The organism is Marinobacter sp. F4206 (genome assembly GCF_019392195.1).
Classification (GTDB): Bacteria; Pseudomonadota; Gammaproteobacteria; order Pseudomonadales; family Oleiphilaceae; genus Marinobacter.
Window position 1 is genome coordinate 2,290,009 of record NZ_JAHXKI010000002.1, and the last position, 57,671, is coordinate 2,347,679.

General features: G+C 57.1%; 53 protein-coding genes and 1 tRNA gene (1 of these 54 running past the window's edge). 33 read left to right on the forward strand and 21 right to left on the reverse strand.

From position 1 onward, the window contains the following. A protein-coding gene (gene aupA / locus KZO34_RS12795) for an alkane uptake protein AupA (RefSeq protein ID WP_219477007.1) crosses the window boundary here: on the reverse strand, window positions 1–529 show its 5' end (the start). The gene continues 809 nt to the left of window position 1, outside the view; 529 of the gene's 1,338 nt are visible here — the first part of the coding sequence; the start codon lies at window positions 527–529; the stop codon falls past the left edge of the window. Window positions 530–935: 406 nt separating this feature from the next. On the opposite strand from aupA, the gene KZO34_RS12800 reads away from it, so the two are divergent. From KZO34_RS12800 to KZO34_RS12915, 24 genes are all read left to right on the forward strand, one after another. Further along, window positions 936–1,619: a PEP-CTERM sorting domain-containing protein gene (locus KZO34_RS12800; RefSeq protein WP_219477009.1), complete on the forward strand. Its 684-nt coding sequence runs from the start codon at window positions 936–938 to the stop codon at window positions 1,617–1,619. A gap of 128 nt (window positions 1,620–1,747) precedes the next feature. Next, entirely contained in the window at window positions 1,748–2,653 is a 906-nt protein-coding gene (locus KZO34_RS12805; protein WP_219477011.1) for a substrate-binding periplasmic protein, read from the forward strand. A 545-nt stretch (window positions 2,654–3,198) separates the two neighbouring features. Further along, on the forward strand, window positions 3,199–4,518 hold the full coding sequence (locus KZO34_RS12810; protein WP_219477012.1) for a phospholipase D-like domain-containing protein: 1,320 nt from the start codon (window positions 3,199–3,201) through the stop codon (window positions 4,516–4,518). Between the two features lie 287 nt (window positions 4,519–4,805). Next, the gene (locus tag KZO34_RS12815; protein WP_219477014.1) at window positions 4,806–6,245 is read left to right on the forward strand and encodes an arylsulfatase; all 1,440 of its coding nucleotides are present in this window, start codon (window positions 4,806–4,808) and stop codon (window positions 6,243–6,245) included. A 268-nt stretch (window positions 6,246–6,513) separates the two neighbouring features. Further along, a complete protein-coding gene (locus KZO34_RS12820) occupies window positions 6,514–8,100 on the forward strand; it encodes an arylsulfatase (RefSeq protein WP_257900274.1) in 1,587 nt (528 codons plus the stop codon). A 67-nt stretch (window positions 8,101–8,167) separates the two neighbouring features. Then, window positions 8,168–9,166 (forward strand): HAD family hydrolase, encoded by a 999-nt coding sequence (locus KZO34_RS12825; RefSeq protein ID WP_219477016.1) that lies wholly within the window; start codon window positions 8,168–8,170, stop codon window positions 9,164–9,166. Then, the gene (locus tag KZO34_RS12830) at window positions 9,163–10,170 is read left to right on the forward strand and encodes an AAA family ATPase (RefSeq protein WP_219477308.1); all 1,008 of its coding nucleotides are present in this window, start codon (window positions 9,163–9,165) and stop codon (window positions 10,168–10,170) included. The genes KZO34_RS12825 and KZO34_RS12830 overlap by 4 nt, the downstream gene beginning before the upstream one ends. Window positions 10,171–10,178: 8 nt before the next feature. Next, window positions 10,179–11,159 carry a DUF58 domain-containing protein gene (locus KZO34_RS12835; RefSeq protein ID WP_219477018.1) on the forward strand — a complete coding sequence of 327 codons (981 nt, stop codon included), beginning with the start codon at window positions 10,179–10,181 and terminating at the stop codon, window positions 11,157–11,159. A gap of 44 nt (window positions 11,160–11,203) precedes the next feature. After that, the gene (locus KZO34_RS18845; RefSeq protein WP_219477020.1) at window positions 11,204–11,644 is read left to right on the forward strand and encodes a DUF4381 domain-containing protein; all 441 of its coding nucleotides are present in this window, start codon (window positions 11,204–11,206) and stop codon (window positions 11,642–11,644) included. Then, window positions 11,641–12,624: a VWA domain-containing protein gene (locus KZO34_RS12845; protein ID WP_219477021.1), complete on the forward strand. Its 984-nt coding sequence runs from the start codon at window positions 11,641–11,643 to the stop codon at window positions 12,622–12,624. The genes KZO34_RS18845 and KZO34_RS12845 overlap by 4 nt, the downstream gene beginning before the upstream one ends. After that, window positions 12,621–14,162, forward strand: a complete 1,542-nt coding sequence (locus KZO34_RS12850) for a VWA domain-containing protein (RefSeq protein ID WP_219477023.1) — start codon at window positions 12,621–12,623, stop codon at window positions 14,160–14,162. The genes KZO34_RS12845 and KZO34_RS12850 overlap by 4 nt, the downstream gene beginning before the upstream one ends. Beyond that, the gene (locus KZO34_RS12855; protein WP_219477025.1) at window positions 14,159–15,421 is read left to right on the forward strand and encodes a hypothetical protein; all 1,263 of its coding nucleotides are present in this window, start codon (window positions 14,159–14,161) and stop codon (window positions 15,419–15,421) included. Before KZO34_RS12850 ends, KZO34_RS12855 begins: the two co-directional genes overlap by 4 nt. A 274-nt stretch (window positions 15,422–15,695) precedes the next feature. Then, complete coding sequence (locus KZO34_RS12860) at window positions 15,696–16,028, forward strand: hypothetical protein (protein WP_219477026.1); 333 nt, start codon at window positions 15,696–15,698, stop codon at window positions 16,026–16,028. Between the two features lie 211 nt (window positions 16,029–16,239). Then, complete coding sequence (locus KZO34_RS12865; protein ID WP_219477027.1) at window positions 16,240–16,854, forward strand: tyrosine-type recombinase/integrase; 615 nt, start codon at window positions 16,240–16,242, stop codon at window positions 16,852–16,854. Between the two features lie 405 nt (window positions 16,855–17,259). Beyond that, the gene (locus KZO34_RS12870) at window positions 17,260–19,263 is read left to right on the forward strand and encodes a TonB-dependent receptor family protein (protein ID WP_308318813.1); all 2,004 of its coding nucleotides are present in this window, start codon (window positions 17,260–17,262) and stop codon (window positions 19,261–19,263) included. Then, window positions 19,263–20,183, forward strand: a complete 921-nt coding sequence (locus KZO34_RS12875; RefSeq protein ID WP_257900276.1) for an ABC transporter substrate-binding protein — start codon at window positions 19,263–19,265, stop codon at window positions 20,181–20,183. Before KZO34_RS12870 ends, KZO34_RS12875 begins: the two co-directional genes overlap by 1 nt. 2 nt (window positions 20,184–20,185) lie before the next feature. Continuing rightward, complete coding sequence (locus tag KZO34_RS12880) at window positions 20,186–21,187, forward strand: iron ABC transporter permease (RefSeq protein ID WP_219477029.1); 1,002 nt, start codon at window positions 20,186–20,188, stop codon at window positions 21,185–21,187. Between the two features lies 1 nt (window position 21,188). Continuing rightward, window positions 21,189–22,265 (forward strand): FecCD family ABC transporter permease, encoded by a 1,077-nt coding sequence (locus tag KZO34_RS12885; protein WP_219477032.1) that lies wholly within the window; start codon window positions 21,189–21,191, stop codon window positions 22,263–22,265. A gap of 14 nt (window positions 22,266–22,279) precedes the next feature. After that, a complete protein-coding gene (locus tag KZO34_RS12890; protein WP_219477034.1) occupies window positions 22,280–23,098 on the forward strand; it encodes an ABC transporter ATP-binding protein in 819 nt (272 codons plus the stop codon). Between the two features lie 641 nt (window positions 23,099–23,739). After that, window positions 23,740–24,807: a putative sugar O-methyltransferase gene (locus tag KZO34_RS12895; RefSeq protein ID WP_219477036.1), complete on the forward strand. Its 1,068-nt coding sequence runs from the start codon at window positions 23,740–23,742 to the stop codon at window positions 24,805–24,807. Between the two features lie 340 nt (window positions 24,808–25,147). Then, a complete protein-coding gene (locus KZO34_RS12900) occupies window positions 25,148–25,780 on the forward strand; it encodes a hypothetical protein (RefSeq protein WP_219477038.1) in 633 nt (210 codons plus the stop codon). A 202-nt stretch (window positions 25,781–25,982) separates the two neighbouring features. Continuing rightward, on the forward strand, window positions 25,983–27,959 hold the full coding sequence (locus tag KZO34_RS12905; RefSeq protein ID WP_219477040.1) for an acyltransferase family protein: 1,977 nt from the start codon (window positions 25,983–25,985) through the stop codon (window positions 27,957–27,959). A 151-nt stretch (window positions 27,960–28,110) separates the two neighbouring features. Beyond that, the gene (locus KZO34_RS12910; protein WP_219477041.1) at window positions 28,111–28,440 is read left to right on the forward strand and encodes a YceK/YidQ family lipoprotein; all 330 of its coding nucleotides are present in this window, start codon (window positions 28,111–28,113) and stop codon (window positions 28,438–28,440) included. Window positions 28,441–28,511: 71 nt separating this feature from the next. After that, entirely contained in the window at window positions 28,512–28,775 is a 264-nt protein-coding gene (locus tag KZO34_RS12915; RefSeq protein ID WP_219477043.1) for a hypothetical protein, read from the forward strand. A 205-nt stretch (window positions 28,776–28,980) separates the two neighbouring features. Here the strand turns inward: KZO34_RS12915 and KZO34_RS12920 are convergent, their stop codons facing one another. From KZO34_RS12920 to rpsU, 5 genes are all read right to left on the reverse strand, one after another. Continuing rightward, window positions 28,981–29,403, reverse strand: a complete 423-nt coding sequence (locus KZO34_RS12920) for a hypothetical protein (protein WP_219477045.1) — start codon at window positions 29,401–29,403, stop codon at window positions 28,981–28,983. Between the two features lie 250 nt (window positions 29,404–29,653). After that, a tRNA-Ile gene (locus tag KZO34_RS12925) sits at window positions 29,654–29,730 on the reverse strand. A 101-nt stretch (window positions 29,731–29,831) separates the two neighbouring features. Beyond that, window positions 29,832–31,676, reverse strand: coding sequence for an RNA polymerase sigma factor RpoD (gene rpoD / locus KZO34_RS12930; RefSeq protein WP_219477047.1), 1,845 nt, complete (start codon window positions 31,674–31,676; stop codon window positions 29,832–29,834). Between the two features lie 121 nt (window positions 31,677–31,797). Further along, on the reverse strand, window positions 31,798–33,525 hold the full coding sequence (gene dnaG / locus KZO34_RS12935) for a DNA primase (protein WP_219477048.1): 1,728 nt from the start codon (window positions 33,523–33,525) through the stop codon (window positions 31,798–31,800). 152 nt (window positions 33,526–33,677) lie between these two features. Further along, window positions 33,678–33,893: a 30S ribosomal protein S21 gene (gene rpsU / locus KZO34_RS12940; RefSeq protein WP_007153483.1), complete on the reverse strand. Its 216-nt coding sequence runs from the start codon at window positions 33,891–33,893 to the stop codon at window positions 33,678–33,680. Between the two features lie 237 nt (window positions 33,894–34,130). On the opposite strand from rpsU, the gene tsaD reads away from it, so the two are divergent. Continuing rightward, window positions 34,131–35,186: a tRNA (adenosine(37)-N6)-threonylcarbamoyltransferase complex transferase subunit TsaD gene (tsaD, locus tag KZO34_RS12945; protein WP_219477050.1), complete on the forward strand. Its 1,056-nt coding sequence runs from the start codon at window positions 34,131–34,133 to the stop codon at window positions 35,184–35,186. A gap of 9 nt (window positions 35,187–35,195) precedes the next feature. Here the strand turns inward: tsaD and plsY are convergent, their stop codons facing one another. Then, window positions 35,196–35,789 (reverse strand): glycerol-3-phosphate 1-O-acyltransferase PlsY, encoded by a 594-nt coding sequence (gene plsY, locus KZO34_RS12950; protein WP_219477052.1) that lies wholly within the window; start codon window positions 35,787–35,789, stop codon window positions 35,196–35,198. 140 nt (window positions 35,790–35,929) lie between these two features. Between plsY and folB the strand changes: the two genes are divergently transcribed. Then, window positions 35,930–36,286: a dihydroneopterin aldolase gene (gene folB, locus KZO34_RS12955; RefSeq protein WP_219477054.1), complete on the forward strand. Its 357-nt coding sequence runs from the start codon at window positions 35,930–35,932 to the stop codon at window positions 36,284–36,286. Then, window positions 36,286–36,810, forward strand: a complete 525-nt coding sequence (gene folK, locus KZO34_RS12960; protein ID WP_219477056.1) for a 2-amino-4-hydroxy-6-hydroxymethyldihydropteridine diphosphokinase — start codon at window positions 36,286–36,288, stop codon at window positions 36,808–36,810. Before folB ends, folK (KZO34_RS12960) begins: the two co-directional genes overlap by 1 nt. On the opposite strand, the gene pgi is transcribed toward folK (KZO34_RS12960), so the two are convergent. The 11 genes from pgi to dksA form a co-directional block, all read right to left on the reverse strand. After that, a complete protein-coding gene (gene pgi / locus KZO34_RS12965) occupies window positions 36,793–38,454 on the reverse strand; it encodes a glucose-6-phosphate isomerase (RefSeq protein ID WP_219477058.1) in 1,662 nt (553 codons plus the stop codon). The genes folK (KZO34_RS12960) and pgi overlap by 18 nt on opposite strands. A gap of 31 nt (window positions 38,455–38,485) precedes the next feature. Beyond that, window positions 38,486–39,334 (reverse strand): pantoate--beta-alanine ligase, encoded by an 849-nt coding sequence (gene panC, locus KZO34_RS12970; RefSeq protein ID WP_219477060.1) that lies wholly within the window; start codon window positions 39,332–39,334, stop codon window positions 38,486–38,488. Then, on the reverse strand, window positions 39,331–40,125 hold the full coding sequence (panB, locus tag KZO34_RS12975; protein WP_219477062.1) for a 3-methyl-2-oxobutanoate hydroxymethyltransferase: 795 nt from the start codon (window positions 40,123–40,125) through the stop codon (window positions 39,331–39,333). The genes panC and panB overlap by 4 nt, the downstream gene beginning before the upstream one ends. 149 nt (window positions 40,126–40,274) lie before the next feature. Beyond that, a complete protein-coding gene (gene folK, locus KZO34_RS12980; protein ID WP_219477064.1) occupies window positions 40,275–40,787 on the reverse strand; it encodes a 2-amino-4-hydroxy-6-hydroxymethyldihydropteridine diphosphokinase in 513 nt (170 codons plus the stop codon). Continuing rightward, window positions 40,784–42,154, reverse strand: a complete 1,371-nt coding sequence (pcnB, locus tag KZO34_RS12985; RefSeq protein WP_219477066.1) for a polynucleotide adenylyltransferase PcnB — start codon at window positions 42,152–42,154, stop codon at window positions 40,784–40,786. The genes folK (KZO34_RS12980) and pcnB overlap by 4 nt, the downstream gene beginning before the upstream one ends. Further along, a complete protein-coding gene (locus KZO34_RS12990; protein WP_257900278.1) occupies window positions 42,147–42,434 on the reverse strand; it encodes a hypothetical protein in 288 nt (95 codons plus the stop codon). Before KZO34_RS12990 ends, pcnB begins: the two co-directional genes overlap by 8 nt. A gap of 438 nt (window positions 42,435–42,872) precedes the next feature. Continuing rightward, window positions 42,873–44,276, reverse strand: coding sequence for a sigma-54-dependent transcriptional regulator (locus KZO34_RS12995; RefSeq protein WP_219477067.1), 1,404 nt, complete (start codon window positions 44,274–44,276; stop codon window positions 42,873–42,875). Window positions 44,277–44,283: 7 nt separating this feature from the next. Next, window positions 44,284–47,241, reverse strand: a complete 2,958-nt coding sequence (locus KZO34_RS13000; protein WP_219477069.1) for an ATP-binding protein — start codon at window positions 47,239–47,241, stop codon at window positions 44,284–44,286. Further along, complete coding sequence (locus KZO34_RS13005) at window positions 47,231–47,407, reverse strand: hypothetical protein (protein WP_219477072.1); 177 nt, start codon at window positions 47,405–47,407, stop codon at window positions 47,231–47,233. Before KZO34_RS13005 ends, KZO34_RS13000 begins: the two co-directional genes overlap by 11 nt. Window positions 47,408–47,457: 50 nt before the next feature. Further along, window positions 47,458–48,330 carry a tRNA glutamyl-Q(34) synthetase GluQRS gene (gene gluQRS / locus KZO34_RS13010; RefSeq protein WP_219477074.1) on the reverse strand — a complete coding sequence of 291 codons (873 nt, stop codon included), beginning with the start codon at window positions 48,328–48,330 and terminating at the stop codon, window positions 47,458–47,460. Window positions 48,331–48,390: 60 nt separating this feature from the next. Beyond that, entirely contained in the window at window positions 48,391–48,831 is a 441-nt protein-coding gene (gene dksA / locus KZO34_RS13015; protein WP_012139308.1) for an RNA polymerase-binding protein DksA, read from the reverse strand. A 179-nt stretch (window positions 48,832–49,010) separates the two neighbouring features. On the opposite strand from dksA, the gene sfsA reads away from it, so the two are divergent. After that, entirely contained in the window at window positions 49,011–49,742 is a 732-nt protein-coding gene (sfsA, locus tag KZO34_RS13020) for a DNA/RNA nuclease SfsA (protein ID WP_219477076.1), read from the forward strand. Here the strand turns inward: sfsA and KZO34_RS13025 are convergent. Next, complete coding sequence (locus KZO34_RS13025) at window positions 49,726–50,118, reverse strand: Rieske (2Fe-2S) protein (protein ID WP_219477078.1); 393 nt, start codon at window positions 50,116–50,118, stop codon at window positions 49,726–49,728. The two genes, sfsA and KZO34_RS13025, sit on opposite strands and share 17 nt — an antisense overlap. 15 nt (window positions 50,119–50,133) lie before the next feature. Further along, entirely contained in the window at window positions 50,134–51,690 is a 1,557-nt protein-coding gene (locus tag KZO34_RS13030) for a bifunctional aminoglycoside phosphotransferase/ATP-binding protein (RefSeq protein WP_257900420.1), read from the reverse strand. Between the two features lie 143 nt (window positions 51,691–51,833). Between KZO34_RS13030 and mrcB the strand changes: the two genes are divergently transcribed. Beyond that, window positions 51,834–54,164: a penicillin-binding protein 1B gene (gene mrcB, locus KZO34_RS13035; RefSeq protein WP_219477082.1), complete on the forward strand. Its 2,331-nt coding sequence runs from the start codon at window positions 51,834–51,836 to the stop codon at window positions 54,162–54,164. After that, window positions 54,161–54,736 (forward strand): tetratricopeptide repeat protein, encoded by a 576-nt coding sequence (locus tag KZO34_RS13040; protein ID WP_219477084.1) that lies wholly within the window; start codon window positions 54,161–54,163, stop codon window positions 54,734–54,736. The genes mrcB and KZO34_RS13040 overlap by 4 nt, the downstream gene beginning before the upstream one ends. 53 nt (window positions 54,737–54,789) lie before the next feature. Here the strand turns inward: KZO34_RS13040 and KZO34_RS13045 are convergent, their stop codons facing one another. Next, complete coding sequence (locus tag KZO34_RS13045) at window positions 54,790–55,701, reverse strand: DUF4382 domain-containing protein (protein ID WP_219477086.1); 912 nt, start codon at window positions 55,699–55,701, stop codon at window positions 54,790–54,792. Between the two features lie 217 nt (window positions 55,702–55,918). Here KZO34_RS13045 and KZO34_RS13050 point away from each other — a divergent pair, with 217 nt between their 5' ends. The 3 genes from KZO34_RS13050 to KZO34_RS13060 are packed head-to-tail and all read left to right on the forward strand — an operon-like array spanning window position 55,919 to window position 57,661. Then, window positions 55,919–56,506 (forward strand): RNA polymerase sigma factor, encoded by a 588-nt coding sequence (locus KZO34_RS13050; protein WP_219477088.1) that lies wholly within the window; start codon window positions 55,919–55,921, stop codon window positions 56,504–56,506. Window positions 56,507–56,510: 4 nt separating this feature from the next. Beyond that, window positions 56,511–57,224, forward strand: coding sequence for an anti-sigma factor family protein (locus KZO34_RS13055; RefSeq protein ID WP_257900279.1), 714 nt, complete (start codon window positions 56,511–56,513; stop codon window positions 57,222–57,224). Then, window positions 57,221–57,661, forward strand: a complete 441-nt coding sequence (locus KZO34_RS13060; protein WP_219477090.1) for a hypothetical protein — start codon at window positions 57,221–57,223, stop codon at window positions 57,659–57,661. Before KZO34_RS13055 ends, KZO34_RS13060 begins: the two co-directional genes overlap by 4 nt. Window positions 57,662–57,671 lie beyond the last annotated feature (10 nt).

The following is a 57,671-nucleotide window of genomic DNA, read 5'->3' on the forward strand; positions in this document are numbered from 1 at the left end:
CGGAAATGCCACGCCAGATAGGGGTGGCGCCCCCGATATTCAGGAACAGGGGTTCCTTGCCGTACTGCAGAAACTGCCCGCTTTCAGTGGTTTCCGAACTGAAGGCCAGCATCTCCTTGCCATATTTCTCGACACCTGCAATGAAACCGAGGTAGATCGGATGCTTGAACCGGGTCAGTGAACCGAGGTTGGTCTTCATGCCGATGAGTACGTGCTGACTGGGGGAATTAGAGAGCACGTCGCCGTCGGCATTCGGATTGGCTGACCGCAGCTCCTGTTCGGCATGAAGGATGCCCGTGGTCAACTCGCCCCGGGTGTCCTTGGTGAGATAGGCCGGGTTGTAGTAGGTGGCGGATACCTGATCGTTAAACATCGACAGCGATTGCGCGGTCGCAACGTCGACCGGCATAACACCATAGGTAGTTCCGAGGTTGCCCATACTGGCATTGGCTGACATGGCAAGGCTGGCGGATATTGTTGCAGCGGCAAGGGACATCGCCCGTACTGAAAACCGGGAGGTGGAAACCATTGATACACTCCATCATCTCGTTGTTTTTATACGCATGTCGTTGGGCCGGAGCGGAATCACGACTGGTACGTTTGTTCAGTTTTAGTGTATGGCGCTTGTCTTATCAGGACTTTGGCTTGTTTGACACAGCTTGGTGTCTGCAAAACCACGTGGGCATAAGAGGTATTTAAAAGTTACCTGAAAACAGGGGGTTAATTGGCGAATGCATGTTTCGTTTTGTATGGGATTGGTGTGGTTCCTTGCCGGGAATGTGAGATGGCGCAAAACGGAAAAGGCTGTAATGCGCCTGTGTCAGCCTGTCGAGAATCTTTACATCTCTCAGGCTGATGGTTTTTCAGATTCGATTATCACCCTGAATTCTATCCGTTAATGATTTCTTGGCGTGAACCGTGCAGTAGTAAGGCAAATGCGCGAAATCACTCGCCTGAACTTCTTGGGTGGTATCAGTGAGGACTCGCTTGCAGGGCCTGTATTTCACAGGATCAAGCGTTTGGATTTATTAGTCCCTACTGGGAGAGATAAGGATATGAAGTTAATCGCAAAGTCTGTGGTTCTGGCTGTGAGCCTCGCCTGGGTTGGTTCGGCTTCGGCCTATATGATCGGTGCGGAGGATGTTGGCGGTGCGGACACCTTGCTGGGGCAAACAGACGATCTGAATGCAAACCCCGCCGGCACCTGTGGTTCCGGAAACAGTCCGAGCACCGAGTTGTGCTGGATCAATAACCTCCTCTCGAGTCTGGGCGAGAGCTCAACGACTTATGAGGAAGGAGATAAGGTCGAAACTCAGTCATACACTACGGTTGACGGTAGCTCAAGCGTCATAGCCTTTGCACTGTCGAGCCCTACGGGGCTGTTCTTTATCAAGAATGCCGGGTGGTACGGGCTTTTCGAGAACAACCCGGACCGGAACTGGGCGGTGATCGACACGTCACTCCTCTCAGCCGGATTCAATCTGCCCAGTGACGGATTCACAATCAGTCATGTTGCGCCGATCGGCGGGACCGTCGATGTAACGGAGCCCGGCACCCTGGCCCTGCTGGGGGTTGGCCTGTTCGCTTTAGGTTGCAGGCGTCGATTCAGGAAACACTGACCCTGACAGGCAGAGAACCGAAAGCCCCGGGTTCCGGGGCTTTTTTATGCCTGCTGGATTGCCTGCCGATAAAGCCTGTTCCGGCGCACATGAGTCGAGCTATATTAGGATCGACTGAGCGTTGCTGAATGGCTTTCAAGATGTATTCAAGGAAAAAAAGAGTTGGATCTCCGCCCGCAGGCGTAGTGAGGCGTTTTTTGTGCGGGGCAGCTATCGCTGTAATTGCAACGTTGGGTTTCGTCACTCCAAGCTTTGCTGACTGCACCATGACCTTGCGCTGGGACGATGATCCACCCTATTTCATGGATCATGGCGGGGAGGTTATCGGTATTGATGCCGATATCAGCCGGGAGGTGATGAGGCGATTGGGATGCCGTCTTTCACTGGTTAAGTTGCCTTGGGCGAGAGCGCTGTTGGAGTTGCTGCAGGGGCGGCTGGGCATGCTTTCTGGAGCGTATCGTACTCCGGATCGGGAACAGTACGCGTACTACTCCAGCGTGGTTGGGCTGGTTTCTCCCAATATCCTGTTCACTCGCCAGTCGGATAAGACCGAGTTTGAGTTTGCCGAGCTTCGGGAGGTCTTGGGTTCGGGGTTCAAGCTTGGGGTACAAATCGACGTTTCTTACAGCAAGGAATACGACGCCCTGGTCGGAGACCCGGCTTACGAAAAAAATCTCGAGTATGTATCCCAGCGTGAATTGCTTTGGAGGATGCTCGCTCGTAACCGGGTTGACGGGGTGATTGCCAACGAATTGACGGGGTTGTACGAAGTTCAGAAGCTAGGGTTTTCCAGTCTGATCGGTGCAAGCTCGATCGTGGTCTCCAACGAACCCGCGTACTTTATATTTTCTAAGAAGTTAGTGACGCCCGAGTTTGTAGAGCGTTTCGATCGGGCGCTCCAATCCATGCTGGATGACGGTAGCTTCCAGGCGATCGTTCAACGCTATGTTTGTACTTCGGCCGCAAAGAATCGGGCAACGCAAAACGACCTTCAGCTTCGGCCCCTTTCTTGTGAGCCGCAAAAGGAAAGCTGAAACAAACGTGCGGATTGGCGCAACGCCCTGAAAGGCCGGGGAAGCCGGCATGGTAGTGAAACCATAAAGTGGCCGCGCTTTGTAACCATAAAGTGTCCGAACCTAAACAAAAGCGAACATTCGAGTCATCCCATGATCGTTCCCTCCAGGCCAAGCACTGTTGCTTCATGGAGTATGATTGGGGGAAAAAGTCGCAGACGTCAGACGATGACACGGAAAGGAAATTAGGCCCCGGATAAGCTACTGTTTTATGAGCTGTGCACCATTCGCAGTCTGAAATTAGTTGCCTGCCTATTTTCCGTTGAGACGCCAGGAAAGCGAAATCGAAGTTAAGTATGGATACTCATCTGACTTGTCTCTCACGACGATTGTGTTGCCTGGTTCTTTTGATTCTGGTTGGCGCGGGGTGCTCCTCGTTAAAGCCGATTGAGCGGCCACCAGAGTACACCGCTCCTCCAGCACACACCACATTTTGGGACGCTGTCGACGCCTCGGCCTCTATGAGCTGGCATTCCTTGCTTGATCATGGGCCCACGGCATTGGACGTGCGACTTAAAGCCATCGACAGTGCGTCTGAAAGCATTGATTTACAAACCTTTCTTTGGTTCTTCGACACCTCAGGTGCGATGATTCTGGATCATATTGTCCGAGCGGCGGATCGGAATGTCACTGTGCGGATTCTCGTCGACGATACCTTTCTGGTTCATGAAGGCGAACTGCTTCTGGCGCTCGCTGAGCACCCGAATATAGAGTATCGCGTTTTTAATCCGTTCAAGCGTCGCTCGGGAGGGCAAGTGACGCGCCAGCTACTCAACCTATCGGAATTCCGACGGCTCGATCACCGAATGCACAACAAAGCCATGGTGGTTGATAATCGGGTTGCAATCGTAGGTGGTCGGAATATCGCGGATGAGTACTTTGGCCTGAGCGATACCTTTAACTTTCGCGATTTGGAGTTGCTGCTTGGCGGCCCAATCGTTCAGGAGATCAGCTCGACGTTTGATGACTATTGGAACGACCAATGGTCGTTCCCGATAGAGACGCTGTCCCATAAAAAAGCATCACAGGAACAACTCGCCGAAGCCCGGCGCGTCACCGACTTGTCGCAGCATCTGCATGTCGAAATGCCGGTCGAAGACCTGATGGTTATGTGGCGAAAAATTATCAAGCAGGCAGATACGGGCAAGACCATTCTCTATTCGGACTCGCCGCCCAAGGACAACCCCAAGAACCGGGAAGAGGAACCGATTCAGGTAGCGAATGAACTTATCACTCTTTTCGACGCTGCCGAGTCGGAGATTCTGATTGTGTCGGCTTATCTGATACCCACTCCGGATCTTGAGGGCGCGGTGAAACGCGCTCTCGATCGCGGTGTTCGGGTGCGCATACTGACCAATTCCATCGGATCTAATAATCATCTGGTCGCCCACAGCGCGTATCGCAATCACATCTACACTCTGCTCGAGATGGGGGCGGAACTGAGTGAGGTGCGCACAAATGCTCGCGACCGAGAACGCTACATGCTGACACCGATAGGCCGCAAACAGCTGGCTTTGCATGCGAAGGCCTTGGTGATCGACGACGACAAGGTGTTCATCGGCAGTGCAAACCTGGATCCACGTTCATTGCGCATCAATACGGAAATGGGGTTGCTCGTCATAAGCAATCAGTTCAACAAAAACGTTCGTGAGGCGTTGGAAGGTGACTTCTCGACCGCAAACGCGTGGCACCTGGAGCTGCGGGAAAACGGCAAAGTCTACTGGGTGGCCGATGATCGCACCCTTGAAATCCAGCCAGCCACATCGTTGATGCAGCGCATCGAAGATTGGTTCTTCTCACATTTGCCGATTGAGGGCGCGCTCTGATGCTGGGGACAAATTTCCCCATCACCAGCACAAACAACTCCAACCTTCGGTTGGCCCCTGTTGTGGGCGCTTATCGTTCTTTCCGAATGTCTGCTTTTTGACCCGCTACCTTCCCTGGTTCCTAAACAAAAGCGGACATTAGCGCCTCTCACCTTTGGGGTAATTCGACCCCCGAATCTGCTACTGATTGCCTCTCTTGATAACGCCTTCGAGAACGCTGGCTATACTTTCCAAATGATTAACTCCAGCAAACACTAATCCGAGTAACAAAGGCGGAGGCCCCCACAATGACGCCAGTAAAAAATTTTTCGGTGATCGTGCTGATTAGCTCTCTCGCAACTACCTTCGCCTGGGCAAACGAGAGTGTTAAACCGAACGTCGTGTTCATGATGATGGACAACCTTGGCTGGGGAGAAATTGGCGTCTACGGTGGTGGAGCGCTTCGCGGTGCGCAAACCCCTCGCCTCGACACGCTGGCAGAGGAAGGCGTCCGACTTCTGAATTTCAATGTAGAACCCCAGTGCACACCATCCAGGTCCGCATTGATGACTGGGCGACACCCAATTCGATCGGGAACAACCAAGGTGGTTTGGGGGTTGCCTTATGGTCTCGTTGGGTGGGAGGTCACAATAGCGGAACTGATGTCGGAGGCGGGTTATCGCACTGGCATGTTTGGAAAATGGCACCTCGGTGATCAAGAAGGCCGCTACCCGACAGATCAGGGATTCGATCAGTGGTACGGCATCGCAAACACCACGGACGAATCGCAGTACACCTCGCAGTTTGGCTACGACCCGGAAGTGGTTGAGGCACCCAAAATTGTTGAAGCAGATCGGGGCGAAGCACCTACGGCCGTCAAAGACTACAACTTGACGACTCGGCCGATGATTGACCGGGAACTGACTGAACGGGCAATCGCGTTTATGGAAGAGGCCAGCGCCGATGACGCCCCGTTCTTCGTTTATCTGCCCTACACCCAGTCTCACCTACCCGCCATACCGCACCCTGATTTTGAGGGGAAAACAGGAAATGGCCGATGGGCGGATATGTTGGCGGAGGTGGACTACAACGCTGGCCAGATTCTGGACGCGATTGACAGGCTCGGACTGAGGGACAACACCATCGTCATCTGGACAAGTGACAACGGCCCGGAGGAGGCCCCGAACCACTTTGGGACCGCAGGCTATTGGCGTGGTTTCTATTTCACCACCCTGGAAGGCTCGCTGCGAGCGCCGTTTCTGATCCGATGGCCAGGCCATATTACTGAGGGCATGGTTAGCAATGAGATTGTCCACATGGTTGACATACTTCCCTCCTTGGCGAGCGCAGCAGGATATAAGGTTCCCGAAGACAGGATGATTGACGGGGTGGATCAACTCCCGTTCTTCACGGGGCAGACAGAGCACTCCGCCCGGGAGGGATTTCCAGCCTACAACGGCAACCGTCTTCAATCGTATAAGTGGCGGAACTTCAAGGTTCACTACTGGCAACAGGACAGCATGTTCGACACTCCGGTCGCCCATAACTTCCCGAGAGTGCACAATTTACTTAGGGATCCCAAAGAACTGTTTGGGATCGCCGGCGGGGCGAACAATACAGGCGCTCAGAACCTGACGTGGGTTTTTCCTGCTGTCACCGAACGAATCCTAGAATTCCAAGGAACGCTAAAAGAGGAGCCCCCGGTGCCGTTCCCTGCGCCAGAACCATACCAACCGGTGCCAGAATAGCGAGAAGGGGACCCACATTCCCAAGCCTCAAAAGCGCAAAAAATTAAGCGATGCCAGAGGTCCGGTGAAGGAGCCATTTCGTAAAATTCAGTTAGGTGGGAACTCACGTTCTATTTTTGATTACTCACCAACCTCAGACTAGCCTTCAGGCTGGAGTTCTGAAAAGTAATCGTTCCTGACCGGATAGCGTCCTGACCAAGGATTGGAGCAGTCATTCGGCAGTGTCGGAGAACGGCAGCTGATTGAATGCAGGAGATTCAGGATGAATATGTGCTTCGAACGCTCGACGAAATACTTCTTAAGTTTGGTTTTGCTGATGGGGCTCGGGTTACCAGCCCTTGCGCAGGAAGGTGACAAAGAGAAACCCAACATTCTCGTGATCTGGGGAGACGACATCGGCGTTCACAACATCAGCGCCTACAACCACGGGATCATGGGTTACCAAACCCCTAATATCGACAAAATTGCCAGCCAAGGAGCCCTTTTTACTGACGCCTACGCACAGCAATCTTGCACTGCGGGCAGAGCGTCTTTCATTTTGGGACAACACCCATTTCGCACTGGCCTGTTAACCATCGGAATGCCAGGGTCGTCCCACGGGATTCCTGATTGGGCACCCACAATCGCGGACATGGTGAAAGACCATGGCTACGCAACTGCTCAGTTCGGCAAAAACCATTTGGGTGACCAGGACAAACACCTGCCCACCAACCACGGTTTTGACGAATTTTTCGGAAACCTTTACCACCTGAATGCCGAAGAAGAGCCAGAGAGCTACTACTACCCCGACAACCCTGAATTTCGTGAGAAATTTGGTCCCAGGGGAGTCCTCCGGGCCTCAGCCGACGGTGAAATTGAAGATACCGGACCGCTTACTCGCAAGCGCATGGAAACCGTCGACGAAGAGTTCTTGACCGGCGCCCTTGATTTCATTGACCGTTCTCATCAGCAAGATGAGCCTTTCTTCCTCTGGTTTAACGCCTCCCGCATGCATGTATGGACTCACCTGAAGGAAGAGTCTGAGGGAGTGACCGGCATTGGCCTGTATCCCGACGGCATGGTCGAGCATGACGGGCACGTTGGGCAATTGCTGGAGAAACTAGAAGAACTGGGAATCAGTGATAACACCATCGTCATCTACTCCACCGACAACGGCGCGGAAACAGTAACCTGGCCCGATGGCGGCACTACACCGTTCCATGGCGAGAAAGGCACCACCTGGGAAGGTGGTTTCCGGATACCGCTGCTGGTTCGCTGGCCTGGAGTCATCGAACCGGGCAGCAAAATGAACGGCATCATCAGTCACGAAGACTGGTTTCCGACCTTTGCAGCCGCTCTCGGCGAGCCGAACATTGTTGAGAAGGTCAAGGAAGGCCACACCATGAACGGCAAGGAATGGAAGGTTCACCTCGACGGTTACAATCAACTGCCTTACCTGTCCGGTGAAGCCGAAGACAGTGCACGGGAGGAAATCTTCTATTTCGACCAAGGGGGTAACCTGAACGCTGTACGGGTGCAGGACTGGAAGATTCACTTTGCTGTATTGACTGGCAATATCACCTCGGCTGTCCGGGAAATACCTGCGTGGCCCAAGGTGATTCACCTGAAGGCAGATCCGTACGAAAAAGCCTGGGAAGAGTCCGAGCTTTACCTTCGTTGGTATGCGGAAAACACCATGTGGACCTTTGTGCCGGTGCAGGAAAAACTCAAAGAGTTTTTCTCCACATTCGAAGATTACCCCTATCAGATGGGCTCCTCGCTCACCGCCTCTAACCTGGGTTACAACACCCTTCGAAATGAAGAGCTGATGAAGCGACTTGAAGAGGCCACCGTCCAGCCCGCAGGAAAGCAATGACGTTGAGCCGGCGGGAGCTCAGGCTCTCGCCGGCTACCTGAACGCCTCTTCCATGGAGAAACAAAAAATGGCGCTAACACTGCGTTCGTCAGTTTGGTCTATAACTGTCGCGGCCTTGGTACTGGTCGCGTTCGCCCATTCCACCCAGGCGGACCCGCTGCCTTCGTGGCAGGACTCTGACTCTAAGACCCGAATCGTGGATTTCGTGGAGTCCGTGACCGACCCGGAATCAGATTCCTACATCACGGCCAGAGATCGCGTGGCCGTCTTTGATAACGACGGCACGTTGTGGGCTGAAAAACCGATCTATTTCCAGTTACTTTTTGCCATTGACCGGCTTCAGAAGATGGCCAAGGAGGACCCATCGATTGCCTCTTCCGGTGCCTTGAAGGCAGCCGTTGAGGGCGACCTCGAAGCGCTGTCTGCCAGCGGTCACGAAGGTCTGTTGGAGATCATCACTGTGACTCACTCCAACATTTCCGCTGAAGACTTTACGGAAGAAGCCAGGCAATGGCTGGAGAAAAAGCACCCGGAGACCGGTCTGCGTTACCGTGACATGGTCTACCAACCCATGCTGGAGCTGCTTCGGTACCTGCGGGACGAGGGGTTTCAAACCTATATCGTCTCTGGAGGTGGGCTTCACTTCATAAGGGCCTTCGCCGAGGAGGTTTACAACATTCCCCCGAACCAGGTCATCGGCACTACCTTGAAAGCCAGCTATCAGATGGTGGATGGAGAGCCGGCTATCATGAAAGAAGGACAACTTGCTTTCCTGGATGACAAGGAAGGCAAACCGGTAGCTATCGACACCAGAATTGGAATTCGTCCGGTTATCGCCGTAGGAAATTCAGACGGCGACTTCCAGATGCTGGAGTGGTCAACTTCAGCCCCCGGGGCAAGCCTCGGCATCCTGATTCACCATACAGACGGAGAACGGGAATGGGCTTATGACCGGGACAGCGCTGTTGGCAGTCTTGAACGTGGCCTGGATGAAGCCAGCAGCAGAGACTGGCTACTGGTGAACATGGAGCAGGATTGGGAGCAGATATGGCCAGTTCAGCCATGACCCCGTGGCAACAGGTTGATTTACTGAGGAAACGGATGGGCGAGGCCATTATCGGCCAGAAAGCAGTGATTGACCGATTGCTGATTGGCCTCCTCGCGAACGGCAACCTGCTGATCGAGGGCATGCCCGGACTCGCCAAGACCCGTGCGGTTAAAGCACTGGCCAAAGGGCTGGAGTGCGAATTCAGCCGCATCCAATTTACCCCCGATCTCTTGCCATCCGATGTGACCGGCACGGACATCTACTACCGGAATGAGTCCGGCGGCGACTTCCGGTTCGCCCAAGGCCCCATCTTCGCCAACATCGTACTGGCCGATGAAATCAACCGAGCGCCGGCGAAGGTTCAGGCGGCGCTGCTGGAAGCGATGGAGGAACGTCAGGTGACGGTGGGCGGTAACACCCATCCAATGCCCCCCTTGTTTATGGTGATGGCTACTCAGAACCCAGTTGAACAGGAGGGGACATACCCCTTGCCTGAGGCCCAATTGGACCGATTCCTGATGCATGTAAACATCACATACCCGCCTGTGGAGGATGAGGTCGATATCATCCTGCTGGTTCGCGGTGAAGAAACAGCCTCAGCGGAGGCGGGAGCGCACGACGCGACGACTACCGGCACGACTAAACCTCCGGCCGAAAACCAGATACCGCAAGCCGCGATTTTTGCCGCGCGCCAGGAAATTGCTCAAATCCACGTCGCTGAGCCCATGGTCCGGTATATGGCCGATCTCGTAAATGCGTCCCGATACCCGGATGCCTACGGTCCGAACCTGAAACGTTGGATCGACTGGGGCGCCAGTCCGCGTGCATCCCTGGCGCTGGACCGTTGCAGTCGTGTGCATGCCTGGCTCAACCAGCGCGACTATGTCGACCCACTCGATGTCCGAGCCATAGCGCCGGAGGTTCTTCGCCATCGACTGGCCCTAAGTTACGAAGCGCAGGGTCAAGGTGTGTCCGCCGATCAACTCATCGGCGAGTTGCTGGAGCAGGTAGCCCTGCCATAGGAGCATTCATGCCTGGTGATCCCGCCCGCGCTCGAGCAAATGTTGCCCGAAAACCACCCCAACAGGGCCAGGGCGACACTCGCATTCACGTCACCTACCGTAACCTCTTGGAACTGCAATATCAGGCCAGACAGCTGTCTTTCCTTCCTCGCCAGCCTAGCCAGTCCGTGCTAAATGGCCGCCATGGCTCCCGCATCAGAGGTCGCGGCCTCGACTTCGAAGAGCTGCGAAACTATCTCCAGGGCGACGATATCCGATCGATCGACTGGAAGGTGACAGCGCGTACCGGTGAACCCCATGTGCGAGTCATGACTGAAGAAAGGGATCGGCCTGCTTTGGTGGTGGTTGACCAGCGCATGACCATGTATTTCGGCTCTCGCCTTAACATGAAGTCGGTTACCGCGGCAGAGGCGGCGGCACTCGCAGCCTTTCGCATTCTGGATCAGGGGGATCGAATTGGCGGCATTGTCTTCGGCGATCAACACCTAGCCGATTTCAAACCAAGACGCAGCCGCGCCGCCTTGCACCGGTTCCTCATGGCACTGGCGCGGGCCAACAGCCTGCTCAGCGCCGATGCCCCGGATGTTGAGCCAGTTGAACTCAGCCGCGTGCTAAAAATGGTGCTGGGTATCGCCCCGCGGAATCATCTGATCATCGTTTTGAGTGACTTTGATACCCTAGGAGACGGCGCAGAGTTAATCGTTTCGGGACTAGCGCGCCACAATGACCTCGTTCTTTGCCCGGTCACCGATCCTTTCGCAGATGAGATCCCTGAACGCACGCGCCTATTCGTTTCCAATGGGGATTTACAGGCAGATATCGATGCCGGGGACACAAAAGTCCGCGCCCGACTCGCGTCGTTTGCTCAAGGACGAATGGCTGAGGTAATGCACTGGCAAAAACAGTTTGGCGTCTCGGTTATTCCGCTCACCGCGGCAGAAGCGACAGCCTCGCAATTGGCCATGCTGACCGGGGTAAAGCGACGATGAGTGAGACAGCTTCAGCACCGCCTGCCAACGACCTGGTTGCCCTGATGGGCCAGTTGACCGAACCATCCATGCCGGCACCTATTTCGATGTGGCCCGCCACCGCAGGCTGGGCTTGGGTTGGTACCGCAATTCTGCTCGTTCTAGCCTATGTAGTATGGCGCCTGATACGAGGGCACAGAACCAACGCCTATCGCCGTGCAGCTCTGACGCAACTTCGGTCAGCACCGCAGGATGTTGCTACGGTTTCGTCGATCCTGCGTCGAACCGCCCTGGTGGTTTGGCCGAGAAAGGATGTTGCGAGTCTTTGTGGACCGGCCTGGCTGGAATTTTTGGACCGAACCGGTGGCGATGGCCAGTTTGCCAACGGCCCAGGTAAAGAGCTGACAGACGCTGTTTACCGGAATAACGTGAGGCCTAGCGAAGAACTGCTGAATTTGGCCCGACATTGGGTTGCTCACCACTCTGCGCCGGAGTTGCCAAAATGATTGAGTTTGGTTTGCCTTGGGCGTGGCTGTTGCTACCGTTGCCGCTGCTCGCCTGGTGGCTTTTGCCACCATACCGGCAAACAGTGCCTGCTATCCGGTTTCCCTTTTTCAGACGCATCGTGAGTGTTGCGGGAGCTCAAGCTCGCCCGGGGTCGATTATCTTATCGCGCACCCGCTTTCAGGTTTTTTCTCTGGGGTTTGTCTGGTTCCTGAGTGTGTTCGCCATGACCCAGCCTGAGCGGGTAGGTCAGCCCGTGGAGATGACCAAGGCAGCGAGGGATGTCGTCCTGGCGATCGATATATCCGGCTCAATGGATGCGAGTGATTTTGAGCAACCGGACGGCAATACCACTCAACGCCTCGAAGGCGTGAAGTCAGTCGTTAATGCGTTTGTTCGGGAGCGGCAGGGGGATCGGCTGGCGTTAATTGTATTCGGTTCTAAAGCCTACGTTCAGGTGCCGTTGACGGAGGATTTGAGTTCCATAGAAAACATGCTGGAGCGCACAGCAGTGGGTATGGCTGGCCCTCACACCGCGCTCGGAGACGCCATTGGCCTTGCTATCAGGACTTTCGAAGCCAGTGATGTGGAGCAGCGACTGCTGATCCTGCTCTCAGACGGTACGGATACGGCCAGCCGCATGAGTCCGGTCAATGCTGCTGAGATCGCCCGTGACCGAGAGGTAGAGATTCACACAGTCGGTGTCGGGGATCCGGAAGCTCGCGGGGAGGACCGCGTCGATGTTGATACCTTAAAAGATATTGCTGCCCGGGCCGGCGGACAGTTTTACTTTGCCAAGGACCAATCCGCGCTTAAAGCCGTTTATGAACGCATTGATGAGCTGACACCGCGCAAGGTGGAAACACTATCCTATCGCTCAAGGGAGTCCCTTGCCCACATACCGATGTTGGCTGGTGCAATCTTAGGCGCACTAGCCTTGGTGGTGTTGCGATTTAATTCCAGAGGGAGCCTAACAGCATGAGCGATCTGGCTGTTTTGGCAAGTGCCTTTCATTTCATTCGCCCCTGGCTTCTTGTTTTGGTGCCCATGATTCTGATTGTGTGGTGGTTCGTCCGGCGTTCTGAGAAAAAACCAGAAAGGCCCGGTCGAGAGATTGCGGAACATCTCCGGTCCGCATTGACGGTTGGCTCGCAAAAAGGGCGCCGCTTGCGCCCAATCGACGGCGCGGCCGTAGCGCTAATCCTGCTAAACGTGGGCGCTGCTGGTCCGACATGGTCCCGAACACCTGAGCCCTTTTCAGCGAGCACATCGCCGGCCATCGTCGTACTGGCGGTGACAGAGAGTATGGCGCAGGCTGACGTGCCGCCGTCGCGACTTGACCGGGCCAAACAAAAGGTGCGGGACTTGCTGGATTTGCGCGCAGGGGCTCAGACCGCTCTGTTGGCCTACGCCGGAACGGCACATTTAGTCGTTCCGATGACTGAAGACCCCTCTGTTATGGTGCCTTACCTCGCCGGGCTCAGTCCCGACGTCATGCCCGAGCAAGGGAGCAGACTGGCTTTGGCATGGAACCTGGCCTTGGAGCTCATGACTGAGCAAAATATCGACGGCAGCATTCTACTGGTGACCGATGATGTGGATCCCGCTGACGCCGAGCAGATCAATGGGTCGCAGGACGCAGAACGGACGGTACTGCTGTCCGTTCTGCCGAATGACACAACCAGCAATCTGGACAATCTGAACGTGAGCCGGGTTGAGCTGACTCCGGACAAATCCGACGTTGCGGAAGTTGACCAACAACTGACTGCGGCGTACCGAAAAACCCTGCTCCAGAACACCGACCAACCCTGGCTTGACCAGGGCCACTGGTTCGCATGGCCTGCCGCACTGATCCTGTTATTGGGATGTCGTCGGGGCTGGACGATGAAATGGGGAGCCATGGCCGCCGCACTGTCGCTGATGCCCGTGTCCCACGAAGTGAGGGCAGAAGGCATTCGAGACTGGTTCTTTACTCTGGACCAACAAGGGCGTACGGCCTTCGAGGACAAGGATTTCGGGCTTGCCGCCAAGCGATTTGTCGACCCATTGTGGCGAGGGTACGCCCTCTACCGTGATGGACAATACGTTGAGGCTATACCGGTATTGGAACGATTAGACAGTCCTGATGCGGCCTTTATCCAGGGCATGGCGTATATAAAATCCAGAGGGTATCGCGACGGAGTTCGGGCGTTCGAAGCGGCACTCGAGAGAGATCCCGAATACCCCGGGGCTCGTGAAAATCTGGAACTGGCCCGCCAGATCGTGGACTACGTCGAACAGGCCCGTGAAGACGCCGATACGGGCGAGGAAAATCTTGGCGCAGACGATGTGGTTTTTGACAATGAGGCGAGCCGGGGCAGCGAAACTCAGATGGAGGCGGCGAATGCCGGTGGGGAAGCACTACTCAGCACGGATCAATGGATGAATACTGTAGATACCCAGACGGCGGATTTTCTGAGGCAGCGATTCGCCATTGAAGCTGCTTCCGGCCGCGGCAGGGAGGCAGAAGATTCACCATGAATCGATGGCCCGTAATACTTCTGATGCTATTGGTTAAGGAGCAAGCGTCCGCTGAGCATGCGCCCGTGTTGCGAACCGAACTTGAGCAAACGGTAGCGGTTCCCGGCCAACCGATTAGTCTGCGCCTCACCTTGCTCGTTCCTACCTTCATGCCCAAGCCGCCTGTCTGGCCTAGTTTTGAATTGCCTGATCTGATGGTACGTTTACCGGAGCGTGCTTCCGGCCCTACCAGCGATCGTGTTGACGGAGAAACCTGGTCTGGCATCACCCGGCATTACAGAATTTATCCTATGGCAGAAGGTGACTTCGAAATCCCTCCGCAACCGGTGCAGATCACCTTCGTCGAGCTGGACAACCAACAACCTACTACCATCACGATGAGTACAGAACCACTGAGTTTCTCCGGAAAAATCCCGGAAGAAGGAAAGGCGCTGTCGCCATTCCTGGCTGCAAGCAATATCACCATCGAGCAGCAGTTAAAGGGTGATGCTGAAGAGCTGAAACCCGGCGAGAGCCTGATTTGGACCGTGACAGCGCGAATCGAAGGCACTTCACCGATGTTTCTTCCCGATCTGATTTCCGACCTGCGGCTGGAAGGGCTGGCCGTCTATCCTGAGGATCCGGTTATTTCCGAAACATCCGACCGGGGCGTACTGGGTGGAACACGAACAGAACAGATCACGCTGGTGGCGGAAGTCGGTGGCGCAGGGGAGTTACCTCCCATCACCCTGCAATGGTTGGATCTCGACAATCAGTGCATCGAAATCGCAGAGACCGGCCCTGTTTCATACGCTGTAGATGGCCCTCTTGTTGGCACGGAACTGATTCGAAACTGGCGCCCGATAGCGCTCGCTGTCATTGCCGGGCTATTCATTCTTTTTTCAATGTTCTGGGCTTCACGCAGATTCAGCGGCCCTTTGAGGCAATTCGCTGCCAGAAGGAAATCTCATTACGAGACGTCTGAACTGCATGCTTACCGGGTCCTTACGCACGCCGTGAAGAACCGGAGCCGGACGAGGTTGTACCCGGCGCTTCATCACTGGCTAGGCTTCTTCCCGAGCCGAGAGGCAGAGGATCATGAACGCTTAAAGAAAACCCTGTTGGAGCTAGGTCGGCAGCACTATGGAACCGCTGATGCCAAGGAAGAGGATCTCTGGCTACATCTCAGTAAAATTTTGCGCGAGATGCGGCGCCACTTGAGGCACCGGTTCGGCTCTTACCAAGCTTTGCCGCCGATGAACCCGACGAACCAACAATAGACTCAGGCGACAAAGCAAACCGTTGGTTGAGAGCGTTTCTGATCGATCATGCGCATCTCTGGAGTTACCGAAATACCTTCCCCCTGGGAATAGAGCTCCCCAACTATGCGGACACCCCAAGGCCCCATACGGAGGTCCCTCTCTAGGCCGTGGTCACCCGTTCTCAATGTTCGCTTTGCGACCAGGGCCTACTCCGCCTTTGCCCCTCTGAGCCGCTTGCGGTTTAATGCGAATTCAAACTAATAAGCTGTTATTTGTCTGAGGGGTTGAACCGTTGGAAGTTAATAAAGACTCCTATCTAGAATATTTGCGAATGGCTAACCGCGGCGTCCTCGGTCCAATCAGTGGATTGGAAGGTCTGGAGCGTCGGCTCGTTCAGGAACTGGTTGCCGAGGGTTTGGTATCCGATTCAAAGGAACGCTTCTTGGCATCCAATGAGAAAAATCGGTGCTTCATTACTCCAAAGGGTGCCATCACGCTAGCTGATTGGGAGCGCGACATCCGAGAGGGCAAGTGGTGGTACAAGGCTGGGGTGGCATTTACAAGGTTTCTTTGGGTGTTGGTTGGTGTTTTCGCAACCGTGGTGGGTAAATACCTGATCACATAACCGAATATTCCAGTTCGTTCCGGCCCCAAGGGCCACCACCGGACATCTTTTTCTCCGCTTTGCTGCGTAGAGGCCGCCGCTGAATATTGGCGTTGATCAGTCATTCTGAATGTCAGCTTTGCGACCTTCGGGTTTGCGAGGCCTCGTCGCAGGCAGTCATCACTATTCTGAGCCATGCTTATAGGCCCTCACCCTTCGTAGGGGCCAAATCATGACCTTCTCTACCAGTCACTCTCCCTGGAACAAGGGAAAACGCGTCGGGCAAAAGCTACCTCTCAAACTCGAACAGATCTGGGCCATCCGCATTCGCTTAGAGATTGCTGAGAAAATCCGCGAATTGGCGATGTTCAATATGGCAATTGATTGCAAACTCCGATCCTGCGACATGGTTAAGCTATTAGTTCGAGATATTTCCAGAAACGGAGAAGTGCTGGAGCGTGCTCAAGTGGTTCAGCAGAAAACCAGTCAGCCCGTTAGGTTTGAAATAACGAAAAAGACACGTGAATCGGTCGAGGCGTGGATCAAGTATCGCGGACTAACGGGTATGGATTATCTGTGGCCGAGCCGGATCAGGAGGTGCGACCACATCACCACCCATCAGTATGCCCGGATCGTCAAGAAGTGGGTCGGAAGCATTGGCCTTGATCCCTCTGTCTACGCCACTCACACGCTGAGGCGTAGCAAGGCGACTTTGATCTATAAGCAGACCAAAAACCTTCGAGCTGTCCAGTTGCTGCTGGGCCACACCAACATGTCCAGTACCGTGCGATATCTTGGTGTCGAGGTCGAGGACGCTCTGGAGATAGCTGAGAGTATTGAGATCTGATTGGTGTAACGTGGTCCTTCGATCTTCGATCGTTGGGCGACGCAGCCGATTTCAGCGCCAGTCGATGATCATCCTGGGGAACCGATTACGGCCCTCCTATGGCTAAACAAAAGCGAACATTCACACCCCTCAATTTGAAGGCGATCAACGTGTCGCCCACTGCAAGACAACTAGTTTCGTTGGAAGACGGGAAAAGGGCTCATTGTTGGTACCGATTCCTTTGGTGATTGTAATGCGAATTATTATCAGTAATATACGCATGCATAATTACACCCACTGCTGGAGATCCCAATGCCAACACCCGGTCAATCATCATCGCCAAATCGACCTCCTCGCCTGAGCCTTTCCGCTGGTTCAACTTTTCTATCGGTGTTTTTTTTACCGACGGTTGCCGCGCCTACGATTGTGCAAGCGCAAGAACAAGCGCCTGCTCTGCTCCCCGGCATTGAGGTTACTGCTGATTGGCTGGGACCGCCGACGGAAGAATCCGAGAGAACCTACACCGGTGCCCGTTCCGTGGTCGAGGAAGAAGAGCTCCAGGATACTGGCGCGCTGAATCTGGAAGACGCCCTGCGACCGGTACCCGGTGTTACGGTGCTTGATGAAACGGGAACGGGAATCCTCCCCAATATCGGCGTCCGTGGTCTGAACCCGCTGCGTAGTGAACGGCTTCAGATTCTGGTAGACGGTTACCCAATTGCCATTGGCCCCTACAGTAACGTGGGCGTCTCACTCTTCCCCGTGACGCTACCGAGCCTGGAAGCCGTGGATATTGTCCGAGGCGGCGCCGCTGTTCATTACGGACCCAACAACGTGGGTGGCGTGGTAAATTTCGTCACCAAGCCGATTCCGGCCGAAACCTCCCAGACTCTGCGCGAGCGCGTGACCATCGCGGAGGAGACCGGCAACGTCTTTACTGATACCTATTACCGGGTCGGAGGCCGGGCCACTGACAAGCTCGACCTGCAGTTCCAGGCCAACGTCCAGCGCGGCGACGGTTTTCGTGACCACTCCGACACCGAAGTGGACAACCTCATCCTGGATGCCCGCTATTACCTGAACGACCGGAACGAACTGGCTTCTCAGCTGCAATACTACCGTGTCGATGCCGAACTTCCCGGCGCCCTTACGCCAGAAGCCTATGAGCAGGATCGCACCCAGAGCCAGCGCCCGTACGATGGCTACGAAGCCGATATGAGCCGCGCCACCTTCACCTGGACGTACACCCCAGTCGACAACGTGGAATTCCAGTGGCGCAATTTCGTGCACGACGCCGACCGCACTTTCTTCTTCGGCCAGAACCTCAGCGGCACTGGCCACTGGGCGGACCCGGGCCTCGATTCGACTCACGTTGCGGATTCGCCCCGGCTGTTCACCGTGTTAGGCACGGAGCCCCGGCTCGCGATCCGTCATGGCCGCCATGACATTACCCTCGGCGCGCGATTTGTCAGTGAGGATGTGGAGTTCGACGTCAACCGCCTGGAACTTTCCTCCGGTAACCGTTCCGTGGCACGTGACTGGCACCTGGACACCCGGGCCATGGCCTTCTACGTCAGCGATACCGTGTCCTTCCTGGATGACCGCCTGACCGTCACGCCGGGTCTGCGTTACGAAGACGTTGATATGGATTTCCGCGACAACCTCAGCGGCAACACCGAGGAAAACAACGCCGAGGAGTTGTTGCCGGGCCTGACCGTGGGTTATCAGGCGTCTGATGATCTGTTTGTCTTCGCCAACAGCCAGCGCTCGCTGGTGCCCGTGCAGATTGCCCAGACCACCCGCGAGGGTGCGGTTGCCAATGAAACCGCCTGGAACCATGAGCTGGGCGCACGCCTGCAGGTAACGCCGGACCTGTTCTCTTCCGCCACACTGTTCCGCATCGACTATGAGGATCAGATTCAGTTCAACCGTTCGAACAGTCGTTTCGAGAACCTGGGCGAAACCCGCCACCAGGGTATCGAACTGGCAAACCGCTGGAACGTTGGCAGCCAATGGGAATTGGGCCTGGGCTATACCTTCCTCGACACCGAACAGCTGTCCGGTGACAACGAAGGCAACGAGCTTCCGAATGCGCCAACCCATAAAATCAGCGCCGACGCGGTCTACACCTACCAGGCCTGGGACGCCAGCGTGAACTGGGTGTACGTGAGCGAAAGCTACAGCGATGCCGACAACACTGAAGAGGAAACCAGCAATGGCAGCGCTGGTGAGTTGCCGGATTACCACCTGGTGACCGCCCGGGTCGGTCGCGATTTTGCGGTGGGCGGTGATCGTGTATTGAACCTTGGCCTGGCCGTCAACAACCTGCTGGATGAGGATTACTACTTCCGGGGCGTGGACGTGAGCCCGGTTGGTCGAGTACCTCAGCCGGGCCGAAGCTTCATCCTTGAGGCCCAACTGGATTTCTGATGGCCTCACTACGGAAACGGATTGCAACGAGCCTGCTGGTTGTCCTGCTTTCGCCTGTATCAGGCTGGGCGGACAACCACACCATCCGGCTGACGGATGACCGTGGGGAAACCCTGCGGTTGTCCGCACCGGCCACCCGGCCCGCCGCAATTTCGACCTTCGGAGCCGATATTGCGCTGGCGCTGGATGTGGTGCCGGTTGCGGTTACCGACTATGGACTGCAGGGGGTGCCTGAGTACCTAGCGTCGCAGTTAAGCGGTGTTCGGGGCCTCGGGCCGAGACACCAGCCCAACCTGGAGGTTTTGTCGTCGGTCCAGCCGGACCTTGTCTTCGCCATTCGCCGATATACCGAGAAAGATGGTGACCAGATCGAAGCCATTGCCCCGCTCCTGGCCCTGGACCTGATCACCCTTCAGGACAGCCTGAGGGCAGTGGATTTGGCGGGGCAGGCGCTGGGCAAACCCGGAAAAGCCGCAGAACTCAACGCTCGTTTTCTGGAACGTGTCCCATCACTTGCCGAGCGCAACAAGCACAACTCAACGAAGACGGTGGCGCTGCTGACCAGCGGCAGTGAAACCCCCTTCATCTATTACAATCACTTCCTGCCGACGGCGCTGCTGGAACGCCTGGGCTTCGACAATGTCGGTGGTGAGCCGCCGAATCCCGACAGTGGCATTCCGCTGGGCTATCGGGTCAGTCTTGAAGCCCTGCTGGAGCTCAACCCTGACATCATTTTCCTGTTGCCGACGAGTCGTCAGCGCGCGTTTACGATGAATCCGATATGGCCCTATCTCAAGGCGGTTCGCACCGACCAAGTCTACGAGGTGTCGCAGTATTGGAAAGAGGGCGCAGGCCCGATTGCGCGGGCGCGAATCCTGGACGACATTCAGCGTCTGTTGCTGACGTCGGAACCGGAATAACCATGACTAACGATGCCACTCTGCGCCCGGCGGCCCTTTACGGCGCAATGGTCGCCTTCCTGGCGTTGCTGTTCGTCGTGGGCCTCATGATGGGCTCGCGCTGGATTTCGCCGAGCCAGTTACTGGTCGCCCTGGATGGCAGCAGCGATTTGCTGACACGCATCACCGTGCTGGAACTGCGCCTTCCGCGCAATTTACTTGGCCTTCTCGGTGGGGCAGCCCTGGGCGTTGCCGGTGCCGTTATGCAGGGTGTCACCCGGAATTCCCTGGCGTCCCCCGGTCTGACCGGCGTGATCGCATCCGCCGCCCTGGCGGTGGTGTCGCTTCGAACCCTGAGCTCACCAGCCGCCATGTGGCTGCCCTTGATGGCCCTTGGCGGAGGGCTGCTGGGTGGCGCGCTGACATTTGCCATTGCTGGTCGCCGGCAGTTACAACCCGAGCGCGTGGTGCTCGCCGGCATAGCGGTCACTTCGCTGGCCACCGCACTGACCACGGGGCTTCTGCTGGTATCCGGGGCGGAGGCGGCCGAGCTTTACTACTGGCTGGCCGGCAGCCTGATGGGCCGGGGCTGGTTGCAGCTACAGATGGTGCTTCCCTGGCTGCTGCTGCCCCTTTTCGCCCTGCTGGTTATGCAGCGCCCGTTCCGGTTGCTGCAACTGGACGATGATCTGGCCCAGACCATGGGGCTGGCCGTCGGCCGGTGGCGCCTGGTTTTTCTGCTGCTGGCGCTGTTGCTGGCAGCGGCGCTGGTCGCCTTCACCGGCCCGATCGTCTTTATCGGCCTGGTGGCACCGCACATTGCCAGGCGGATTATCGGCAACCAGCTCCAGCACTGGCTGCCCCTGAGCGCTCTTCTCGGCGGGCTGTTATTGCTGGCCGCCGACATCCTGGCCCGACAACTGGCCTTTCCCCAGGAGTTACCCGTTGGCATGCTGACCGCCCTGATCGGGGCCCCCTGGCTGATTTACCTGCTCAATTCTCGAATCTCACCTCGGAGCGCATAACGTGACTCTTCCGGCGACGACACCAACCCGGGCAAGCAACCCCGGCAGCCGGCCTTCAGGCTCCAGTCCTGTCGCTCGACTGTTTCTGGCCGGCGGGCTCGGTGTGGCCATTGTCCTGGTTGCGGGCGTCCAGTTGGGAGCAATCGACCTGAGCTGGGCCCAGGTTTGGGCCGGGCTGACCGGCGACGGTTCGGAACACGTTCAGCGGGTGATCTTCGAATTACGTTTGCCCCGCACCCTGACCGGTGTCCTGATTGGCATTCACTTTGCCCTGTCGGGCTGGCTGTTACAGCTGCTGAGCCGGAACCCCCTGGCAGAAGCCGGCATTCTCGGCATCTCCGCCGGTGCCAGCCTGGTGGCGGTCGTCGCCTTTATTATCGGTGACTGGCTGGTGTCCAGTGCCAACCCCTATGACAATACGTCGTTTGCCTTGCAGTATCTGCCGCTGTTTGCCATGGCGGGCGGGCTGGTAACCGCACTGGCGGTGTACTTCCTTGGCATGCGCCATGGCCACCTGTCGCCCGTCAAAATGACCCTGACCGGTGCGGTGATTGCCGGTATGTTGCACGCTCTAACCACCGGCGCGCTGGCCTTCTGGGGCCACGCCCATACCGAACTGGTCGCCCAGTGGCTGGCCGGCTCGTTGTACGGGGTCGAATGGGACCATCTGCATACACTGTTACCCTGGACGTTCATCGGGCTGGCCGGTGTCGCGCTGCTCGTGCGGCCTCTGAAAGTCATGCAGCTGGACGATGAGCACGTTCGCACTCTGGGGCTGGTCCTGAACCGCTGGCGTGCCTTCGCCCTGCTGATTGCGACGCTACTGGCGGCCAGTGCCGTCGGGGTGGTGGGGCCCGTGGGCTTTATCGGCCTGTTGATTCCCCACATCAGTCGTAGGCTGGCCGGGGCCAATCTTCCGGCCCAGCTGGTGTTGTGTGTGCTGTTGGGGGCGGTGCTGGCCGTGCTGGCAGATTTACTCGGCCGAACGCTGTTTTCTCCGTACGAAGTGCCCGTAGGCGTGGTTTCCGCTGTCCTCGGCGTCCCGTTTTTCCTGTATCTGTTATCGCGTCAACCCTGAGGCCCGGACTCTCCATGTTACGAACCGAGCATCTTTCACTGGCATATGGCGACAAACCGGTCGTCGACAACGTCTCGCTGGCCATTCCCGAGGGTGGAATCACCTGCCTGCTGGGCCCAAATGGGTCCGGTAAGAGCACCCTGCTAAAAAGTTTTGCCGGCCTGCTGCCACCCCGGTCGGGCCAGGTGTTCCTGGACAACCGGCCGGTTGCCCAATGGGACCGGCGCCGACTGGCGCTCAGGCTCGCCATGCTGCCCCAGAAACCGATTGTGCCCGATGGTATCCGGGTTCGGGACTTGATTGCACTGGGTCGCTTTCCCCACCGGAAATGGTGGCAAAGGAACCTCACTACCGACGACAACACCACCATCGACGCCATGGCAATGACCGGGGTATCAGAACTTGCGGAACGACCGGTGGAAGCGCTCTCCGGAGGGCAGCAACAACGGGTCTGGATCGCCATGGCACTGGCCCAGGAGACGGATATTCTGCTGCTGGACGAGCCGACCACGTTTCTGGATTGGGGCTACCAGTTGGAAGTATTGGAGCTCTTGTCCACGTTGAACCGGCAACACGGACTGACCGTGGTCATGTCACTCCATGACCTCAACCAGGCGGCGCAGTTTGCGGACCGGGTTGCGGTGCTGGCTGACGGTCAGCTCGATACGATTGGCAGCCCTGCGGAAGTGATTACTGAGTCTCTCGTTAACAGGGTATTTCGGGTGCATACAAGCATCACTGCGGGGAGGGAAGGTCGTCCGTTTTGCACCGGATTCGCAGAATCGGCACAAAGCCGACCCAGGCAATGTCATCACTGTACTACTACCTCTTAAATCAGGACTTGTAGCCACCACCCGGGCTCTATCCCGTTACTGCGGACACTCGTAAAAAGAGGCTGGACTTCCCCCTCTGTTCGTAACACCCGAAAGTACAATATGGAGGCCTATCAATAGGCCATGATCGCCCGTTCTGAATGTTCGCTTTGCGACCTTAGCGTTGACTACGCTTGGAAAGTGGCCAAAACGGCCAAGTTATGGTTTCAATAACAGCAGTTGTTTAGAAGCTAGAGAATGGTGGGCCCAGCTGGACTCGAACCAGCGACTAAGGATTATGCGAGCCTTGTCGATGAGCTTTTAGGACCACATTGACGCTCACTAGCCAACAGATCAGAGACTTAGGTCTGTTAGATTCCACGTTTAGCCACTCAAAACCACAGGTCCGTCGACACTTCGTTGACGCCGTGATGCCAATTCACAAGTCGTCTTAAACTCGTTCTCGATCTCAATATTCGTCTTCGATTAGGGCTTCGTACTGCAGCCACCTCAAACTGCGCAGCTCTCCCTGCGTCTTTCCCGTGAAAAAGGCCAAAGTATGCGGGTTCGTCCTGCCTTTTTTGATTTGTGGAATAGTGTGGAAGGCTATAGCATCCCAGCTACACAAGGAGACCAAATTTAAGTGCGAGGTTCGAAGTAGCATGGGATTCAACCACCATCGTAATTTGTCGTTGATGCTGGAGGATATGGAGCGGGTTCCGCCGCAGTTCGCACCCACCAATTTTTGGCAAAGTGGCCTGAGAGATATAGTCGAAGATATACAAACGTTCGGATTTGAAAAGTTTAGAGAACATAAGTCCGCGGTCAAGTTCTATGCTCCGATGTTTCGGCCCGGGAATGGTGAATTACGTATTCAGCCACTCTTGAACCTTTTGATAAGTCTTCTAAGAAATCTAAAAGGGGAACAAAAGGCAAAGCTTGCTGACTCTTTGGAGGGTCGTGATTCGGCTATGAATGAGTACTCGCTTTATAGGGTGGCGACCGATAGCTGTGCACTTCAATCTATACCAATAGGCGAAGTGAGTGAGAGTGTAATAGCGGGAGGTGAGTATTATTCATTTGATGGCAAGTTTTATAGCAGATCCATGCTTAACTATCTTAGGGCACTCACGTACCTAAACTCTCTGACGAAGGGTGATCCCATTGACTCAATTATGGAAATCGGCGGGGGCTATGGCACTCTCGGCGAAATATTTTTGAGCTCCAGTAATGACAATTTTTATGTAAACATAGATATCCCGCCCTTGGCCGCAGTATCTGCTAGTTATTTATGCCGAGTTTTTGGTGAAGATCAGGTGCTGATATACGAAGAAAGCAGAGATTTAGAAGTAATAGATTTAGACAGCCTTAGGAAAAAGTATAGGGCTGTTGTCCTATGTCCCTGGCAGTTGCCCAGAATTACAGGAAGCGTCGACCTCTTTGCTAATTTTATTTCTTTCCAAGAGATGGAGCCGGACGTTGTTGAAAATTATTCAAAGTTGGTTCAGCCCTTAATAAAGAAATACCTACTGCTTCGTAACAGTGCCAGTGGTAAGTCAATTGCGAAAACTACAAATGATCTAGGAGTGTTGGAACCAGTTACGACAGACTTCATTATTGAGCTATTCAATGATTTCCAAGTCTTGGGTCGTGAATCCAGACTCTACGGGTATGAGAATCGAGCCGGCACTTTTCGCTCTGAGGTATCGGTATCGAAAAGAAAAAGCTAGTTTTAGTTTGGGTCAGTCTTTTTACGTTTGTTGCGTGGATGCTACAAACAACAAAGCCCGCGCGAGGCGGGCTAAGTCATTGAATTCGCGGTGCCTGGAGGCGGAGTCGAACCACCGGCATGGGGACTATCAATCCGCTGCACACGCACCGTAGAAAACTACAGTCCTGCACAACCAATCACCTACGAAATCGGGCCTCCACAGATTGCTACTCTGTTTCGCTAATGCGTGGACACTTTGTTGACACCGTTAACGGCCCCATGCATCCAAGGTTCTACGCAACCGCTATGCGTAGTAAGGTACGTCACTCTTTTGAATCCTGACGTATCAAGGAAGATGAATGCACATCAAATGGAAGTTTTTTCCTCTCGTATTGTTCTTTGCCCAGACTGGTTGCGGCGGAACTGGATCCGGAGAATCCAATCTCGAACCATCGACTGCGGCCGGTGACAACAGTTTTAAAGTTGAGTCAGTTGATGCTCCGGTATGTTCGAATACAGTAACCGACTTGCCCGGCTGCTGGGTGTCCACCTGTGAATCTATAGAACTTGAGGACGGCGATTTTGCCTATCAACGCACTGTTATTTCGTTTGCGGAATCGGGGGTACTACGCCATTACGGACAGCGTTTCGATAATGCGAATTGTATCGGTCCTGAAGTCGATACCAAGCATGTTTTCACAGATATAAAGTTTGAGCTTCTCCCACGTGATGAGTCAGTGGATAGCTCGCTTGTTGATGGGCGCCGTGCCTTTACCTTCGATTACGAAGCTTTTGGTCTTTCTGAAGATATCGGTCCGAGAGGAACGGTCTATTCCCTGGACTCGGGGCTTCCTTCAGGAAATCAGCTTTGTTACGACACCTCGGTTGTCTCCATCTACGGAAGTTCGATTGGCTTTCATCCCGATTCGCCCGCTTTAGGAACTGTGGTCACCTTTGGTGACTATTGTCTTACGCAGTTAAATCAGCCATGAAAGTTGAGAAGTCAGTAAGTAGCGGCAACGCCCTAGGAGCGTATTTTACGAATTGAGTGACGGGCATGGAGTGGACATGGATGTTTTGAGTAAGCCTGCATAAGCAGGCTTTTCACTGTTGGTAATCTTGATTCACGTTGTTTCAGCTAGGCAGAAAAATCTGCTGGACCTCGTCTTAGACTAAAAAATTAAAGGGTATGGAATGCATCACCATAACGATTCAGCACTGAAACTACGGTTGGATTTACAAGGACTCCGAGCGATTGCCGTCTCAGTCGTTTTCCTTGCCCATGCTGGCGTAGTTGGTTTTTCTGGTGGCTACATTGGAGTCGATCTTTTTTTCATACTCTCTGGTTTCCTGATTACAGGCGTTTTGTACAAAGAGTACGAGGCAAGCGGACGATTGAATGTCCTGGCGTTCTATAGCCGACGTATCAAGCGGCTTTTACCAGCAATGGTATTGATGATTGGCCTCACCTTGCTCGCCAGTTTCGTGCTCTTGCCGAGCTTCCAGGCCAAAGCTCAAGTAGGTTCAGCTCCATTTGCCTCCTTATGGCTCTCAAATTTTTACTTCAGCTTCAACGAGCTTGATTATTTCAATGAATTAGGCCAGAACGACCTTTTTCTGCACACATGGTCGCTGGGGGTCGAAGAGCAGTTTTATCTGATCTGGCCATTCTTGTTCCTTTTGCCGACGTTCTTTCTGCGAGGAAGACGGCCGGCAGAGGTCAATCTCCAGAGGCATATCGTCCTCGGGCTTGCACTGGTTTTCATCTCAAGCCTTGCACTTTGTCTTTATTGGACGAAAAATAGCCCGCTTCTTGCCTTCTACCAGATGCCCTCCCGGGCTTGGCAATTTGCTTTAGGAGCCCTGTTGTTCTTTGGGGTATATCGTCCGGAGTTTCGACGAAACCAAGCACCGAATAAGCTCGCAGGCTTGCTCCTATTGGCCATTGGCACAGTGGCAGTCGCGCTGTCTGTACACCTTTATAACGATCGAATGCCTTACCCTGGTTGGGCTGCTTTACTACCTTCTTTTGGGGCGGCGCTAATAATTTTGGCGGGCTCCCTGATTCCGGAAAAGAGAAACCCGCTTGCCTGTGGACCGTTGGTTTGGCTGGGAAATCGATCATACAGCCTTTACCTGTGGCATTGGCCTGTCCTGCTCCTCTTTGAGGCCATCTACGGCAGCCTGACCGTTGAGTTGATTGGTGCCGTCACCCTGATAAGTCTGGTTCTGACAGAGATCACCTATCGATTGGTTGAGAGGCCTTTCTGGAAGGGGAGGCTAAGCTATTTCGCTCCTAAGAAAATAGTTCAGTGCGGAGCTCTGGTGATGCTCGTGGCTCTTCTGGGGAGCTTTCATGCGGCAAGACAGCCTTTAGTCGATGATGGCTTCAGCGACCAGTGGCGCGCAGACTACCCCATAATATATTCGATGCCATGCGATTCATGGTTTGTTCATAACAAAGTTCAGCCTTGTGAGTTCGGAGCGGAAGACGCCGAAAAAACCGTAATGTTGCTGGGTGACAGCGTCGGTGCGCAATGGTTTTCACTTATTGGGTTGCCTTACCTGCAGCGAGATTGGCGATACATAGTTCTTACCAAGTCATCGTGTCCAATGGTTGATCACCCCTATTTCTATGATCGGATAAAGCAAGTCTATACAGTTTGCGAGGAGTGGAGAGAGAAGATCTTAGAGCGCTTACCGGAATGGGAGCCAGATGTAGTTGTGGTCGGCAGCGCTTCCACCTACGGCTTCAGTGACCAGGAATGGATATCTGGAAGTCAGCGCGTTTGGAAGGAAATTCGAAGTACGGGCGCTCAGGTCGTCGTTTTGCCTGGAACTCCGACTTTGGGTATCGATGCACCGAGCTGTATTAAGCGAGAAGTTAAGAGCAGAACAACGGATATAGCAGGCGCCTGTAGTAGGGATCAGTCTGATGACGAGGCATATCGAGTATCCGAACTCTTGGAGGTCGCAGCCTCGGACATGCCAAACGTTGATGTGCTCGAACTCAACTCCGTGGTCTGTCCGTCAGCTATCTGCTCCGCGATGACTGAAGAGGGCATTGTGGTTTACAGAGACAGCCAACACCTTACCGATAGCTTTGTCATTAGTATCACTCCCAAGATACTGCCTCAGCTTCCAGAGATCTCGGTTGAAGACCCATCTTGAGGCAAACAATTGGCGGACCAGGTCCAGCTAGGGCAAGAGTAGCTGGACTGCTTTAAATGCCGAAAATTTGGTTTCGTCTTTTCGTAAACATCCCTGTTTTAGATGCACCGCTGCTAATGACGGCGTTATACGCTTTAACAAGGAACCTAAAATGAAACACCGATTGATCATCAGCGGGATACTGATTTTGACGTTGACGGGATGCGGAACGGTCAACACGGTAGTGTGGGGAGATGCCGTCACAGTCCGAAATCTCAAGCAATCCGAGACGAAGTGCGACTCGATTCCCCGAGTGTACAGTGGAGTTGCCTATGATTTTTGTAAGCTGAGTGGTGAGCCAGCTCCAGTTCACACCTGGCGCGCAAGCAGCGGCACTCCAGGTTCTATTATCGATATGTTGTTCTCAGGCATCTTAGACACGGTAGCCTTGCCCTACACGATTTATCGACAGAGTCGAGATGGCAACATCTCGATCAGGTAGAGCACAGCCAACCTATTTAAATGGTTAGGAACAACGAAAGGCGCTCATGGAACTCAGAGAGTGAGGATCGAATGGGAGATATGGATGTTTTTAGTCGGCCTGTGCGTGCAGGATTTTTACTGGTGGTGATCTTGTTTCAAGGGTGTTCAACACATTCCCATGAAAGGACCGCGCACCAGATGAAAGTGAATCGAGATATGGCCAATTCATGGCGTGAACATGGTGATGAAAAAGTCGCGAGATCCTTTGAATCGCGCAATAGAAAATTGGCTGAAGAGCGTACGGATAATTATGGCTTTGTGGATTTCCTTATAGATATCTTAATCGACGGCTAATGCCTTCTGATTGCCAAATGGCATCGTCATCTCTTACGGAGGCGATTAGAAAAAGGGTTCTACCCCTTTTCCACGGACGGTTTTAAAACGGCTGTGGACTTACCCCGGTCTACTAGACCGGGGTAAGTCCATGCCTCTTTTTAGGTGTGTCCGCAGTAACGGGGTAGAACCCTTCGGCTAGGTCCACTCAGAAATATCTGAAGTTTCATTGCTTAGTGTGCTTGTATGCTCGATGGATCTGGAACAATAACGTAAAGCATAAGGAAAAAACGCCAGTCCAAAATACCTCCATCTTTCCTATTCCATACCACCAGGTACCACTCATTACCATTGTTAAAATCATGGCAGTCGCCGACAAAAAACCAAAAAAACCGAGGCCTGTCGCGGATTCAGAAACGAAATATTCCACAAATTTTGAATCATCTGGGTCGGACTTAATGTTTTTGATTCGGTCCCAACCTAAGTTTCCCCAGATTACGCAAACTACCAGATAGAGAGTTTCTACGCCTGATTGGAATAGAAAGCTATTGTCATATATGAAACGCAGGAGGCTTTCCTGAATCGCCTGTAGCTGCTCGTATTGGCTGTAGTTGTCGCTCCAATCGCCCTTGTTTGCCAGGTCATGCATCTGATCGAGCTTATACTTGCAGATCCAGAGGGTAAAAAAACCCACGAAGTAGTGGGATAAAATGTAGAGCTTGCTTATGTGCGACCGCACCTGCTGGTTTGGGTTAGCGGTTCTGTCGGAAATCCAGTCGTTTAATTCATTATATGTGGATACAAGCTTAGTTATCATTTTTGGTTTTTAGAGGGCGTTGACGTTTGGTTGACACTTCAGCTCAGAGAAGAGGGTAGGCAGATTGTAAGTGCTTGAAAAATGGTGGGCCCAGCTGGACTCGAACCAGCGACCAAGGGATTATGAGTCCCCTGCTCTAACCAACTGAGCTATAGGCCCGTGCAGCAAACAAGTGCTGTTTTGAAAGGTATTTCCTGATGGGGAAACAGAGCGGGCGCCATTATACCGGTGAGGTGTGGCGCCCGCTACTGTTGTGGTGATTATCCCTGGGGATTGCCCTGATCGTCGATGAAGCCGCGCAGGTGATCGGAGCGGGAAGGGTGACGCAGTTTGCGCAGTGCCTTGGCTTCGATCTGACGGATGCGCTCCCGGGTAACGTCGAACTGCTTGCCGACTTCTTCCAGGGTATGGTCGGTGTTCATCTCGATACCAAAGCGCATGCGGAGGACCTTGGACTCGCGGGCGGTCAGGCCGGCCAGAACCAGGCGGGTTGACTCGCGCAGACCTTCGGCGGTGGCGGAATCCACCGGCGAAAGTGCCTGAATGTCCTCGATGAAATCACCCAGATGGCTGTCTTCATCATCGCCAATCGGTGTTTCCATGGAGATCGGCTCCTTGGCGATCTTCAGGACCTTGCGGATCTTGTCTTCCGGCATCTCCATGCGCTCACCCAGCTCTTCCGGGGTCGGTTCGCGGCCCATCTCCTGCAGCATCTGGCGGGAGATGCGGTTGAGCTTGTTGATGGTTTCGATCATGTGCACCGGAATACGGATGGTGCGGGCTTGGTCCGCGATAGAGCGGGTAATGGCCTGACGAATCCACCAGGTGGCGTAGGTCGAGAACTTATAGCCACGACGGTATTCGAACTTGTCGACGGCCTTCATCAGACCGATGTTGCCTTCCTGAATCAGATCCAGGAACTGCAGGCCGCGGTTGGTGTATTTCTTGGCGATGGAAATAACCAGACGCAGGTTGGCCTCAACCATCTCTTTCTTGGCGCGACGGGCCTTGGCTTCGCCGATGGAAACACGACGATTAATTTCCTTGACGTCGGCCACGTCCAGATCCACTTCGGTCTGAACGTTCTGGATACGTTTCTGCAGACGAATGATTTCGTCAATGCGCTCGACCATTGGCGCCGCGTAGGGCTTCTTGCTCTTGGAGATCTTGTCGGCCCAGTCGAGGTTCACTTCGTTGCCCGGGAACGACTTGATGAAGTCCTTGCGCGGCATTTTGCAGTCGCGAACACAGATCTGCATGATCGCCCGCTCGTTCTCGCGCACCAGGTCGTTGGTGGAACGGACCACGTTGACCAGTTCGTCGAATGCCTTGTTGGCCAGTTTGAACGGGGCAAACACCTGTCCCAGTTCGTTCAGGGCTTCCTGGGTTTTCTTGTCGGAGCGGCCGTGTTTGGTCAGCGCCTTGTCGGCGGCGGCCAGTTTTTCTTTCAGCAGCTCGAAGCGCAGCCGGGTCTCTTCCGGATCCGGACCGCTTTCGGTTTCTTCTTCTTCATCATCGTCGTCGTCAGACGAGGCATTATCGCTGGAGCTGGGCGCCGGCGTTTCTTCACCCATGAACGGCTCGGCGTCGTCCGGGTCGAGAAAGCCGGTCACGATGTCACTGATCCGGCCTTCGTTCTCGATGATGCGGTCGTAGGCCTGGATAACGGTGCCGGCGGTGCCGGGGAAGTGTGCAACGGCAGCCATGACGTCGCGAATGCCTTCCTCAATACGCTTGGCAATAACGATCTCGCCTTCACGGGTCAGCAGTTCCACGGTACCCATTTCCCGCATGTACATGCGGACCGGGTCGGTGGTGCGACCAGCGTCGGTTTCTACGGCGGCAAGCGCAGCTGCAGCTTCGGCGGCAGCCGCTTCGTCAGCGGTGGAATCGCCCTCGGTCATCAGCAGGGTATCGGCGTCCGGCGTTTCTTCCGTGACCTGAATACCCATATCGTTGATCATGCGAATGATGTCTTCGACCTGATCCGGGTCGGCGATGTCTTCCGGGAGGTGATCGTTTACCTCGGCGTAAGTCAGGTAACCTTGTTCCTTGCCTCGTGCAATGAGGTCTTTCAAACGTGATTTCTGCGAATTGCCTGACATAGACACCCTGTGAACTCGCTTTTTAGAAGGAAAAAAAGTTAAACAGCCATTATAGCTGTCGCTTAGTTGCACTGCCACCGAATGGTTAGATGGTGATCAGTGCGTCAAGTTTCAAGTGCTGTTAGTCCTGAGTGCCACTACTCAGGGCTCTTAATTCTTTCCGTTCCTCGGTTGTGAGGTTCGAAAAATTGCGCAATAGCGCCGCAAGGCGCTGCTGGCGCGATGTCTCCTCATTCGGGCTCAACAACTCCCGTGCCGCCGCCAATGTGCTCTCCCGGGCCGGAATGTGCTCTATCCCGTCGAACAGATGGAAGAAGCGGTCCCGTGACTGACTGTCGAGAGCCAGGCAGCGCACCAGGGTTTTACGGTCCCGGATTTCCTGCTCCTGAATCCAGCTGGCGAAGTTCCGGGCCTGACCAAACTGGCGTGAGCTTCTCGACAGTTCGATCACTTCAGAGGCCATGTCCGGCGCTTCCAGCAACGCCAGGCACAGGATGCTGTCTTTGCTGAGTTTTACGTCAATGCGTTCTTCAGTTACCCGGTCCCTGCGTTCACCCTTCCATTGGCCACCCTGGTTCTTCTGGCGGTTCTGCCACTGGTTCCGACCACCGCACAGGCGCAGCATTTCATGCCACATGGCATCCCGCAGGGTGCTCTTGGGCATCTTGTTCAGCAGCGGTTCAACCCGCGCCCGCAGTTCTCCCCGGTGTTCCGGCAATTGCAGGTCCAGGCCTTCACTCTGCCGGTCAAACAGATACCGGGACAATGGCGTTGCCCCGTCGATCCGTTGCTGGAAGGCGTCCGGGCCTTCCTTGCGAACCAGTGTGTCCGGGTCTTCGCCCTGGGGCAGCATCAGGAACTGCAGGTGCATTCCGTCCGCCATCAATTCAAGCGCGTTGTCCATGGCGCGATCCGCCGCCCTGAAGCCGGCCTGGTCGCCGTCGAAGCAGAACACAATATGCCGGACCTGCCGGAGAAGGGCAGTCAGGCTGTCCTGGTTCGTTGCCGTGCCCAGGGTCGCAACGGCGTAGTGAATGCCGTGCTGTGCCAGGGCAATGACATCCATATAGCCTTCGACAACGAGCAACTTGTCCAGTTGCCGCAGCGCCTGCTTGGCTTCAAAGAGGCCGTAGATTTCCCGGCTCTTGTGGAATACGTCAGATTCCGGGGAGTTGATGTACTTGGCCTTGTCGTCCCCAAGGGTCCGTCCGCCAAACGCGATGGTTTTACCGCGGCTGTTACGGATCGGGAACATGACCCGGTTGCGGAACAGATCCCGTGGCCGCCCGTATTTGTCGGAAACCGTGCCGGTCTCGACCAGCGGCCCCTTCAGGTCTTTGCTGGCTGCATCAAACAGTGCCGTTCCGGCTGCCGGAGCGTAGCCGATCTGGTACTGCTGGACGATCGCGTCATCCAGTCCTCGTTGTTTCAGGTAATCCCGCGCGTAGGCGCCTTGCTGACCGTTCAGCGCTGACTGATAGAAGCGATTGGCAAAATCGAGGGCGTCCGTCAGTGTCCGGGCCTGCTGGATTTCCTGCTTGGCCGCCTGGTCGTAGGGCACCTCGAGGCCCGCGCGTTTGGCTAGCTCCTCGACTGCCTCCGTGAAGCCGAGGCCCTCGAATTCACGGATAAAACTGATGGCGTCGCCATGGGCGCCACAACCGAAGCAGTGATAGAAGCCCTTGTCCGGTCTTACATTGAAAGACGGAGTCTTCTCATCATGAAACGGGCAGCAGGCCTTGTAGTTGGCGCCGGCCTTCTTGAGAGTGATGCGTGAACCGATCAGTTCCGCCAGATCCAGACGATCAAGCAGGTCTTCAACGAAACGTTGAGGGATCAGTCCACTCATGGAGACTCCAGATCAACCAGGACTAGTCAGGTTCGGCCATAGCCAAAAATGCCGCCGAAGCCAGGCCTCGGCGGCATTTTGTGAGTCGCTCTGTGCAGCCTGCGGCTGGACAGGCGATCAGTGCTTTGCAGTCAAGCGGCGTCGGTCAGAACTTAGTACAGACGCTCGAACTTGCGCTGTTCCCGCTGAAGCTTCTTGAGATGACGCTTAACGGCAGCGGCTGCTTTGCGCTTACGAACAGCGGTCGGCTTCTCGTAGTGCTCACGACGACGTACTTCGGAAAGTACACCCGCTTTTTCGCAGGAACGCTTGAAGCGACGCAGTGCTACGTCAAACGGTTCATTCTCTTTCACTTTAACAGCTGGCATTCGGAAATCACCTACCTGATAGATTCGGTTTCAATTTTGTCCGTCTGGCCAGGCCAGACCGGTTCGATCCCTGGTCAGATTGGCTAAAACTCGACCAGTGCATATTTTAGGGCGGCAATGATAGCGCCTGCCTTATGGCGAGGTCAATGTTTGTTCGATGAATCTGACAGGGCGTTTCGGGTTTCTGCTAAAATGTTTCTCCCTTTTATTATAGTCCATCAATGTGGTCCGGACATTATGCTTATTCTCGGTATTGAAACGTCCTGCGACGAAACCGGCGTGGCGCTGTATGACAGCGAGCAGGGACTGTTGGCGCATGCGTTATTCAGTCAGATTGACATGCACGCGGATTATGGCGGCGTGGTCCCTGAGCTTGCCTCCCGGGATCACGTACGAAAGTTGCTCCCTTTATGCGACCAGGTTCTGGCCGAGGCCGGAAAGACTCGGGAGGATATGGACGGCATTGCCTACACCGCCGGTCCCGGCCTAATCGGGGCGTTGATGGTTGGTGGCTCAGTGGCGCACTCCCTGGGGTTCGCCCTTGGGCTGCCGGTGTTGGGGGTTCATCACATGGAAGGGCACCTGCTGGCGCCCATGCTGGAGGACAACCCGCCTGCCTTCCCGTTCGTGGCCTTGCTGGTTTCCGGCGGGCATACCCAGCTGGTACGCGTCGACGGTATTGGGGCCTATGAAATGCTGGGCGAGTCCGTGGATGATGCGGCGGGGGAAGCCTTCGACAAGACCGCAAAAATGCTGGGTCTGGATTATCCGGGCGGGCCTCGGGTTGCTGCCCTGGCCGAACAGGGTGTGGCAGGGCGCTACCGGTTCCCGCGACCGATGACGGACCGGCCGGGACTGGATTTCAGTTTCAGCGGCCTGAAAACCTTTACTCTGAACACCGTAACCGCGGCCCGCGAGGCCGGTGATCTCAACGACCAGACCCGTGCCGATATTGCCCTGGCGTTCGAGTCGGCGGTGGTCGATACCCTGACCATCAAGTGTCGTCGCGCGCTGGAACAGACTGGCTGCAAAAGGCTGGTGATTGCTGGCGGTGTCAGTGCCAACCGGCGATTGCGGGCTGGGCTGGAGAGCATGGCGGCGAAACTGAAGGCCGGTGTCTTTTACGCCCGGCCCGAGTTCTGCACCGATAACGGCGCAATGATTGCCTACGCCGGAGCCCAGCGGCTGAAGGCGGGGCAGCAGGATGGCGAGCGCATCGTTGCGGTGCCCCGCTGGCCCATGAATACCTTACCGCCTATCACCGAGCCGCGCTCTGCAGGACTGGTGGACTGAAGGCTGTCCTTAAAACCCCGTTTCCCGACCCTGTGCCAGTCGAATCAGGTTGTTCCGGTGGCGAACGACAATCAGGATCGCCAGAAGGCCAAACAGGGGCAGGGTGCTCGGTTCGAGGAAGGCGCTGATGATCGGTCCGCTAATGATAGAGATCAGGGACGCAAGGGCAGAAATACGCCAGCGCCACATAACAAGCAGCCAGATTGCGGCCATCACGAGGGTGGTCACAGGGGCCAGTGCCAGGCCGGCTCCCAGCGCCGTTGCCACACCTTTGCCGCCCTTGAAATGGTAAAACACCGGGATCATGTGCCCGGTTACCGCGAACAGGGCGACCATGGTCTGTGCCATCACCGAGAGCCCACTGGCGTGAGCCAGCCAGACCGGCAGCCAGCCCTTGGCGGCATCCAGCATCAGAGTCGCTACGGCTGGTGGCCAACCGCCGGTGCGGTAGACATTGGTGGCTCCGGGGTTGCCGGAGCCCTGGGCCCTTGGGTCCGGCAGTTTCCATAGCTGGCATACCGGCAGGGCAAATAGCACGGAGCCCGCCAGGTAGGCTGCGGCACAAAGCAGGACGGTTACAACCGGGTCGCTGGGCAGGTTCATGGTGTCGGCTCGAAGGCGAAGACGTCTCAGGGTGTTGTGTGCGAAAATGCCGGCCCTGAAATCGCAGGCCAGCGCTAACACAGTATCCGCTGGTTGTGTGTTATTCAATCAGCAAAGAGTGGAATACTCCGGGAGTCCTTTTGGCAGACAGTGTGCTCATTGAAGGTCTGGTGGTCGAGACCGTTGTCGGTGTTTACGACTGGGAGCGAAAGGTTGATCAGCGACTGCTGGTCGATCTCGAAATGGCCTGGGACAACCGGATTCCGGGGGCTTCCGACGAGGTGGATGATGCCCTCGATTATGCCGCCGTCAGTGAACGGGTGGCTTCCTGCCTGACGTCGCTCAAGCCCCAGTTGCTGGAGCACGGCGCTGAAAGGCTTGCGGCGGAGTTGCAGGACGCGTTCGGCATTGCCTGGCTCAGGCTGACGCTCAGAAAGCCCGGAGCCGTGCCGGCGGCGCAGGCCGTGGGGGTTCGGATTGAAAGGGGAGCGCGCTAATGGCCGGTGAGGTCCGGGTATTCATCAGTATTGGCAGCAACATCGACCGGGAACGCTACGTCTCTGCGGCCCTTGATGCGCTCAAGGCCTGGTTTGGCGAACTGGAAATATCGCCGGTTTATGAAAGCGAAGCCGTGGGCTTCGACGGGTCCCCCTTTCTGAACCTTGTGGTTGGGGTGACTACCGCCCTGTCGGTTGGCGAACTTTCCCGGTGCTTCAAACAGTTGGAGGCTGATAACGGACGTCGTCGCGATGTGCCGAAGTTCAGTGCCCGAACCCTCGACCTGGACATCCTGACCTACGGTGACCAGATCGGACAGATCGACGGCGTGGAGCTGCCTCGCGGGGAGATTCTCAAGAACGCCTTTGTCCTGAGGCCGCTGGCGGATATCGCGCCAGAGGCTGTGCACCCGGTGTGTGGCAGGAGTTACCGGGATCTCTGGAACGACTATAACACCGGGCAGAAGCTCTGGCCCGTGGACTTTATCTGGCAGGGTCGCCGGATATCACAGGCCGCCGGCTGAGCGGAACAGGTCGATCAGATGGTTGGTCGAGCTGTCACTGTCGGAACTCGGACCACGTTCGCCCAGCAGGCGCGGAAGTATGCCCTGGCCGAGCTGCTTGCCCAGCTCCACGCCCCACTGGTCAAAGGAATCTACCCCCCAGATCACGCCCTGTACAAAGGTGCGATGTTCGTACAACGCGATCAGGGCGCCGACCGTTTCCGGCGTTACCTTCTCCATGATCAGCAGGTTGCTCGGCTTATTGCCGGGAATCGCTTTATGGTGGGCCAGTCTCTCAACCTCGGCATCTGCCAGCCCCTCCGCTTTCAATTCTGAACGGGCTTCCGCCAGGGACTTGCCGGTCATCATCGCCCTGGCCTGGCTCAGGCAGTTGGCAAACAGGTCGGCATGATGGGTGGCGACCGGATTGTGGGTCTTCAGGGGAATAATGAAATCTGCCGGTATCAGTCGGGTGCCTTGGTGGATCAGTTGGTGGTAAGCATGTTGGCCGTTTGAGCCGGTGCCGCCCCAGATGACCGGCCCGGTTTCATATCCCAGTGGCTCGCCTGCCTCGTTCACGCTCTTGCCGTTGCTTTCCATGTCCAGCTGCTGAAGATGGTCCGGAAGGCTACGCAGGTAGTGATCGTAAGGCAGAATGGCGTGGGTGTTGGCGCCCCAGAAATTGTTGTACCAGACACTCAGTAGTGCCATCACCACCGGAAGATTCTGCGCCAGTGGGGCGTCCTGAAAATGCGTGTCCATGGCATGGGCGCCGGCCAGCAGCTTCCGGAAGTTGTCCATGCCAACGATCAGTGCGACGGGCAAGCCAATGGCAGACCACAGTGAATATCGGCCGCCCACCCAGTCCCACATGGGGAAGACATTGTCAGCGTCGATGCCGAAGGCTTCAGCGGCTGGCACGTTTGCGGTCACGGCCAGGAAGTGTTTGGCGATGGCTGATTCGTCGCCGCAATGATCCAGAAACCACTGTCTTGCCACCGCGCTGTTTTCGAGGGTTTCCTGGGTGCGAAAAGACTTGGACTGAATCAGGAACAGGGTGGTTTCGGGATTAACCCGCTTGAGCGTTTCGCAGATGTCCGTGCCGTCGATGTTGGCCACGAAATGGCAGTGCATGCCTTCCTGCCAATAGGGTTGCAAGGCCTCGCTCACCAGCTTCGGCCCAAGATAGGAGCCGCCGATGCCAATACTGACGACGTCGGTCAGGGCTTTACCGCTGTATCCGGTTCGGGACTGGTCCAGCACGCTGGTCACGAAGGTTTCCATGCGGTCCAGCGTTTTCCGGACTTCGGCAACGACATCGACGCCATCGACCATGATGGCCGTGCCACCCGGGTGCCGGAGGGCAGTGTGCAGGGCCGGGCGGTCTTCCGTGCTGTTGACCTTGTCACCCCGGAACAGGGCATCCCGACGATCCTCCAGTCGGCAGCTTCGCGCCAGTGCCAGCAAGTCGTCCAGGGTATCGTCGGTGATCCGGTTCTTGGAGAAATCGAGCGACAGGCCGGCACCCTCAATGAAGTACCGAGTCGCCCGGTTAGGGTCCTCCGCAAACAGCTGGGTCAGGGGCTTGGCCAGCTGCTGCTGTCGCTGCCGTTCCAGTGCCTGCCATTCCGGGCTGGAGGTCAGCTTGCTCGCGGTGTCGGGCATCAGAACATCCTTTTTCTGTGGGTTTGCTGAATTACCGTGTGATGGAAAGGTTGTCGATCAGGCGAGTGGTGCCCAGAAACGCAGCGGCCAGCAGGGTGACTTCGGTGTCCTCTGCGCTTGCCGGTTTTAGGGTCAGACTGTTCACGATGTTGAAGTAGTCAGGGCGCATGCCAGCGTTGCTAAGCTTGTTCCGGGCCTCATCCTCGAGAGTGGCGAAATCCGTGCGGCCACCGGTCAACTCGCGGGCAGTTTCCTGCAGGGTCTGGTGGACCGCTGGCGCAATTCTGCGTTCCTCTGCCGAAAGGTACCCATTTCGGGAGCTTTTTGCCAGGCCGTCGTCCTCGCGGACGGTGGGGGCGCCAACCACCTCGACTGGCATCATCAGGTCCCGGACCATTTTCCGGATCACAGCGAGTTGCTGGAAGTCCTTTTCGCCAAACACGGCAAGGTCAGGCTGGACCATGTTGAACAGCATGGTCACCACGGTAGCCACACCTTCAAAATGCCCCGGTCGGCTGGCGCCACAATGGCCATCACTGACCTCGGGTACTATTACCTGGGTCTGTTGGGCCAGGCCTTCCGGATAGACTTCATCGACCCCGGGCGCGAACACCAGGGTATTGCCTGCCGCTTCGAGCTGTTCCTGATCCTCGGCCAGGGTGCGAGGATAGGTGTCCAGATCCTCGCCCGCACCGAACTGCATCGGGTTGACAAAAATGCTGGTGACGACCACGTCGGCGGCCTCGGCCGCTTTGCGGACCAGCGATATGTGCCCCTCGTGCAGGTTGCCCATGGTTGGAACCAGGCCGATGGTTTTGCCCTGCTGCCGGTAGCCGCGGAGAATGGTGCGGAGTTCTTTTAGGGAATGTACGGTTCTCATGCCTTGAACGTGTGCTCCTCGGCGGGGAAAGTGCGCTCGCGTACTGCGGAAACGTAGGCGGCAAGGGCTTCCTGGACCGAATCGGTTTCGGCCAGAAAGTTTTTCACGAAACGGGGTTTCCGGCCGGTGGTCACGCCCAGCATGTCGTGCAGCACCAGGACCTGTCCGTCGGTGTCCGAGCCGGCGCCAATACCGATGACCGGGGCTTTCACTGCCTGGGTGATGCGGGCGGCGAGGGGCGCGGGTACGCATTCGAGCAGGATGATGTCGGCACCGGCCGCTTCCAGGTCACAGGCGTGCTCGATCATCATTTCTGCCGCCTTTTCATCACGTCCCTGGACCTTGTAGCCGCCGAACTTGTTGACGAATTGCGGAGTCAGGCCCAAGTGGGCGCAAACCGGGACGCCCCGCTCACTCAGGGCATTGATGGTGTCCTTCATCCAGTCGGTGCCTTCCAGTTTGACCAGGTGGGCGCCGGCGCGCATCAGTTCGGCGGCGTTCTCCAGTGCAGCATCCACTGTGCCGTAGGTCATGAAGGGCATGTCGGCCATGATCAGGGCGCCGCGATTGCCCTTGGCGACACAACTGGTGTGGTAAACCATCTGGTCCATCGTGACGGGTAGAGTGCTGTCGTGCCCCTGGAGAACCATGCCCAGGGAGTCTCCGATCAGGATGACATCGACACCCGCCTCGCTGACCAGCTGGGCAAAGGTGGCGTCGTAGGAGGTGAGAACAGAAAAGGCTTCGCCCTTTTGCTTGTATTCCCGAAGGGTATTGATGGTAACAGCCATAAAATCCTTGCCTTGTGGGTGGATGGGCCAAGACCGGGCCGGGGTCTGCCGGCGTTCAGTGTTAAGGGTAATCCGGGGGTATGTCTGAGGCAATAGTAGCACGAACCCCGGCGAGGATCGGGGCCTCTGTCTTTCTGTCCGGGCCAGTGTCAGGACGGAGTGAAGGGATCCCTGGTAATCGGGGGTAGCTTTCGCAGCTGGTTGTCGGGACAGTGCTGGCGAAGTGCCTTGATGGCCCGACCATCCGGTAGGGTCAGGTCCGGGTTCAGGTCCAGAAGGGGTTGGAGTGCGAAGTCGCGGTTCGGGAGTTCCTTGTGGGGAACGGTCAATCGTTCGTCCGCGAGGGTCCGGTCACCAAAGACCAGCAGGTCGAGGTCCAGGGTTCTTGGGCCCCAGTGGCGAAGTCGTTCCCGCCCGTGACGCTGTTCAATCGACTGCAGATGATCAAGGAGAGCGTGAGGTGCCAGTGAGGTGCGCAGCCAGACTGCACCGTTGACGAAATCCGGTTGATCCTGGGGGCCAACGGGGCGGCTGGCGTAGAAGGGGGACTGGGCAACGAGCACGGACTCCGGCAATGTTGCCAGTGCCGCCACGGCCCGTGCGAGCTGCGCCGCCGGATCCTCGAGGTTGCTGCCCAGGCCAATGAAGGCGTCCGTCATCATTGCTGGGCGGGTCGTTTCGCCGGTGGTTTGCGACGACGCCGACGCTTCTTTGGGGCATCGCTACCCAGTTGCGACAGCATGCGTTCCTGCCCGCGCTCATCGGTTTGCTGGAACTCGGTCCACCATTGTCCGAGGCCAGGCTCGATTTCGCCGGCTGCCTCGCGCACCAGCAGGAAGTCGTAGGCCGCCCGGAATCGGGGGTGGCTCATGGTGGCGAACGCACGCTTGCCCTGACGCCGCGGCAGTCGCATCTGCAGTTCCCAGATTTCCTTCATGGGGCCGGAGAAGCGTTTGGGGATCGACGTGGCCTGGACCTGACGGCCGATGACCTTGCCAATGGCCGCGTGCAGTGCGGGCTGGACTGGATCGCCATGGTCCTGCCGGCGGGTCCATTCTGCCTGCAGGGCGGGCCAGAGCATGGCCGCAAACAGGAAGTAGGGGGTAACGGACTTGCCCTGGGCAATGCGGGCATCGGTGTTTTGCAGCGCCTTGCGGATGAGCTCATCCGGTTCGCCGTTGTCGATGGCCCGGACGGTTTCGGGGAATAGCGGCGCCAGCAGGTTGTAGCGGGTCAGGAGGTCGTAGGTCGCTTCACCCTGGCCGGCTGAAAACAGCTTCAGCACCTCGTCAAACAGGCGCGCCGGCGGAATGTGGGTCAGCAGGGGCGCGAGTTCCCGGATCGGGGCTTCGGTTTCAGGTTCTATGTCGAAGTCTAGCTTTCCGGCAAAGCGAATCGCCCGGAGCATGCGTACCGGGTCTTCCCGGTAACGGGTTTCCGGATCGCCAATCAGCCGGAGCTGTCGATTGCGAAGGTCCTCGATACCGTCGGCGAAATCGATCACGGTAAAGTCGCGAATGCAGTAATAAAGGGCATTAACCGTGAAATCCCGGCGCAGGGCGTCCTCTTCCTGGCTGCCGTAGACATTATCTCGCAGAAGCAGCCCGTGTTCGCTGGTTCTGCGGTCGTCATCCGGCGTATCGTCGTCGGCCTGTGTGGCGTTTCCGCGAAAGGTGGTTACCTCAATCACCTCGCGCCCGAACACGACATGAACGATGCGGAAGCGGCGGCCGATCAGCCGAGAATTGCGGAACAAATCGTGAACTTCTTCCGGCGTGGCATTGGTGGCAATGTCAAAATCTTTCGGTGTTCCGCCGAGAAGAATGTCTCGCACCCCGCCACCAACAAGGTACGCCTCGTATCCGGACTTGTTCAGTCGGCTAAGTACTTTTTTCGCCGGTTCGCTGATTGCCGACCGGGAGACGTTGTGCTGGTCGCGCGGAATTTCCCTGCGTTGATAGGGGCGGGGCTTTTTGTTTCCGCTGCCGGGAATGAAAGAACGGAGTTTTTCGACGAGTCGTTTAGGCATTGAAATCCGTGGTTGCGATGAGCAAAAACCGAGAGTTTAACGGTTTGCGCAGGATTTGCCCACGTCTGGCCGGGAAAGTGTTGGTGAAAAACCGGACGGCCAGATAATCAAAAGGCGGATCCGTTTTCACGAATCCGCCCTGAAAGCGTTGACGATCTGCATTGTTGTTGTTGTTACCGGGATTTTTCTTGATTTTTGTACCCCACTGCATGTCCCCAAAATTGGGGCATCTCAGCAGCGCAAACGGAAAGCTTTGAATACATAGAGCGGTTAGGGACATCGAGTGAGTCCGGGGTAGCTGCAGTGTCGCCTAACGACGATTCTTCTCTACATCTACAACTCACACGTGCCGTGGGACCACTAAAAAGCAAAGTACCCAAAACACTCAGTTCGCTCACGTTCTATATTTGTTTTTGTTGCTGAACGTTTCCTGCAGCTTTTTGTTTTTGTTTTGGCGCTGCGTTGTCACTGTTGTTTTTGTTGTCGTGCGCTTAATAGTTTGCAGTCCGTGTGCCAGTTTTTGGATTTTGTTTATTAACAGCACCTTACGAATTTGTAGGTCATAAGTGTTACCCCGTACCCAACCAAAGTGTTACTCAGGTCACGTTACTTCTACAGGGAGTGTTACCGTGAGGAACAGCGAGGTAACAAATGAGTTTGAGTTCACCCTTTCGAGGGGGTGGATGTCCAGATCGGGTAGCGCCCCGACCTGGAATTCTCAGTTGCCGGAGGATTTTTTTCTGGGAATTCCGAGGCGCTGCCTGCGTTCCCACAGGGATTTCCGGCTGATTCCGAGTTTCTGCGCCAGTTCGGTTTCACTCATGCGGTCCTGGTTTTCCAGGACGAAGTGCTGAAAGTAATCTTCCAGCGACAGATCGTTGCCGGAATCGACATCGCTGGTGCGGGTCTGTTCGTTGTTGCCTTCCACCAGGGTTTCCGGAATGTGCTCGTCACTGACTTCGCTGTCCAGATCAAGCAGTGCCGGCGTGATGACATCGCCATCGCAGAGAATGGTGGCGCGTTCAATGGCATTTTCCAATTCGCGGACGTTGCCGGGCCAGCGGTGGTGTTCCAGGGCGCGCATGGCTTCGGGGCTCAGGTTGAGGTTTGGCTTGCCCATCTTCTCACTCTGTCGCGCCAGGAAGCGCCGGGCCAGGCCGAGGGTGTCACCCGGGCGCTCGCGCAGGGGCGGTATGCGGATCTGCATGACGTTCAGCCGGTAATACAGGTCTTCCCGGAATTCGCCGGTCCGCGTCATGGCTTTCAGGTTCCGGTGAGTCGCGGCAATCATCCGGACGTTGACGGTCTGGCTTTGGGTTGAGCCCACCTTGCGAATCTCGCTTTCCTGCAGCACCCGGAGCAGTCGGGCCTGTGCTTCGGCGGGCAGCTCTCCGATCTCATCCAGGAACAGACTGCCGCCATCGGCGGCTTCGATCAGGCCGGTCCGGGCGGATACCGCACCGGTGAAGGCGCCTTTCTCATGGCCGAACAGCTCGGATTCGATCAGACTTTCGGGGATGGCGGCGCAGTTCACCGAGATCAGCGGCTTCGCGGCCCGGGGGCTGAGAAGGTGGAGCGCCCGGGCGGCCAGCTCCTTGCCGGTGCCGGATTCGCCCTGAATCAGCACCGTGGTCTCCGTGGGTGCGACTTTGCGGATGAGGGTGAAGACCCGTTCCATGGCGTCGCATTGGCCGAACATGATGCTGGCCGGATCACCATTTTCCGGTGCGGAGGACGAACCGCCTTGCCCCTCGGCTTTATCCGAGCTTGAAGGTTGGCGGGCCAGGATATTTTCAACCGCCGCCAGCATTTCATCGTGGTCAAAGGGCTTGGCGATGTAGTCCACCGCGCCCATTTTCATTGAATCCACCGCTGACCGCAGGCTGGCGTAGCTGGTCATGATCAGCACGGGGGTGTTGGGCGCCCGGTTGATCAGTTCGGTGCCAGCGGCGCCCGGTAAGCGCAGGTCGGAGATGATCAGATCATAATGTTCCGGTTCGAAATTCTGCTCGGCCTCTTCTACCGAGCCGGCATCGGAAACCTCGTAACCGGAATGCTGCAACAGCTTTCGTACCGCTGAGCGAATAATGTCTTCATCTTCTACGATCAGAATGCGAGGCATATAAGTTTCATGACCTTTCGTTCTGGCTGATGGGCGTAATGCCGGTTTCCGGTTCGAATGCGGGCAGTCTCAGGCGTACACAGGTCCCCCGGCCGGAGGCGGTCGGGCTTTCCACCTGAACGTTGCCGTAATGTTCTTCCACGATACTGTACACCAGAGACAGGCCAAGCCCTGTACCTTTATTCGGTGCCTTGGTGGTGTAAAACGGCTCGAAGATATGGTCGAGTTGATCATCGGGAATGCCGGAGCCTTCATCGATGACTTCGATAATAGCGGAGTAGCCGTCGCCGTTTCCACTGACCCGGATGGTGCCGCCGTCCGGGGAGGCGTCCCGGGCATTGGCCAGCAGGTTGACGAAAACCTGGACCAGGCGCTGTTCGTCGCCCAGGACCTGGAGGTTGGTCGGGCAATCGTTGATGAAATGGATGCGCAGGCCCTTGTCGCTGAGCGAGAGAAGGTTAATGGATTCGTCCACACATCGGCGGATGGTGACTGGCTCGTAGCGATTGGCCTGGGCATGGTTGCCGGTTCGGGCGAAATTCATCAGTGATTGCAGGATGGTTGAAATCCGGCGGGTCTGTTGTTGAATCTGGTCTGCGGTGTCGAGAATGTCCGGGTTGTCAGTTTCCAGTTTCAGGTTTTGCGCCAGGGAGGAAATGCCGGTCACCGGGTTGCCGATTTCATGGGCCACCCCTGCGGCCAGCCGACCAACAGACGCCAGGCGCTCGCTGTGCATCAGTTCGTCTTCCAGCAAGCGGGTTTCTGTCTGGTCCTCCACCAGAATGATGCTGCCGCCTTCGGGATGATCCGGGCCGCTGAGCGCCGCCTTGTGCAGGTTCAGCCAGTGGGGTTTGCCCCGGAGGTCGAGACGGTGCTTGTAGCGGTGCAGTTCCTCGCCCCGGTTAAAGTCGTCCAGCAGCAGGTGCCAGTGTTCGGGCAGGGCCAGCAGTCGCGCACCGACCACGTCGTCGGCGGTAATGCCGGTCAGGTTCTCCATGGCGTGGTTCCACATCAGGATTTCGCCGTCCTCGCCGACAGAGCAGGCGGGAATAGGGAGGTTTTGCAGGGTCTGGCGGTAATGGCGCCGTAGGTTGTCCAGCTCCCCGGCCAGGCCGGTCAGACGGTTCTGATACTCACCCAGTGCCCGCTCCACATAGCGGATGTCCTGTGCGGTACCGCCTCGGGCCATGGGTTTGAAACCCAGGTGGCGTTTGACCATGTCCCGCGCAACGGAGGGACCCAGCAGGCCGGAGAGGTTGATCTCCACCTGGTCCCGCAGCCGGCGCAATTGGTAGGGGCGGTACTCGACATTCGGCAGCTTCAGTTGCGCCAGTGCCCGCTCCACCTCGCGCTTTGCCACGCCAAAACCCAAGGGTTCGGCCAGTTGGCGGGCGAACTCGGTGGACGATGACGCCAGCAGTTCCCGGCGCTGAGGGCGGGACAGAGCTCCCATTGAACAGGCCTGGGCGGCACTGGCCTCTTCGCCGGTACTGGTGCTCAAAATCGAAATCAGGCCAAACACCGTGACGTTGGCCGTCAGGCTGACAAAGACAAAGATATGCCAGTTGCTGTAATCCGGGATGATCGGGGCATTCAGCAGGGCCAGCAGGTTGGCGGTGTGGGCGAACGGCAGCACCAGCGTGATGATCCAGATCGCCAGACCGGCCACCAGGCCGGCGATCAGTCCGCGGCGATTGCCTTCCGGCCAGTAGATGACGCCGAGCGCGCCGGGCAGTAACTGCAGCATCCCCGAGAGTGAAATGATGCCGAGGATAGAGAGGTCGAGATTCTTGCCCAGGGTTTCGTGGAACAGCAGCGCCAGGAAGATGATGACGGCAATCAGCAGGCGCTTGATCCACTGCAGCCAGCGGTAAATGTCGCCCTGCTCGCGCGGCGTCTTCAGGGGGAGCACGACATGGTTGAGCACCATGCCAGCCAGGGCAAGCGTGCTGACGATCATCAGGCCGCTGGCGGCCGACAGGCCGGCAATGTACATGAGCAGGGTCAGGGCAGGGCTGCCAAGCGCCTGGGCCGTTCCCAGGGTGTAGAAGCTCGGGCCGGTTGCAACGGCCAGTTCCTGGCCGCCCCAGAGGATGAGGGGAACCGGCAGGCCAAGGAGCAACAGGTACAGGGGTAAGCCCCAGCTGGCCTTGGCCAGCGCCTTCGGCGACGGGTTCTCGCTGAACGTCATGTGGTACATGTGGGGCAGAACCAGGGCGGCGGCGAACGACATCAGCATGAGTGCACGCCAACTGCCATCGTCGACATTTAGGGTCATGGTCGTCGCGGGCGAACTGTTGCTGAGCAGCCAGGCATCCAGGCCGTCCATGCCATCGAACACGCTGAACAGGATCACCCCGCCGAGGACTAGCAGAGCGACCAGTTTGACCAGGGAGTCGAAGGCAATGGCCAGTACCAGGCCCTGGTGATTCTCGGAGGTCTGGTCCCGGCGGGCACCAAACAGCATGGCAAACAGCACCACGGTGAGACTGAACATGACACTGATGACGTTGGGTGAGGTGTCCGGTGCGAGAATGCTGGCCGACGTCGTGACGGCCTGTATCTGCATGCTCAGCAGGGCCAGAATGGCGCCGCCGGAACACAGGGTGACCAGGGTGCCTGCCCACTGGCTGCGATAGCGATAGGCGAACAGATCGGCAAGGGAGGTCAGCTGGTAAGCCCGACCGATGCGCAGTACCGGGTTCAGCAGGACCGGTGCCAGCAGGAAAGCACCGCTGATGCCGAGGTAATAGGCAAGGAAGCCGTAGCCGGTCTCCGCGGCCACGCCGACAGCGGCATACACCGCCCAGATGCCGGCGTAGACGCCGAGGCTGAGGGTGTACACCAGTGGATGCCGGACCCAGTTCCGGGGCAGCAGGCCCCGCTCGGTAATCCAGGCGATGCCGAACAGGATAACGAGGTAGAACAGGCTGGCGAAAAGCAGCCCGGCGGCGCTAAAACTCATTGGGGTCCCGTCGCCATTCCAGCCAGAAACCAATAGCAATGAGCCCGGCCCAGATTGCGTAGGGGCTGTACCATGCGTTTCCCGGCGAGGTCCACCAATCGAGGATGTTCGGCGAAAAAATGTAGATGGCCAGGACCAACAGGAAGACCAGACGGTAGATATACATCAGACATGCTGTCCGCACTGAGGTTTGTGAAAGGCTTTATACCATGTCACTTACCTGGATGTCAGGTGGATGGCCGCCCGCCGCCAATGCCTCACACCCCAGTCCAGAATACTTTCGACGCCCCCGCCGGCGAGTGTTTCGGGTGGTTCCTGGCCCAGGGCAATGAGCGCCTGAATCAGGTTCTCCTCCGGTTGGTCGTCATTGAGCGGTGGCGCATGGGTCTGTTTGCTGAGTTTCTGGCCCTGTTCGTTGAGGATCACGGGGATGTGCAGCCAGCCCGGAGGCTCGGCGCCCAGTGCCCGGTATATCTGTTGTTGCTGGGCGGTCATGTCCAGCAGGTCGGATCCGCGCACCACATCGGTGATGCCCTGATCAATGTCGTCCACCACCACCGCCAGCTGATAGGCGTAGAATCCTTCCTTGCGGAGAATGACCGGATCATCCACTTCCGCCGTCACAGTCTGGACCTGGCGGCCAAGAAGCTGGTCCTGCCAGTGGCTCTGTTCGTCTTTGAGGGCGAAGCGAATGGCGAAGGGGCGGTCGCCGGGCGTGATGCGACCGTCACGACAATGATTGGGGTGGCGGCCGCCGTGAAGCTTCAGCTCCTTGCGCGAGCAGACGCAGCGGTAGGCATCGCCATTGGCAATCAGATGCTCGATAGCCGCCTGGTAGGCAGGGTGTCGCCGGGACTGGAAGCGCACGGGCTCGTCGGGCAGGAGTCCATGACTGTCGAGACTGCGCAGTATCTGGCCGGTGGCTTCCGGTGGTTCGCGCAGGGGGTCCAGATCTTCGAGGCGGATGAACCACTGGCCCTGATGCTGGCGAGCTTCGAGGTAACTGGCCAATGCTGCGACAAGGGAACCAAAATGCAGAGGCCCGGTTGGGGAGGGGGCGAAACGACCCCGGTAACGTGGTGTTGTCATGGGTAGTCAGTCAGCCGGCTGCCTGGAAGAGGCCGTGCCGGCTGCTGGCGGTAGCCCGGCTCAGATGCCGGTCTGGCGCTCGCGGATCTCGGCCAGAGTTTTGCAGTCGATGCACAGGGTGGCAGTCGGCCGTGCTTCCAGACGGCGGATGCCGATCTCGACGCCGCACTGATCACAGAAACCATAGTCGTCCTTGTCGATGCGGTCGATGGTCTGATCGATCTTCTTGATCAGTTTGCGCTCGCGATCGCGGGTACGCAGTTCCAGGCTGAATTCCTCTTCCTGGGTTGCGCGGTCGCTGGGATCCGCGTAATTTGCTGCGTCTTCCTGCATGTGGTGCATGGTGCGGTCCACTTCTTCCATCAGCTCCTGCTTCCATTGCAGCAGCAGATTCTTGAAGTGCTCCAGCATTTCGGCACTCATGTACTCTTCACCCTTTTTCATTTCGTAAGGGGTGAAGTTAGTAAAACGTTCGCGTGGTTGTTCTGCAGTGTTTGCCATTGAACCCGGCCTCTTGTTTGTACTTCACAAGAACGGTTTGCTCTCCTCCGCTTGAGCCCCCGTGGCTGAGCGGATGTACCCTGGATAAAGCATTCGTCCTGAAACGGGAATTTGCGGAAAATAGCAGATTAGTCACGGGGGTGCCAGCCTTGTGACAACTACTTTTGTACGGAGATCACATGAACTTTCCAGAACCTTTGGTTGAGGGGCGTCTGATACGCAGATACAAGCGCTTCCTCGCGGACGTGCGCTTGCCGGACGGGAGTGAGGTTACGGCTCATTGCCCGAACACCGGCTCCATGCTCGGGTGTCAGCCGGAGGATGCGAGGGTCTGGTTAAGCCGGAGCGACAATCCGAAGCGCAAGCTGCAGTTCACCTGGGAGCTGGTTGAAACGTCGCCGGGCGTGCTCGCCTGTATCAATACCGCCCGTCCCAATGCCCAGGCCCGTGCGGCGGTGGAGGGTGGCCGTGTCGCGGAACTCACCGGCTACGGCAGCTGCCGGTCAGAAGTGAAATATGGATCGGAGAAGAGCCGGATCGATCTGCTGTTGTCAGGGCACGACAGCGAGCCGGATGCCTGGGTGGAAGTGAAGAACGTTACCCTGTCCGAGGACGGGCAAGGCTTTTTCCCCGACGCAGTGACAACGCGGGGGCAGAAGCACCTGAGAGAGTTGATGGCCCAGGTGGCTGAGGGCGACCGCGCCGTCTTGTTCTTTGTGGTGAACCATACCGGCATTGAGGCCGTGCGCCCGGCCGACCATATCGACCCGACATACGCCCAGTTGTTGCGAGAGGCCTGTGATGCCGGTGTCGAGGTGATTGCCTATCGGGCCAATCTTGCTGGCGAGGATGGTGACCCGACCGGCGCCATGAGCCTGACCGATTCGGTACCGGTCATTCTTGAAATCTGATCTGAATCTCGCCGTTTTCAATCCGTAGATCGAGGGCGGTCAGGGCGTCGCCCTGACAAGGGCCTGCGATGCACTCGCCGGTACCGGGCTTGAACAGGGCCCCGTGGGTGGAGCATTGAATGAACAGCTTGTCGGCATCCATAAACTGGCCGGGCATCCAGTTCAGTTCAATGCCCAGATGAGGACACTGGTTAACGTAGGCCCTAGGTTCATCGCCGTGCAGGAACACGAAACCGGTCAGCGGCATGGTCCCGGGGTCCGCATGCGGGCGCTGGATGCGAAATTCCACAGTCTGTCCTGAGGCCAGTTCACCTTTTTGGCAGACTGGCTGCCAACGATTCGTAGCCTTCGCGGTCGGCACTTCATCCTTTCCCATTCATCCGCCTGCCGGTCAACGCGGGCCGAAACCAAAGTGCTGTCGGATCCGGTCGGCGACCGCCTCGGCCACGTGTTCCTGATCCGTATGCAGGTGGATGGTGTGGCTGCGTTCCTCGGCAGTCAGTGGCTCAAACCAGCTCTGCTGTTCGTCCATTAGCGCCTCGGTTGCCTCCGAGGCATCGTTCGTCCGGTTCCGGATCCATTCCCGGCGCAACGCTTCCGGAGCTTCGCAATGCAGCAGGGCGAACGGCACGGCCTGCTCCTCGGCGATCGCGGCGAACAGGGAACGCTCCCGCTCCTTCAGACAGGCGGCATCGATCACAACCGGCAGGCCGGCGGCGAGCAGGTGGCTGGCAACGTCCGCCAGGCGCTGATAGGTTTTTTCAGTGGCTTCCGGGGTGTAGAGGTTGCCTCCGGTCGGGGATTTGCTGTTAGCCAGTGGCCCCAGACCGTGTATCCGCTTGCGCTCGACATCGGACCGCAGTCGAATCAGTCCCAGTTCGCCGGCCATGGCAGAGCAGACGCAGGATTTGCCGCTGGCCGACAAACCGGTGGTCGCCAGCAGGTAGGGGGTGGGAATGGTGCTGTAATCCTCGGCCAGTTGGGCGTAATCCCGGTAACGCTGCATCAGCCCGGCTTTCTCTCCCTCGCTCAGCGACGGGTTACCCATGGTGAACAGCGCAATCTTGGCCCGGACCATAGCGCGATAGGCCTTGTAGAGCGGCAGCAGCGGCAGTGCTTCGAAATCGTCCCGGTATTCCAGGTAGGTGTTGAGTACCAGATTGGCCAGGGCGTGCTCGCGTCGGGATTCCAGGTCCATCAGCAGAAAGGCCAGATCGTTGATCACATCAATCCAGCGGAACGGCTCATTGAATTCGATGCAGTCGAAGACCGTGACCTTGCCGCCAAACCGTGTGATGTTCGCCAGGTGCAGATCACCGTGACACTCACGAACCAGGCCATTGGCCCGGCGCTGGGCGATCAGGTCGCGATGCCGTTCAAAGGTGGTTTCGGTCCAGGCTGCCAGGTTGTCCAGCTGTGCCAGCAGCTCCTTGTCGTCAATCATCGGACGAATCTGGTCGAAGTTCTCCTGCATGGCAGCGTAAACGGCTTCCGGCGTACCCAGGGGCTTGTCAGTCGGCACCGTGGGTAGCTGGTCGTGGAATTCCGCCACTTGACGGGCCAGGTCCGTCAGCAGGTCCGGTTGCAGGCTACCCTGTTCCTGCAGTCGATCGAACAGCTGGTCCTGGTCGAACTGGCGCATTTTTATGACGTACTCGAACGCCTCTCCGGTTCCCCCAAGCACCGGCTCTTCCGGAGTTCCGGTAATGGGCAGGACTTCCAGGTACAGCGGCTCGGCCAGGCGGCGGTTCAGCCGGAGTTCTTCCTCGCAGAAATGCTTGCGGCGGGCCAGGGTCGAGAAGTCGAGAAATCCGAAATCCATCGGCTTCTTGATCTTGTAGGCATAGTCACCCGTGAGAATAACCTGGGAGATGTGAGTCTCAATGATCTGGAATCCATTGGCCGGATGATCGTAAAGCTCCGGATTCTGCAGTGCCCGAACCAGCATTTCTGGGGATGTTTCGCTCACGGTGTTCTCCTAAAGTTCCCTGAACCCATTGAATTTTTACGGACCCATCATAGCGGCCAGATTACAGAAATAACACACAGTTGGCCTGCCTTTAGGGTGAATGCCTTCGCTATAATCCGGCCATGAAAAAATCTAGCTCATCTTCCAGATCACCCAGGAAATCCCCCCGAAAGTCTCCGAGGAACGGGCGCCGCCCATGGTTCTGGCGGTTTGTCTTTCGCTTCGGTGCCATAGGACTCGTTCTGCTGGCCGGCTGGACAGTCTATCTTGACGCGGTTATCACGTCGCGGTTTGAAGGCCGCCGGTTTGAAGTGCCCTCCCGGGTCTATGCCCGCCCACTGGAACTCTATGACGGCGCTGGCATCAGCTCCGGTGCCCTGGAGCGTGAGCTTCAGCTGTCCGGGTTTCGCAAGGGGGACGGAACCAATGCCGGCACCTATCGCCGCAGCGGCGGGCATTTTGTCATCAGCACCCGAGGGTTTCGTTTTCCGGACGGCAGCGAGCCCAAACGTCGGCTGGCGCTCAATATCTACGGAGACCGGGTAGAGGACTTCTCCGTGCTCAGTGGCGAAGCCTCGCCCATCGTGCGCCTGGAACCGGCTCAGATCGGCGGAATCTACCCGACCCACAAGGAAGACCGCATCCTGGTACAGCTGGAGGAAGTGCCAGCCCTGCTTCCGACTACGCTCATGGCGGTCGAGGACCGAAATTTCTACGACCATTTTGGCATCGCGCCGCTCTCGATAGCTCGTGCCATGCTCGCCAACATCCGTGCCGGCCAGATTGTACAGGGCGGCAGTACGCTGACCCAGCAGCTGGTCAAGAACTTTTTCCTGACCCGGGACCAGACTCTGTTGCGTAAGGGCAACGAAGCTCTGATGTCGATCCTGCTGGAACTACATTACGAGAAGGGCGACATTCTTGAGACCTACCTGAACGAGGTGTATCTGGGGCAGGCAGGGACACGCAGCATCAATGGCTTCGGTCTGGCCAGCCAGTTTTATTTTGGCGAATCCCTGAAAGAGCTGAACGTGCATCAGATTGCCCTGCTGGTGGGCATGGTGAAGGGGCCCAGCTATTACAATCCCCGTCGCCACCCGGACCGCGCCACCGAGCGCCGGAATCTGGTGATCTCGGAGATGGAGGAGGCGGGCCTGATCGACTCCGTGCGGGCGGCTCGCGCCCGGGGCATGCCACTGGGGGTGAGCGCGAAGCCCTCCTACTCGGAGAACCGTTACCCGGCCTACATCGATCTGGTGCGCCGGCACCTGGCGCGGGACTACCGGGAGGAGGATCTTCGGAGTGAAGGGCTGCGCATTTTCACCACCCTGAACCCGGCCATTCAGTACGCGGCCGAGTACGCGGTGACCGACACCCTGCCCAGGCTGGCCAGTGGTGAAATCCGTAAATCGCTGGAGGCCGCGTTGGTGGTCACGGCCAAGGACAGCGGCGAAGTACTGGCGCTGGTGGGCGGACGAGACCCCCAGTTCGCCGGGTTCAACCGGGCCCTGGATGCCAACCGTCCGATCGGTTCACTGATCAAGCCTTTCATCTACCTGTCAGCGCTGGAGCAGCCGGACAGTTACACCCTGATCACCCCGGTGCTGGATAAATCCTTTGCCCTGGAGTTTGACGACGGCCGGCGCTGGGAACCCAAGAATTACGACACCAGGGAGCGTGGCGAGGTTCCGTTGCACGAGGCCCTGTCCCATTCCTACAATCTGCCGGCGGTGCGGGTGGGTCTTGATATCGGTGTGGATGTGGTCAAGGAAACCCTGCAGGCGTTCGGGGTCGCGTCCAGCATCTCCGAGTACCCGTCCATGCTGCTGGGATCCGTTTCCATGAATCCGGTGACCGTGGCGCAGATGTACCAGGGCCTGGCGACATCCGGCTTCAATACACCCTTGCGGACCATTCGTGAGGTCACCGACCCCGGTGGGGAGGCTCTGTCCCGTTACAGCCTGGAGGTTGATCAGGTGGCGGATCCTGCGGCTGTGCATCTGGTGCAGTATGCCATGCAGGAAACCATGCAGGAGGGGACCGGCAGGTCGGCGTACTATACCCTGCCGAAGAAGCTTACCCTGGCGGGTAAGACCGGCACCACCGACGACGGTCGCGATTCCTGGTTCGCAGGTTTCAGTGGCGACCTGCTGGCGGTTGCGTGGGTCGGCCGGGATGACAATGGCCCGACCTCACTCACCGGTGCCAGCGGCGCTTTGCCGGTGTGGTCCCGATTCATGGCCCAGGTTCCACAACACAGCTTCTCACCGGTTGTGCCGGACGGTGTCAATTATCACTGGGTCAACAGTGAGAGGCAGGCGCTGACCGACGAGTACTGCGACAATGCCCGGCTGGTGCCACTGATTGCGGGCAGCGAACCCGCTCAAACGGTGTCGTGTTCTGGTAACCTGCAACGTCGAATTCAAGGCTGGTTTGAAGGATTGTTCCAATGAATACGCGTTTTCTGATATGTGCCGGCTCAATGGCAGCGCTGCTTGCCCTGGCGGGCTGTGCGTCGTCACCGGGCGAGTCGATTTATGTGCCCGCTGGCGGCGAGGCGCCAAAGGCGCCGGAACCACCCCGTACGAGCAGCGAACCGAAGGAGTCGCCGGTCTGGCGAAAAAGCGAACAGCCGGAGGTATCCGAGCCGGCGGAATCCAGCCCGCGCACCAGTTCTCCGAGTTATCGGGATTCTGGTGAAAGCCTGTCGCCGGCAGCGTTGAGCCTGATCCGGGAAGCGGACAGCCTGTTGGCCCGGGGTGATGCTCCCGCGGCTATTGCCCGGTTGGAGCGGGCGCAGCGGATTGCCCCCCGCTCCGCCGAAGTCTACTTCAAGCTTTCCGAAGCCTATGTCGCCAGTAATCAGCTGGGAACGGCGGAACAGTTCACCCTGAAGGGGCTGTCACTGGCTGGCAACGACACGCAAATGCAACGGGCGGGCTGGCTGTTGCTGGCGGATATCCGAAGGGCCCGCGGCAATGTGGCCGGCGCTGATCAGGCCGAGGCGCGAGCGGCGGCGCTCTAACAAAAAAAAGCCCCTGACGGAGCAGGGGCTTTTTTAGCCGAGGCGTATGCCGATTACTGAATCAACGGAATCGGTTCTGCCGTTGTCTCAGTGTTTTCAACCACCGTGACGTTCTGGGTGCCCTGGAACTCCAGCGCATCGTCGGTCTCGTTGTCATCCAGCTGGCAGCTGTAGCTGATGGTGTACTCGCCGGCGGTCAGGAAGGCCGCGGTGTAGGTGTGCAGGCCCTCCAGATCCTCATCTGCGACCGGGACGGCCATCAGCGGGCCGGCCTCTTCACCGTATACATTGATATCGGTCGGCGTCACATCCGCCCCTTCATAAACGTAGACGGAGCCTTCGTAGTCTGATGCGCAATCCTGAGTCTGACTGAGGGTCACGTAGTCCACTTCGCCCGTGATTGAACCCACTTCCAGATTGTTGACCAGACGCAGGGACGGTTTCAGCAGGTAGTCTGCCAGCGATTCGCCCTGCGGGTTCACGATGGATTTTTTCACATCGAAGTCGATGGTGAAGTCGGTGGTGGTGTCTGCAGCCACCAGGAAGTCGCCTTTCAGTTTCAGGCCGCTCTGTTCGCCAGAGGGAACCGCCAGCGTTTTCTGCACATCCGGCTGATCCTTCAGTGTCAGGTACGAATTATCGGTATCCACGAGAAGGCGGAGCTCGGAGTAGGGGCCTGCAGGCACTTCTTCGTCGGTAATCAGTGGCTCGCTGACGCCACCTTGAAGGTCCAGCAGGTTCCAGGTCTTGGTCTCGTCGAACGTGAATTCGACCCATTTACCATCCTGGGGTTTCATGGCAAATCCGGTAAAGGCCACGGTCACGTTGGAGAATTCCGTGGCCGGAGCGTCGGTGACATCGAAGGAAACCGTGCCGGTTGAACCTGAGCCATCGCTACCACCGCCACAGGCGGCAATACCTGCAGCCAGAGCTGAGACGGTGAAAAAACGGATGGAACGCTTCATATAAACCCCCTTGGTTTATTGCTTGGTTTTAGCCGATAAGAATCGCTTGCTAACACTCCCATTCACGATCGCGAAAACCGGGAGGTTCCGCAATTTTTGTTAACATTTGCTCATGGCCCCGTCATCAAAGCCCGTCCGGCGCGTTGGGTGAATGCAGTCGCGGGGTAACTGTTATAAACTGCCTGGCTGAATGAAAACCACGCAGGTAGTACCGGTTTTGGCCCTAATTCCTTTCAGGCTCTCTAAAACCCGGCGTTTCGAAGCGCTTGTGCAGCCCCATCTTGAGGTGATGTACCGCTTTGCCTATCGTTTGGCTGGCCAACAGCAGGATGCCGAGGATCTGGTGCAGGACGTGGTGGTCAAGCTTTATCCCCGGCTTGATGAGTTGGAATCCGTTGACCAGCTCCGCCCTTGGCTGAACCGGGTGCTCTATCGACAGTTTATAGATCAGGTCAGGCGGAAGGGTCGACAGGGTGATCGCCCGCTGAGTGAACTGATGGATGGCGACAGCCACGCCGACTGGATGGATAGCCTGGAGTCGGACGACGAGGGCCCCGACGCACTTCTTGAGCTGGAGCGGTTGGGGCCGGTACTGGATCGGGTTCTGACAACGCTCGCACCGGACCAGCGCACCTTGGTGTTGTTGCACGATGTTGATGGCTGGCGCCAGGAGGACATCGCCGAGGTTCTCGACATTCCGCTGGGGACGGTAAAGTCCCGCCTGCATCGATGCCGCGCGATGCTACGAAAAAAATTGCAGCGGGAGCTGGAACCTATTCCCGGATCCGGGCGTCTAGGTGAGTGAGGTAATGACTATGTCCTGTCGGGAAATTCGTGTAAGCCTCGCCGCTTACAGTAACAATGAGCTTTCTGAAACACGCACCGAAGAGATTGCGCGGCACCTGCGTACCTGTTCGTCGTGTCGGGTCAGGCTGGAGTCGGAGCAGGCTCTGACGGGAGCGCTCCGGCGGCAGGCAGGCATTCCGGCACCGTCCGCGGGTTTCGAAGCCCGGGTGCTGGACGCCGCGACCGGTCGGTCTTCCGGGGCAGGAAGTGGCTGGAGTCATACGGTCCTGGGCGGCGCGGTAGCGGCGGCCCTGGCGCTAGGCATTGGTCTCGGGGTTCTGCTGGATGAAGGCTCGCCGGTCTCAGAGATGCCAGTGGCAGTCAACGAGCAGACCGGCGAGAGTCAGTCCGTGAGTGATCCGGCGGGGATTGGCCAGCCGACAGAACGAACCGTCCGTTTGGCCTTCCGCTCCGGCGAGCCGCTTGAGGACGTCACCCTGACCCTTGAGCTTCCGCCCCACGTGGAGCTTGCCTCTTTGCCAGGGCAGCATGAGCTGAGCTGGAAGGTGAGTCTGGATGCCGGTGAGAATGTCCTGGCGCTGCCGCTCAAGGTCTTGTTCCCCGGTTCCGGGGAGCTGGTGGCCAGGCTCGACACCGGTGATCGCCAGAAAACCTTCCGTGCCGTTATCCCGGATTCCGAGGACGCTATGACTATGAAAGAGGGGCCATCGTCGTGAAGTACCGTAGTTTGGTAACTGCTGTATTGCTGCGCGTTTTTGTCTTGGGCGCGGGATTGACCGTGTCCCTGGGCGTTGCGGCGGCCAATGATCTTGATGTCACCATGCGCATGGTTCTGGATGACGCTGAATTGACGGATTCCGTTGTCCGCGAGATTGAGCTGCCCATGGCAACCCCGTCCGAACTGCAACGGGGTCAGTCTGCGCCGGATCTGGACTCAGCGAAAGAGGCCCGGGACAATGGCCGGGAGTTCGGCCAGTCGGTCGCAGACGACGCGCGTGGCGCCCGGGGGAGTGTTGACTCGGTGCGGGAAAAGCCCGACCTGCCGGACAAAATCAAGGCTCCGGAAAAACCGCAGCGCCCTGAGATTTCCTCTGATGCAAAAGAACGTGCCCAGGATATCCGAGGCAAAACTCCGCCCGGTCTGGACCGTTAATCCAGGCAAT

Excerpts from the sequence above, each read along its gene's own strand:
- KZO34_RS12800 (WP_219477009.1), top strand. The coding sequence starts at position 936 with ATGCGCGAAATCACTCGCCTGAACTTCTTGGGTGGTATCAGTGAGGAC.
- KZO34_RS12805 (WP_219477011.1), top strand. The coding sequence starts at position 1,748 with ATGGCTTTCAAGATGTATTCAAGGAAAAAAAGAGTTGGATCTCCGCCC.
- KZO34_RS12815 (WP_219477014.1), top strand. The coding sequence starts at position 4,806 with ATGACGCCAGTAAAAAATTTTTCGGTGATCGTGCTGATTAGCTCTCTC.
- KZO34_RS12820 (WP_257900274.1), top strand. The coding sequence starts at position 6,514 with ATGTGCTTCGAACGCTCGACGAAATACTTCTTAAGTTTGGTTTTGCTG.
- KZO34_RS12825 (WP_219477016.1), top strand. The coding sequence starts at position 8,168 with ATGGCGCTAACACTGCGTTCGTCAGTTTGGTCTATAACTGTCGCGGCC.
- KZO34_RS12830 (WP_219477308.1), top strand. The coding sequence starts at position 9,163 with ATGACCCCGTGGCAACAGGTTGATTTACTGAGGAAACGGATGGGCGAG.
- KZO34_RS12835 (WP_219477018.1), top strand. The coding sequence starts at position 10,179 with ATGCCTGGTGATCCCGCCCGCGCTCGAGCAAATGTTGCCCGAAAACCA.
- KZO34_RS18845 (WP_219477020.1), top strand. The coding sequence starts at position 11,204 with ATGGGCCAGTTGACCGAACCATCCATGCCGGCACCTATTTCGATGTGG.
- KZO34_RS12845 (WP_219477021.1), top strand. The coding sequence starts at position 11,641 with ATGATTGAGTTTGGTTTGCCTTGGGCGTGGCTGTTGCTACCGTTGCCG.
- KZO34_RS12850 (WP_219477023.1), top strand. The coding sequence starts at position 12,621 with ATGAGCGATCTGGCTGTTTTGGCAAGTGCCTTTCATTTCATTCGCCCC.
- KZO34_RS12855 (WP_219477025.1), top strand. The coding sequence starts at position 14,159 with ATGAATCGATGGCCCGTAATACTTCTGATGCTATTGGTTAAGGAGCAA.
- KZO34_RS12865 (WP_219477027.1), top strand. The coding sequence starts at position 16,240 with ATGACCTTCTCTACCAGTCACTCTCCCTGGAACAAGGGAAAACGCGTC.
- KZO34_RS12875 (WP_257900276.1), top strand. The coding sequence starts at position 19,263 with ATGGCCTCACTACGGAAACGGATTGCAACGAGCCTGCTGGTTGTCCTG.
- KZO34_RS12880 (WP_219477029.1), top strand. The coding sequence starts at position 20,186 with ATGACTAACGATGCCACTCTGCGCCCGGCGGCCCTTTACGGCGCAATG.
- KZO34_RS12890 (WP_219477034.1), top strand. The coding sequence starts at position 22,280 with ATGTTACGAACCGAGCATCTTTCACTGGCATATGGCGACAAACCGGTC.
- KZO34_RS12895 (WP_219477036.1), top strand. The coding sequence starts at position 23,740 with ATGGGATTCAACCACCATCGTAATTTGTCGTTGATGCTGGAGGATATG.
- KZO34_RS12900 (WP_219477038.1), top strand. The coding sequence starts at position 25,148 with ATGCACATCAAATGGAAGTTTTTTCCTCTCGTATTGTTCTTTGCCCAG.
- KZO34_RS12905 (WP_219477040.1), top strand. The coding sequence starts at position 25,983 with ATGCATCACCATAACGATTCAGCACTGAAACTACGGTTGGATTTACAA.
- KZO34_RS12910 (WP_219477041.1), top strand. The coding sequence starts at position 28,111 with ATGAAACACCGATTGATCATCAGCGGGATACTGATTTTGACGTTGACG.
- KZO34_RS12915 (WP_219477043.1), top strand. The coding sequence starts at position 28,512 with ATGGGAGATATGGATGTTTTTAGTCGGCCTGTGCGTGCAGGATTTTTA.
- KZO34_RS12920 (WP_219477045.1), bottom strand. The coding sequence starts at position 29,403 with ATGCATGACCTGGCAAACAAGGGCGATTGGAGCGACAACTACAGCCAA.
- rpoD (WP_219477047.1), bottom strand. The coding sequence starts at position 31,676 with ATGTCAGGCAATTCGCAGAAATCACGTTTGAAAGACCTCATTGCACGA.
- dnaG (WP_219477048.1), bottom strand. The coding sequence starts at position 33,525 with ATGAGTGGACTGATCCCTCAACGTTTCGTTGAAGACCTGCTTGATCGT.
- rpsU (WP_007153483.1), bottom strand. The coding sequence starts at position 33,893 with ATGCCAGCTGTTAAAGTGAAAGAGAATGAACCGTTTGACGTAGCACTG.
- tsaD (WP_219477050.1), top strand. The coding sequence starts at position 34,131 with ATGCTTATTCTCGGTATTGAAACGTCCTGCGACGAAACCGGCGTGGCG.
- plsY (WP_219477052.1), bottom strand. The coding sequence starts at position 35,789 with ATGAACCTGCCCAGCGACCCGGTTGTAACCGTCCTGCTTTGTGCCGCA.
- folK (WP_219477056.1), top strand. The coding sequence starts at position 36,286 with ATGGCCGGTGAGGTCCGGGTATTCATCAGTATTGGCAGCAACATCGAC.
- pgi (WP_219477058.1), bottom strand. The coding sequence starts at position 38,454 with ATGCCCGACACCGCGAGCAAGCTGACCTCCAGCCCGGAATGGCAGGCA.
- panC (WP_219477060.1), bottom strand. The coding sequence starts at position 39,334 with ATGAGAACCGTACATTCCCTAAAAGAACTCCGCACCATTCTCCGCGGC.
- panB (WP_219477062.1), bottom strand. The coding sequence starts at position 40,125 with ATGGCTGTTACCATCAATACCCTTCGGGAATACAAGCAAAAGGGCGAA.
- folK (WP_219477064.1), bottom strand. The coding sequence starts at position 40,787 with ATGATGACGGACGCCTTCATTGGCCTGGGCAGCAACCTCGAGGATCCG.
- pcnB (WP_219477066.1), bottom strand. The coding sequence starts at position 42,154 with ATGCCTAAACGACTCGTCGAAAAACTCCGTTCTTTCATTCCCGGCAGC.
- KZO34_RS12990 (WP_257900278.1), bottom strand. The coding sequence starts at position 42,434 with ATGTCCCTAACCGCTCTATGTATTCAAAGCTTTCCGTTTGCGCTGCTG.
- KZO34_RS12995 (WP_219477067.1), bottom strand. The coding sequence starts at position 44,276 with ATGCCTCGCATTCTGATCGTAGAAGATGAAGACATTATTCGCTCAGCG.
- KZO34_RS13000 (WP_219477069.1), bottom strand. The coding sequence starts at position 47,241 with ATGAGTTTTAGCGCCGCCGGGCTGCTTTTCGCCAGCCTGTTCTACCTC.
- KZO34_RS13005 (WP_219477072.1), bottom strand. The coding sequence starts at position 47,407 with ATGTATATCTACCGTCTGGTCTTCCTGTTGGTCCTGGCCATCTACATT.
- gluQRS (WP_219477074.1), bottom strand. The coding sequence starts at position 48,330 with ATGACAACACCACGTTACCGGGGTCGTTTCGCCCCCTCCCCAACCGGG.
- dksA (WP_012139308.1), bottom strand. The coding sequence starts at position 48,831 with ATGGCAAACACTGCAGAACAACCACGCGAACGTTTTACTAACTTCACC.
- sfsA (WP_219477076.1), top strand. The coding sequence starts at position 49,011 with ATGAACTTTCCAGAACCTTTGGTTGAGGGGCGTCTGATACGCAGATAC.
- KZO34_RS13025 (WP_219477078.1), bottom strand. The coding sequence starts at position 50,118 with ATGGGAAAGGATGAAGTGCCGACCGCGAAGGCTACGAATCGTTGGCAG.
- KZO34_RS13030 (WP_257900420.1), bottom strand. The coding sequence starts at position 51,690 with ATGCTGGTTCGGGCACTGCAGAATCCGGAGCTTTACGATCATCCGGCC.
- mrcB (WP_219477082.1), top strand. The coding sequence starts at position 51,834 with ATGAAAAAATCTAGCTCATCTTCCAGATCACCCAGGAAATCCCCCCGA.
- KZO34_RS13040 (WP_219477084.1), top strand. The coding sequence starts at position 54,161 with ATGAATACGCGTTTTCTGATATGTGCCGGCTCAATGGCAGCGCTGCTT.
- KZO34_RS13045 (WP_219477086.1), bottom strand. The coding sequence starts at position 55,701 with ATGAAGCGTTCCATCCGTTTTTTCACCGTCTCAGCTCTGGCTGCAGGT.
- KZO34_RS13055 (WP_257900279.1), top strand. The coding sequence starts at position 56,511 with ATGACTATGTCCTGTCGGGAAATTCGTGTAAGCCTCGCCGCTTACAGT.